52 protein-coding genes (2 of these 52 cut by a window edge) are annotated in these 57,671 nt (G+C 44.9%); 40 read left to right on the forward strand and 12 right to left on the reverse strand.

The window, feature by feature from the left end; translation table 11 throughout:
* The 6 genes from cytR to rraA form a co-directional block, all read left to right on the forward strand.
* Positions 1-408, forward strand: the final stretch of a protein-coding gene (gene cytR / locus L8S15_RS11095) for a DNA-binding transcriptional regulator CytR (protein ID WP_010435348.1). 597 nt of this gene lie to the left of the window's left edge; only the last 408 of its 1,005 coding nucleotides appear in the window; its start codon lies beyond the left edge, outside the window; it ends in the stop codon at positions 406-408.
* 122 nt (positions 409-530) lie between these two features.
* The gene (locus tag L8S15_RS11100; RefSeq protein ID WP_010435351.1) at positions 531-1,070 is read left to right on the forward strand and encodes an SPOR domain-containing protein; all 540 of its coding nucleotides are present in this window, start codon (positions 531-533) and stop codon (positions 1,068-1,070) included.
* A gap of 206 nt (positions 1,071-1,276) precedes the next feature.
* Positions 1,277-1,825, forward strand: coding sequence for an ATP-dependent protease subunit HslV (gene hslV, locus L8S15_RS11105; RefSeq protein ID WP_004729692.1), 549 nt, complete (start codon positions 1,277-1,279; stop codon positions 1,823-1,825).
* A 58-nt stretch (positions 1,826-1,883) separates the two neighbouring features.
* Positions 1,884-3,224 carry an HslU--HslV peptidase ATPase subunit gene (gene hslU / locus L8S15_RS11110; RefSeq protein WP_016767976.1) on the forward strand — a complete coding sequence of 447 codons (1,341 nt, stop codon included), beginning with the start codon at positions 1,884-1,886 and terminating at the stop codon, positions 3,222-3,224.
* A 155-nt stretch (positions 3,225-3,379) separates the two neighbouring features.
* Complete coding sequence (locus tag L8S15_RS11115) at positions 3,380-4,297, forward strand: 1,4-dihydroxy-2-naphthoate polyprenyltransferase (protein WP_102291990.1); 918 nt, start codon at positions 3,380-3,382, stop codon at positions 4,295-4,297.
* A 73-nt stretch (positions 4,298-4,370) separates the two neighbouring features.
* Positions 4,371-4,889: a ribonuclease E activity regulator RraA gene (gene rraA / locus L8S15_RS11120; RefSeq protein ID WP_010435359.1), complete on the forward strand. Its 519-nt coding sequence runs from the start codon at positions 4,371-4,373 to the stop codon at positions 4,887-4,889.
* A gap of 106 nt (positions 4,890-4,995) precedes the next feature.
* Here rraA and zapB read toward each other — a convergent pair whose 3' ends face one another.
* Positions 4,996-5,238, reverse strand: coding sequence for a cell division protein ZapB (gene zapB, locus L8S15_RS11125; RefSeq protein WP_010435362.1), 243 nt, complete (start codon positions 5,236-5,238; stop codon positions 4,996-4,998).
* A gap of 324 nt (positions 5,239-5,562) precedes the next feature.
* Here zapB and glpX point away from each other — a divergent pair, with 324 nt between their 5' ends.
* The 3 genes from glpX to L8S15_RS11140 all read left to right on the forward strand — a co-directional run bounded on the left by glpX (position 5,563) and on the right by L8S15_RS11140 (position 7,934).
* Positions 5,563-6,570: a class II fructose-bisphosphatase gene (gene glpX / locus L8S15_RS11130; protein WP_010435365.1), complete on the forward strand. Its 1,008-nt coding sequence runs from the start codon at positions 5,563-5,565 to the stop codon at positions 6,568-6,570.
* Positions 6,571-6,787: 217 nt separating this feature from the next.
* On the forward strand, positions 6,788-7,414 hold the full coding sequence (locus tag L8S15_RS11135) for a metalloregulator ArsR/SmtB family transcription factor (protein ID WP_010435367.1): 627 nt from the start codon (positions 6,788-6,790) through the stop codon (positions 7,412-7,414).
* Positions 7,415-7,586: 172 nt separating this feature from the next.
* Complete coding sequence (locus L8S15_RS11140) at positions 7,587-7,934, forward strand: DUF3135 domain-containing protein (protein WP_010435369.1); 348 nt, start codon at positions 7,587-7,589, stop codon at positions 7,932-7,934.
* 104 nt (positions 7,935-8,038) lie between these two features.
* On the opposite strand, the gene L8S15_RS11145 is transcribed toward L8S15_RS11140, so the two are convergent.
* The gene (locus tag L8S15_RS11145; protein WP_010435371.1) at positions 8,039-8,461 is read right to left on the reverse strand and encodes a DUF805 domain-containing protein; all 423 of its coding nucleotides are present in this window, start codon (positions 8,459-8,461) and stop codon (positions 8,039-8,041) included.
* An 85-nt stretch (positions 8,462-8,546) separates the two neighbouring features.
* The gene (locus tag L8S15_RS11150) at positions 8,547-8,894 is read right to left on the reverse strand and encodes a 5-carboxymethyl-2-hydroxymuconate Delta-isomerase (RefSeq protein WP_010435372.1); all 348 of its coding nucleotides are present in this window, start codon (positions 8,892-8,894) and stop codon (positions 8,547-8,549) included.
* A 250-nt stretch (positions 8,895-9,144) separates the two neighbouring features.
* On the opposite strand from L8S15_RS11150, the gene tpiA reads away from it, so the two are divergent.
* Positions 9,145-9,915 carry a triose-phosphate isomerase gene (gene tpiA, locus L8S15_RS11155; RefSeq protein WP_010435373.1) on the forward strand — a complete coding sequence of 257 codons (771 nt, stop codon included), beginning with the start codon at positions 9,145-9,147 and terminating at the stop codon, positions 9,913-9,915.
* A gap of 149 nt (positions 9,916-10,064) precedes the next feature.
* Here the strand turns inward: tpiA and pfkA are convergent, their stop codons facing one another.
* The 3 genes from pfkA to L8S15_RS11170 form a co-directional block, all read right to left on the reverse strand.
* The gene (gene pfkA, locus L8S15_RS11160) at positions 10,065-11,027 is read right to left on the reverse strand and encodes a 6-phosphofructokinase (RefSeq protein ID WP_004729705.1); all 963 of its coding nucleotides are present in this window, start codon (positions 11,025-11,027) and stop codon (positions 10,065-10,067) included.
* 315 nt (positions 11,028-11,342) lie between these two features.
* On the reverse strand, positions 11,343-12,251 hold the full coding sequence (gene fieF / locus L8S15_RS11165) for a CDF family cation-efflux transporter FieF (protein WP_016767974.1): 909 nt from the start codon (positions 12,249-12,251) through the stop codon (positions 11,343-11,345).
* A 163-nt stretch (positions 12,252-12,414) separates the two neighbouring features.
* Entirely contained in the window at positions 12,415-12,924 is a 510-nt protein-coding gene (locus L8S15_RS11170; RefSeq protein ID WP_016787687.1) for a CpxP family protein, read from the reverse strand.
* Between the two features lie 178 nt (positions 12,925-13,102).
* Here L8S15_RS11170 and L8S15_RS11175 point away from each other — a divergent pair, with 178 nt between their 5' ends.
* The 4 genes from L8S15_RS11175 to L8S15_RS11190 all read left to right on the forward strand — a co-directional run bounded on the left by L8S15_RS11175 (position 13,103) and on the right by L8S15_RS11190 (position 16,431).
* Positions 13,103-13,792, forward strand: a complete 690-nt coding sequence (locus L8S15_RS11175) for a response regulator (RefSeq protein WP_102364358.1) — start codon at positions 13,103-13,105, stop codon at positions 13,790-13,792.
* On the forward strand, positions 13,792-15,174 hold the full coding sequence (gene cpxA, locus L8S15_RS11180) for an envelope stress sensor histidine kinase CpxA (RefSeq protein WP_010435382.1): 1,383 nt from the start codon (positions 13,792-13,794) through the stop codon (positions 15,172-15,174). The genes L8S15_RS11175 and cpxA overlap by 1 nt, the downstream gene beginning before the upstream one ends.
* A gap of 76 nt (positions 15,175-15,250) precedes the next feature.
* Positions 15,251-15,868, forward strand: a complete 618-nt coding sequence (locus L8S15_RS11185) for a superoxide dismutase (RefSeq protein WP_016767973.1) — start codon at positions 15,251-15,253, stop codon at positions 15,866-15,868.
* A gap of 83 nt (positions 15,869-15,951) precedes the next feature.
* On the forward strand, positions 15,952-16,431 hold the full coding sequence (locus L8S15_RS11190; RefSeq protein ID WP_010435387.1) for a tRNA (cytidine(34)-2'-O)-methyltransferase: 480 nt from the start codon (positions 15,952-15,954) through the stop codon (positions 16,429-16,431).
* 198 nt (positions 16,432-16,629) lie between these two features.
* Here the strand turns inward: L8S15_RS11190 and L8S15_RS11195 are convergent, their stop codons facing one another.
* Positions 16,630-17,154 (reverse strand): FxsA family protein, encoded by a 525-nt coding sequence (locus L8S15_RS11195; protein WP_010435390.1) that lies wholly within the window; start codon positions 17,152-17,154, stop codon positions 16,630-16,632.
* A 284-nt stretch (positions 17,155-17,438) separates the two neighbouring features.
* Here L8S15_RS11195 and aspA point away from each other — a divergent pair, with 284 nt between their 5' ends.
* The 11 genes from aspA to L8S15_RS11250 all read left to right on the forward strand — a co-directional run bounded on the left by aspA (position 17,439) and on the right by L8S15_RS11250 (position 32,206).
* A complete protein-coding gene (gene aspA, locus L8S15_RS11200; protein WP_010435392.1) occupies positions 17,439-18,890 on the forward strand; it encodes an aspartate ammonia-lyase in 1,452 nt (483 codons plus the stop codon).
* A gap of 180 nt (positions 18,891-19,070) precedes the next feature.
* Entirely contained in the window at positions 19,071-20,378 is a 1,308-nt protein-coding gene (locus L8S15_RS11205) for an anaerobic C4-dicarboxylate transporter (protein ID WP_016767972.1), read from the forward strand.
* 544 nt (positions 20,379-20,922) lie between these two features.
* A complete protein-coding gene (locus tag L8S15_RS11210) occupies positions 20,923-22,371 on the forward strand; it encodes a YfcC family protein (protein WP_016767971.1) in 1,449 nt (482 codons plus the stop codon).
* An 807-nt stretch (positions 22,372-23,178) separates the two neighbouring features.
* Positions 23,179-24,402 carry an arginine deiminase gene (gene arcA / locus L8S15_RS11215; protein ID WP_010435401.1) on the forward strand — a complete coding sequence of 408 codons (1,224 nt, stop codon included), beginning with the start codon at positions 23,179-23,181 and terminating at the stop codon, positions 24,400-24,402.
* 73 nt (positions 24,403-24,475) lie between these two features.
* Entirely contained in the window at positions 24,476-25,387 is a 912-nt protein-coding gene (gene arcC, locus L8S15_RS11220; RefSeq protein WP_010435403.1) for a carbamate kinase, read from the forward strand.
* A 178-nt stretch (positions 25,388-25,565) separates the two neighbouring features.
* Positions 25,566-26,576, forward strand: a complete 1,011-nt coding sequence (locus tag L8S15_RS11225) for an ornithine carbamoyltransferase (protein ID WP_004729719.1) — start codon at positions 25,566-25,568, stop codon at positions 26,574-26,576.
* 497 nt (positions 26,577-27,073) lie between these two features.
* Positions 27,074-28,003 (forward strand): aspartate carbamoyltransferase, encoded by a 930-nt coding sequence (pyrB, locus tag L8S15_RS11230; RefSeq protein WP_010435407.1) that lies wholly within the window; start codon positions 27,074-27,076, stop codon positions 28,001-28,003.
* Positions 28,004-28,018: 15 nt separating this feature from the next.
* Positions 28,019-28,483 (forward strand): aspartate carbamoyltransferase regulatory subunit, encoded by a 465-nt coding sequence (gene pyrI, locus L8S15_RS11235; protein ID WP_004729721.1) that lies wholly within the window; start codon positions 28,019-28,021, stop codon positions 28,481-28,483.
* Between the two features lie 327 nt (positions 28,484-28,810).
* A complete protein-coding gene (locus tag L8S15_RS11240; protein WP_010435410.1) occupies positions 28,811-29,299 on the forward strand; it encodes an arginine repressor in 489 nt (162 codons plus the stop codon).
* A gap of 174 nt (positions 29,300-29,473) precedes the next feature.
* Positions 29,474-31,324, forward strand: a complete 1,851-nt coding sequence (locus tag L8S15_RS11245) for a protein-disulfide reductase DsbD (protein WP_280573075.1) — start codon at positions 29,474-29,476, stop codon at positions 31,322-31,324.
* Positions 31,325-31,576: 252 nt separating this feature from the next.
* A complete protein-coding gene (locus L8S15_RS11250) occupies positions 31,577-32,206 on the forward strand; it encodes a response regulator transcription factor (protein ID WP_016767965.1) in 630 nt (209 codons plus the stop codon).
* Here the strand turns inward: L8S15_RS11250 and L8S15_RS11255 are convergent.
* The gene (locus L8S15_RS11255) at positions 32,203-33,954 is read right to left on the reverse strand and encodes a potassium/proton antiporter (RefSeq protein WP_010435432.1); all 1,752 of its coding nucleotides are present in this window, start codon (positions 33,952-33,954) and stop codon (positions 32,203-32,205) included. The genes L8S15_RS11250 and L8S15_RS11255 overlap by 4 nt on opposite strands.
* A 413-nt stretch (positions 33,955-34,367) precedes the next feature.
* Between L8S15_RS11255 and L8S15_RS11260 the strand changes: the two genes are divergently transcribed.
* From L8S15_RS11260 to L8S15_RS11275, 4 genes are all read left to right on the forward strand, one after another.
* A complete protein-coding gene (locus tag L8S15_RS11260; protein ID WP_010435433.1) occupies positions 34,368-34,634 on the forward strand; it encodes a DUF4212 domain-containing protein in 267 nt (88 codons plus the stop codon).
* Positions 34,635-34,644: 10 nt separating this feature from the next.
* The gene (locus tag L8S15_RS11265; RefSeq protein WP_016783690.1) at positions 34,645-36,348 is read left to right on the forward strand and encodes a sodium:solute symporter family protein; all 1,704 of its coding nucleotides are present in this window, start codon (positions 34,645-34,647) and stop codon (positions 36,346-36,348) included.
* A 208-nt stretch (positions 36,349-36,556) separates the two neighbouring features.
* Positions 36,557-36,940: a hypothetical protein gene (locus tag L8S15_RS11270; protein WP_010435452.1), complete on the forward strand. Its 384-nt coding sequence runs from the start codon at positions 36,557-36,559 to the stop codon at positions 36,938-36,940.
* A 12-nt stretch (positions 36,941-36,952) separates the two neighbouring features.
* Positions 36,953-38,338, forward strand: a complete 1,386-nt coding sequence (locus L8S15_RS11275; protein ID WP_010435457.1) for a class II fumarate hydratase — start codon at positions 36,953-36,955, stop codon at positions 38,336-38,338.
* A 127-nt stretch (positions 38,339-38,465) separates the two neighbouring features.
* Here L8S15_RS11275 and L8S15_RS11280 read toward each other — a convergent pair whose 3' ends face one another.
* Both L8S15_RS11280 and L8S15_RS11285 read right to left on the reverse strand, forming a co-directional pair.
* Positions 38,466-41,897 carry a PAS domain-containing hybrid sensor histidine kinase/response regulator gene (locus L8S15_RS11280; protein WP_241786417.1) on the reverse strand — a complete coding sequence of 1,144 codons (3,432 nt, stop codon included), beginning with the start codon at positions 41,895-41,897 and terminating at the stop codon, positions 38,466-38,468.
* Positions 41,898-42,014: 117 nt separating this feature from the next.
* Complete coding sequence (locus L8S15_RS11285) at positions 42,015-43,211, reverse strand: 3-phenylpropionate MFS transporter (protein WP_010435462.1); 1,197 nt, start codon at positions 43,209-43,211, stop codon at positions 42,015-42,017.
* Between the two features lie 230 nt (positions 43,212-43,441).
* Between L8S15_RS11285 and L8S15_RS11290 the strand changes: the two genes are divergently transcribed.
* The 9 genes from L8S15_RS11290 (at position 43,442) to fis (ending at position 53,254) form a co-directional block, all read left to right on the forward strand.
* Positions 43,442-45,274 (forward strand): DUF294 nucleotidyltransferase-like domain-containing protein, encoded by a 1,833-nt coding sequence (locus L8S15_RS11290; protein WP_016787678.1) that lies wholly within the window; start codon positions 43,442-43,444, stop codon positions 45,272-45,274.
* A gap of 12 nt (positions 45,275-45,286) precedes the next feature.
* On the forward strand, positions 45,287-45,919 hold the full coding sequence (locus tag L8S15_RS11295; protein WP_280573088.1) for a 3'-5' exonuclease: 633 nt from the start codon (positions 45,287-45,289) through the stop codon (positions 45,917-45,919).
* A 218-nt stretch (positions 45,920-46,137) separates the two neighbouring features.
* Positions 46,138-48,087, forward strand: a complete 1,950-nt coding sequence (gene acs / locus L8S15_RS11300; RefSeq protein ID WP_016790186.1) for an acetate--CoA ligase — start codon at positions 46,138-46,140, stop codon at positions 48,085-48,087.
* Positions 48,088-48,410: 323 nt separating this feature from the next.
* Positions 48,411-48,860, forward strand: a complete 450-nt coding sequence (gene aroQ, locus L8S15_RS11305) for a type II 3-dehydroquinate dehydratase (protein WP_010435475.1) — start codon at positions 48,411-48,413, stop codon at positions 48,858-48,860.
* 74 nt (positions 48,861-48,934) lie between these two features.
* Entirely contained in the window at positions 48,935-49,390 is a 456-nt protein-coding gene (gene accB, locus L8S15_RS11310; protein WP_016769213.1) for an acetyl-CoA carboxylase biotin carboxyl carrier protein, read from the forward strand.
* Positions 49,391-49,405: 15 nt separating this feature from the next.
* On the forward strand, positions 49,406-50,749 hold the full coding sequence (gene accC, locus L8S15_RS11315) for an acetyl-CoA carboxylase biotin carboxylase subunit (RefSeq protein ID WP_010435495.1): 1,344 nt from the start codon (positions 49,406-49,408) through the stop codon (positions 50,747-50,749).
* A 188-nt stretch (positions 50,750-50,937) separates the two neighbouring features.
* Positions 50,938-51,825, forward strand: coding sequence for a 50S ribosomal protein L11 methyltransferase (gene prmA, locus L8S15_RS11320; RefSeq protein ID WP_010435498.1), 888 nt, complete (start codon positions 50,938-50,940; stop codon positions 51,823-51,825).
* A 140-nt stretch (positions 51,826-51,965) separates the two neighbouring features.
* Positions 51,966-52,934, forward strand: a complete 969-nt coding sequence (dusB, locus tag L8S15_RS11325; RefSeq protein ID WP_010435502.1) for a tRNA dihydrouridine synthase DusB — start codon at positions 51,966-51,968, stop codon at positions 52,932-52,934.
* A gap of 23 nt (positions 52,935-52,957) precedes the next feature.
* Positions 52,958-53,254, forward strand: a complete 297-nt coding sequence (gene fis / locus L8S15_RS11330) for a DNA-binding transcriptional regulator Fis (protein WP_004729744.1) — start codon at positions 52,958-52,960, stop codon at positions 53,252-53,254.
* Positions 53,255-53,343: 89 nt separating this feature from the next.
* On the opposite strand, the gene zntR is transcribed toward fis, so the two are convergent.
* Positions 53,344-53,784, reverse strand: coding sequence for a Zn(2+)-responsive transcriptional regulator (gene zntR, locus L8S15_RS11335; RefSeq protein WP_010435509.1), 441 nt, complete (start codon positions 53,782-53,784; stop codon positions 53,344-53,346).
* 324 nt (positions 53,785-54,108) lie between these two features.
* Here zntR and purH point away from each other — a divergent pair, with 324 nt between their 5' ends.
* Together purH and purD are read left to right on the forward strand one after the other, a co-directional pair.
* Positions 54,109-55,701, forward strand: a complete 1,593-nt coding sequence (gene purH, locus L8S15_RS11340) for a bifunctional phosphoribosylaminoimidazolecarboxamide formyltransferase/IMP cyclohydrolase (protein WP_010435512.1) — start codon at positions 54,109-54,111, stop codon at positions 55,699-55,701.
* A gap of 85 nt (positions 55,702-55,786) precedes the next feature.
* The gene (gene purD, locus L8S15_RS11345) at positions 55,787-57,076 is read left to right on the forward strand and encodes a phosphoribosylamine--glycine ligase (RefSeq protein ID WP_016769210.1); all 1,290 of its coding nucleotides are present in this window, start codon (positions 55,787-55,789) and stop codon (positions 57,074-57,076) included.
* A 170-nt stretch (positions 57,077-57,246) separates the two neighbouring features.
* On the opposite strand, the gene L8S15_RS11350 is transcribed toward purD, so the two are convergent.
* Positions 57,247-57,671, reverse strand: the 3' portion of a protein-coding gene (locus L8S15_RS11350) for a DUF1481 domain-containing protein (RefSeq protein ID WP_010435517.1). The gene runs 274 nt beyond the window's last position; the window shows 425 of its 699 coding nt (coding positions 275-699); its start codon lies beyond the right edge, outside the window; it ends in the stop codon at positions 57,247-57,249.

Raw genomic sequence — 57,671 nt, forward strand, 5'->3', positions numbered from 1 at the left:
CAAGCATTGCGCCGTGCGGGTGTATCAATGAACCCAGCTTATAGCACGGTCGGTGACTTTACCTTTGAAGCTGGTGCTCAAGCGGTTCGTCAACTTCTAGCTCTGCCCGAGCAACCTACTGCTATTTTCTGTCATAACGATGCAATGGCGATTGGTGCGATTCAAGAAGCGAAGAAGCTAGGTTTACGCGTCCCTCAAGATTTATCAATTGTTGGCTTTGATGACATCCAATTCGCTCAATACTGCGATCCACCACTGACAACAATTTCTCAGCCTCGTTACGAGATTGGACGTCAAGCCATGCTAATGATGCTTGATCTCCTTAAAGGTAACGATGTTCAAGCTGGTTCACGTCTGCTTGAAGCTAAACTCGTGGTTCGAGGCAGTACTGCACCACCGCGAATTTAATAGCACAAAATACCTATACAAAGTGGCGGTACATTTTGACGTGCCGCTTCCATTTCTGCACTATTATCCTCGCGCAATCTGGATTACCATGAGAGCAGAATCATCAACTATTGAATTGTCTTGTGGCTAATAGAGATTATGTAAAGCGCGGTCGTGGCACAAAAAAAACGACTAAAAAACAAGCCCCTCGCCGTAAGCCTTGGCGCAGTGGTCTTTTGGCGATCCTCCTTGCCGGTGGTTTTGGTTATGGACTTTACTTACTGAGTAATGATCCTGAGCCGCCAACTCCCGCTCCTGTGGTAACCAAACCAAAACCTAAGCCAAAACCTGCGAAAATGATTCCACCACCTCCTGAAGAGAAATGGGATTATGTCGAAACGCTGCCAAGCCGCGAAATTGAAGTCAAAGCAAAAGAGCAACAGATCTCAAAAATCCCTTACGTGATGCAGTGTGGTGCTTACAAAACCTCGTCACAAGCTGAAGCTCGTAAGTTAGATATTGCCTTCCAAGGTATCTCAAGCGAAATCCGCAAGAAAGATGGCAGCAGTTGGTATCGTGTGGTTCTTGGACCATACAAGTTGAAGCGCGACGCTGAGCGAGATCGCCATAAGCTGCAACGAGCGAAAATAGAACCTTGTGCTATTTGGAAAGATACCGAGTAGTTACAGATTTAGCAGAAGCAGAAAAAACCAAACACTGAAGGCCTCCCATTGTGGAGGTTTTCTTTTATTCGCTCCCTTTCTCCAACTTTCCTTACAACTTCCGTCGATAAGTTGCACGACATCACTCGTGGTTCCTTGAATTATCCGAGTGCCATCCTCATATACTTTTTATACCCAAAGATAAGAAATATTAAGAGGCCCTACTCGTGACTACCATTGTATCTGTACGTCGTAATAATAAAGTCGTCATCGCGGGTGATGGACAAGTATCTCTAGGCAATACTGTAATGAAGGGCAATGCCCGTAAAGTACGTCGCCTATACAACAACAAAGTACTGGCAGGTTTTGCTGGCGGTACCGCTGATGCTTTCACGCTATTCGAAAAATTTGAAAGCAAGCTACAAATGCACCAAGGCCACCTGACCAAAGCTGCCGTTGAGCTAGCGAAGGATTGGCGTAGCGACCGTGCTCTACGTAAGTTAGAAGCATTGCTTGCAGTAGCGGATGAGACCGCTTCACTGATCATCACTGGTAACGGTGACGTAGTTCAACCTGAGAATGATCTGATTGCGATCGGTTCGGGCGGTAACTTCGCTCAAGCAGCAGCTACTGCACTATTAGAAAATACTGATTTAGATGCGCGTGAAATCGCAGAAAAGTCGCTGAACATTGCCGGCGATATCTGTGTCTTCACCAACCATCACCACACTATTGAAGAACTAGAAAGCACCGTTGAGCTGCCAAAGCCAGAGTAACGACCGCTTCCATCAATAACGTTGTATTCAACAGTGATTAAAGAATTAAGGAAAAACCATGTCTGAGATGACTCCTCGCGAAATTGTTCACGAACTCAATCGCCACATTATCGGCCAAGACAACGCTAAGCGTTCAGTTGCTATTGCCCTGCGTAACCGCTGGCGTCGTATGCAGCTTGAAGAAAGCCTGCGTGTTGAAGTATCACCAAAGAACATCCTAATGATTGGCCCAACGGGTGTAGGTAAAACTGAAATCGCTCGCCGCCTAGCGAAATTAGCAAACGCGCCTTTCATCAAGGTAGAAGCGACTAAGTTCACCGAAGTGGGTTACGTTGGTAAAGAAGTTGAAACCATCATCCGTGATCTAACGGACGTTGCGATCAAGATGACGCACCAACAAGCGATGGAAAAAGTACAATACCGCGCTGAAGAACAAGCTGAAGAACGCATTCTTGATGCCCTTCTACCACCAGCTCGTGATGCTTGGGGTCAGAATGAGCAATCAACTGAAGACACAACCTCTTCAAACACTCGTCAGATTTTCCGTAAAAAACTGCGCGAAGGTAAGCTAGACGACAAAGAGATCGAAGTTGATGTAGCGGCACCGCAAATGGGTGTTGAAATCATGTCACCTCCAGGTATGGAAGAGATGACTAACCAGCTACAAGGCATGTTCCAAAATCTCGCTGGCGACACCAAGAAAAAGCGTAAGATGAAAATCAAAGACGCATTCAAAGCACTGACAGAAGAAGAAGCTGCGAAGCTTGTGAACCAGGAAGAGCTAAAAGAGAACGCGATCTTCAACGCTGAAAACAACGGTATCGTGTTCATCGATGAGATCGACAAAATCTGTAAACGTGGTGACAGCTCAGGCCCAGACGTATCTCGCGAAGGTGTTCAACGTGACCTACTGCCTCTTATCGAAGGCAGCACAGTATCAACGAAACACGGCATGGTTAAAACTGATCACATCTTGTTTATCACATCAGGCGCATTCCAAGTGGCTAAGCCATCTGATCTGATCCCTGAGCTGCAAGGTCGTCTACCAATCCGTGTAGAACTTGAAGCGCTTTCTGCACATGACTTCAAACGAATTCTTACTGAGCCAAAAGCATCTTTAACAGAGCAATACATTGCCCTGATGAAAACAGAAGATGTGAGCATTGAGTTCACTGAAGATGGCATTAATCAGATTGCTGACGCGGCATGGCGTGTTAACGAAACCACGGAGAATATCGGTGCGCGTCGCCTACATACTGTTATGGAACGCCTAATGGATGAGATTTCATTCGACGCAACAGAAAAAGCCGGCAGCAAACTCGTCATTGATGAAGCTTACGTAACGTCGAAGCTCGGTGAATTCGTTGAAGACGAAGACCTAAGCCGCTTCATCCTGTAGCACACGAAACTCCAACTTATTGCTCTATCTCAAAGAAATAGCAGCTAATAAGCGAATTCAAGGCCCACTTTCGAGTGGGCTTTTTATTACTTGAAGAATGGGCGTATACTCAAATCACAGTTTGAAACGAAGACTTACAAAGAAATAGACCTACGATGAAACAATCTCTACTGATTTGGCTTGATGCCGCACGACCGAAAACTCTGCCTCTCGCACTCGTCTCTATTCTTACAGGAAGTAGTTTAGCGTTCTCCAGCGATCACTTTTCTTTATCGATAGCACTACTGGCTTTTTTAACCGCCACACTCTTACAAATTTTATCGAACCTAGCGAATGACTATGGCGATGCGGCTAAAGGCACCGACAACGAAAATCGTCTAGGACCAACACGCGCAATGCAATCTGGCGCGGTGACGGCAACAACCATGAAGCAAGCGATCATCCTCAATATCGTGTTTACCGTTATCGCAGGGCTCATTCTGATTTTCCATGCGCTGACATCAATTGAAAGCATTCTGTCTTTCATCGCACTCGGCGTATTAGCGATTGTCGCGGCTATCGCATATACCGTAGGCAACAAACCCTATGGATATATTGGCCTAGGGGACTTATCTGTCTTTATCTTCTTTGGTTTGTTAGGTGTTTCTGGTACTTACTTCTTACACACTGGTCATGTTGAACCAAGTCTATTTCTTCCAGCGTTAGGCTGCGGACTGATGGCGGTTGCGGTACTCAATATCAATAACATGCGTGATATCGAAAACGACAGTGAATGCGGGAAACGCACCATGGCCGTTCGTCTAGGACAACGCAAAGCTAAGCAATACCACTTTGCACTTCTTGGATTGGCTCTCGCGTCTTTCGCTCTGTACCTACTCATTCAAGAAAAACTAGTCTGGATCAGTCTACCGTTTTTACTCAGCATTATTATTGTCTATAAGCATGGCAAGGCCGTGTGGGAAACAGAGAAGCCAGCACAAATAGCGCCGATGATGCCTGTCATTGTGAAATGCTCACTGGTCACTAACCTATTGTTTGCAGGGGTTGTCGTAGCTCAAACTCTACTGAGTTAATTGAGACTAATCATTGCAAAGGGATCAAGCACCGATATACTCAAACTAAGCTCATTGTTCAAAAGGTACGCAAATGGAATACAACACTTCAGCACTGTGCGACATATATCTGGATCAAGTGGATGTCGTGGAGCCAATGTTCAGCAACTTCGGTGGACGAGCATCCTTCGCCGGACAGATCACGACATTAAAGTGTTTTGAAGACAACGCTTTGATTCGCTCCGTATTAGAGCAAGATGGCTTGGGACGAGTGTTGTTAATCGATGGTGGCGGCTCACTACGTAAAGCGCTGATCGATGCGGAGATAGCCCTACTTGCCGAAGACAATGAGTGGGAAGGTATTGTGGTTTACGGCTGTGTGCGTGAAGTCGATGAGCTTGAAGATATGAACCTAGGTATTCAAGCCCTAGCCTCTATACCTGTCGGCGCAAGCCAAGGTGGAGTAGGTGAGATTGATGTACCGGTTAACTTTGGTAGCGTGACCTTCTTACCGGAAGATTACCTCTACGCAGACAACACCGGCATCATCCTTTCTGCAGAGCCTCTGGATGTAGAACTTGATCTGGATGTTGAAGAAGAAGAGGTCGAGTAACTCAGCTTTGAATAATAAAACAAAGCATAAGAGTACGAAGCATTAGAACACAAACAAAAACGCCCGCTAATCAGTAGCGGGCGTTTTTTTAAATCCGAAGAGTCAATTATTCTACGTCATCCATTTTACCAAGAAGGTTACGGATACGATCTTGCCATGCAGAATGCTCTTCCTGCATTTGCTGAGTTTTTTGCTCTAGCTCATGACGACTTGCTTTAAGCTCACTAGCTTCAGTTGCTAGTGCTTGTTTCTCTTCTTTAAGCTCTTCCACTTCCATTTGAAGAAGTGCAATTGTATCTACTGCTGTTTGAATTTTTGCTTCTAGCTGCTCTAGTACTTCAAAAGACATTCTGGCCTACCTTTAAGTTATTCGTTTGATGGTGAAGGTTCACTCCACTTATTTCCCCATTCTACTCAGCAGAGCAAGGATAAACACTCAATATATTCGATATTTTGCGCCATTCGATGAAAAAAACAGCGCTTTTTACCGAATATTGACGTGAACTATTACCAACGCAACAACAGACTGATTATTTTGATGAATATTACCGGTTTTCGACCGCAAATTGATCAAGAGCAATCCCCAAAAAACAAAAAGGCAAACGTTTCCTTTTGGATATGGTAAAATTCGCCGCGAAATTTCTATTCCCCCTTTGAAAATTTTGGAGTCCGCATGAAACGCGATTTAGCAATGTCATTCTCTCGTGTCACAGAAGGTGCAGCACTAGCTGGTTACAAGTGGCTTGGCCGTGGCGATAAAAACGCTGCAGATGGCGCTGCTGTAGAAGTAATGCGTAGCCTATTAAACAAAACCGAAATTAGCGGTGAGATTGTTATCGGCGAAGGTGAAATCGATGATGCACCCATGCTATACATCGGCGAAAACGTAGGTGTAGGCGGCGACGCTGTCGACATCGCAGTTGACCCAATTGAAGGGACACGCATGACAGCAATGGGTCAATCAAATGCATTGGCAGTACTTGCTGCAGGCGAAAAAGGCAGCTTCCTTAAAGCGCCTGATATGTACATGGAAAAATTGGTAGTAGGCCCTGGCGCTAAAGGCGTGATTGACCTAGAGCTTCCATTGACCGAGAACCTCGAAAACATCGCTAAAGCATTAGGTAAAACACTCGATACTCTAGTAGTAACCACGCTTGCTAAACCTCGTCACGATCAAATCATCGCTGACATGCAAGCAATGGGCGTCCGTGTATTTGCAGTGCCTGATGGTGATGTTGCTGCTTCAATCCTAACGTGTATGCCAGATAGCGAAGTAGACGTCATGTACTGCATCGGCGGTGCACCTGAAGGTGTGGTTTCTGCTGCGGTTATTCGCGCACTAGACGGCGACATGCACGGCCGTCTTCTCCCTCGTCATGAAGTCAAAGGCGACACAGAAGAAAACCGTAAACACGGCGAAATTGAACTAGAACGTTGTGCTGAAATGGGCGTAACAGCGGGCATCGTGTTAAAAATGGAAGACATGGCGCGCAGCGACAACGTTGTATTCTCAGCAACAGGTATCACTAAGGGTGACTTACTAGAAGGTATTTCTCGCAAAGGTAATATCGCAACCACAGAAACACTGCTTATCCGTGGTCGCTGCCGTACGATCCGTCGTATCAAGTCTATCCACTATCTAGAGCGTAAAGACCCAGAAGTAGTGGGTCATATCCTGTAAACCTAAGCTCGGTTAAACAAAACATTCGAAGGCTGATACCAAGTATCAGCCTTTTGTTTTATGTCCTACGAGAATGGCACCATTTACAATCAATATAGTAAATGGTTATCAATATAATAAATGGTTATCAATATAATAAATGGTTATCAATATAGTAAATGGTTTGCTTTATAAACACCTTGCCCCATAATAGTAAGGTTCATGAGGTAGGGATAGTATGAAAACGAGCGACAAAATCTTACAAACCATTAAGCGTCAAGGCGCGGTAACCGCGAAACAATTGTCAGAAGAATTTGGCATGACGACAATGGGTGCAAGACAGCACCTGCAAAGTTTGGAAGATGACGGTATTCTTGCGTTTCATGACGTAAAAGTAAAAGTGGGACGCCCTACCCGCCACTGGTCTCTGACTCAGCAAGGGCATAGTCAATTCTCAGACCGACACGGTGAACTCACCATTCAGGTGATTGACGCTGTCGAAAACCTATTTGGCAAAGAAGGCTTAGCTAAAGTTGCAGCTGAACGTGAACAGCACACTCTTAAGCAATATCAAGCCGCTCTATCCGACTGTAATAATCTGATCAGTAAACTTGAAAAACTCACCCAACTTCGCGAAGAAGAAGGCTACATGGCAGAACTTCAAGAACAAGGTGATAACTATATCTTGATCGAAAATCACTGTCCTATCTGTAAAGCAGCGACTCGCTGTCCAAGCCTCTGTCAATCTGAGCTCAATGTATTTACTGAGTTACTCAAAGGTGAGTGTCATGTAAGCCGCACTGAACACATTATCGCTGGTGAGCGACGCTGTACTTATACTTTAACACCAGCACTTTTAACGTAGCCTCTGTATCAATACCAAGTCCAAGTCTAAGTCTAAGTCTAAGTCCAGCAGGCTGACGCCAAGTCATTGATCTTGTCTCAAGATTGAGAAAATACAAATTGATTAAAATTTGTACTAATTTATTTCTTAAGCTTAAAGCATATGAAACATGCTTAACGCTAAGGAAAGAAATATGGCATATCCACAGTCGGATCAAAAACTGCCCCCCTTTGACGAACTCGTCCAACTAGCGAAAAGTGATCCTGAAGCATTTAATCAATTCAAACATGATATGTGTGAACAAATGATTTGTTCTGCCTCTGAGGTGATGCAAGATCGACTTCGAGCCCAACAAAGTCACCTCGACTTAGTGGTCAGCCGTTGCAAGAATCCACACCATGCTAATGTTGTACTGATGCAAGAGCTACGCTGTCAGGTCTGTAAATTTCAAGATGCGCTTCAAGGCCGCTGTAGTTTTGAAGAGCCTGAATCTGAAAATGTGGTTCCTTTTAGGCCGAACACAGAACCGAAAATGTATTAAAAAATCGTTACTCAAACGCCCAAGCATCAGTAGCAAGATATTAGAGACCAAAAACAAAAAAAGGGAGCACAATGCTCCCTTCTTATTTCTCAATCATTCAATCTTTACACTGGGTCGTCACCGTAATCATTACGGCCTTCAGTTCCCTTGAGCAATCCACATTCAATCAAAATCCATAAACCACATACTAATGCTGCAACCGTTGCTGCCATGTGAACTGGCGATACCGACTCTGTTGTCGTTGCGACCATTGGCGAAGCCAAACGCCCAAGCACCAGTGGCACGTTCAACAGCAACCAGTAGTTCGACTTATTGCGGTCGTGCCAGCGTTTAGCGGTAATTGCAAGATCTGGGATAACCAGCAACAGTAGGAAGATTGGTAGCAGGATATAGGAATATGCAGGGAACAGAACAGAAATACCGGAAGCAAAACCAGTAATCGCTACATAGTAGAAAACATTCCAAATCCAGTAAGTCTTACGACCAATTCTCCCTTTGAAAGAGAGCAGTAAATCTTTCATCGACATCTTAAAATACTCAAAAATTAATACGCTACCAAAAGTTAGCAGCAAATAGTTGGTTAATCACTTTTAGATCGTTGATTATTTTTAGCTAATTAATCACTTTCTGAAAGCAACTTTTATCCATATCTCGTATGTTGACCGTTAGGCTTCGGATATGGCTTGCCTGTTTTTGTAAGGTTTGCATTAACAGACGGGACAATTCTCTTTTTTGCTCTTCGGTACGCCCTGAAAGTAACTCAAAGCTAATATGAACAAAGTCCACATTATCTTCTTCATCACCGACTAGCCAGTTATGACAGCGCAGTGAACGAGACTTCACAGAAGGAACATCAAACAAACCACAGTTTAATGTAACTTGATGAAGATCTTCTAGTAAACCTTGGATATTCACACGCTCATCCACTGAATTTGAGTACTCTAGAACTAGGTTCGGCATTGTTACTTCCTTATTGTTAACGCAATCGTTTGTCCCTTAATAGCAACTAACGATGAAAAATCCGAGAAGTTAGCTATTATTCTGTCTGCCGGATCACTGATATTTGCTCAGAATCTACTCTGACCATTGAGTAAGATCCAAGAAAGTCATGACCACAGTCATGATCTGTTGATATTAATCTGTTATATTATTTCGTAATAAAGTTTACTTTTTTACATTCGATTTATTTAAATACTTTGGAGATATTCCTATGCGTCATCCTGTAGTTATGGGTAACTGGAAACTAAACGGCAGCAAAGAAATGGTTGTTGATCTACTAAACGGTCTTAACGCTGAACTTGAAGGCGTAACAGGCGTAGACGTAGCAGTTGCTCCACCAGCACTTTTCGTTGATCTTGCAGAACGTACGCTTACTGAAGCGGGCAGCGCAATCATCCTAGGTGCTCAAAACTCTGACCTAAACAACAGCGGTGCATTCACTGGCGACATGTCTCCAGCAATGCTTAAAGAGTTCGGCGCATCTCACATCATCATCGGTCACTCTGAGCGTCGTGAATACCACAACGAATCAGATGAATTCGTTGCTAAGAAATTCGCATTCCTAAAAGAGAACGGCCTAACTCCAGTTCTTTGTATCGGTGAATCTGAAGCACAAAACGAAGCAGGCGAAACTGTTGCAGTATGTGCTCGTCAACTTGACGCTGTTATCAACACTCAAGGTGTTGAAGCTCTTGAAGGCGCTATCATCGCTTACGAACCAATCTGGGCTATCGGTACTGGTAAAGCAGCGACAGCTGAAGATGCACAACGCATCCACGCTCAAATCCGTGCACACATCGCAGAGAAATCTGAAGACGTTGCTAAGAAAGTTGTTATCCAATACGGCGGTTCTGTTAAACCAGAAAACGCAGCAGCTTACTTCGCACAACCAGACATCGACGGTGCTCTAGTTGGCGGCGCAGCGCTAGACGCGAAAAGCTTCGCAGCTATCGCTAAAGCAGCAGCTGAAGCAAAAGCTTAATTTAAACGTCACCGTTTAGATTGAATGAAAGGTCAACTTAGGTTGGCCTTTTTTATTACCTGTCAGTTCTAAAGCCTCAAACAACAGGCACAAAAAAACCGCTGATAAATCAGCGGTTGTTAATATTTTAAGCGAACGCTAAGCGTTGCTTAGAACAACTCTTCTGCAACGCGGAATAGCTCAGAACGGTCTGGGTTCTGCATGTTCTCGATACAGTCGATGATGTCGTGGTGAACAAGCGCTTCTTTCTCAATACCAACACAACGACCACCGTGGCCTTCTTGAAGAAGGTGAACTGCGTAGTTACCCATGCGAGAAGCCAGTACACGGTCAAATGCAGTCGGGCGACCACCACGTTGGATGTGACCAAGAACCGTTGCACGAGTTTCACGACCTGTTGAAGCTTCGATCTCTTTCGCAAGTTCGTTCGCGTCCATCATAAGCTCTGTTAGAGCGATGATTGCGTGCTTCTTACCTTTCGCAATACCATCTTGGATATTGCTGATCAGCTGATCTTTATCTAAGCCAGTCTCAGGAGTGATGATGTATTCACAACCACCTGCAATTGCTGACATAAGCGTAAGGTCACCACAGTGACGGCCCATGATTTCAACAATAGAAATACGTTGGTGAGAAGAAGACGTGTCACGTAGACGGTCAATTGAGTCGATAACAGTGTTAAGCGCTGTTAGGTAACCGATTGTGTAATCAGTACCTGCGATATCGTTGTCGATAGTACCTGGAAGACCGATACATGGGTAACCCATCTCAGTCAGTTTCTTAGCGCCCATGTAAGAGCCGTCACCACCGATAACAACAAGTGCTTCGATACCGTGCTTTTTAAGGTTCTCAATGCCTTTCTCACGAACAGCAACATCTTTAAACTCAGGGAAACGTGCAGAACCTAAGAACGTACCACCACGGTTGATCACGTCAGATACGCTTGAACGGTCAAGCTTTTCGATACGGTCTTCAACAAGGCCTTGGTAGCCATCGTAAATACCGTAAACTTCAATGCCAACTGATAGCGCTGTACGAACTACACCGCGAACTGCTGCGTTCATGCCTGGAGCGTCACCACCACTGGTCAAAACACCGATCTTCTTAATCATGCTCACCCTCGATTTTTGGGAATCTATTATTCAATTCTTATTCTTGCTGATTGTATATCAACAAGATTTTAAATCTATATTTGTGCGTTATGTTACATTTCCTCAACAGGAATAGCACTCAAATCGCGTAAAATTATGTAACATTTCTACTTCTGTAAGAGTATTACAGTTTTACTCAGTAACTTTGTTGATTCACATCAGAATCAACATTAATTGTTACTAAGGTGATTTTTGAATCACCTTTGAGTTAGTAATTTTTACTCACTCTAGTTCAAAAGCCGGCCACTTACCATTTGCTCTCAGCTTTATCACTCATTACCAAGAATGAAACTTCTGCTGTTTCTCTGGGCCAAATACCACCGAATACGGATCTTGATGAATTAATACATCAGCATCAGGAAAAACAGAGATAAGCTTGTCTTCTACTTCGTCAGAAATGCGATGCGCTTCAATAAGTGGGATATTATCTTCAAGCTCCAAATGCAATTGAATAAAGCGAATTGGGCCCGAACGACGCGTTCGTAATTGATGCACACCCAATACACCTTCGATACTCAACGACGTCTCTTTAATCTGTTTAAGCTCTTCATCCGGTAGCTTTCTATCAAGCAATGACTGAATCGCTTCATTTGCCATTTGATAAGCGCTGTAAAGAATGTAGATACCGATACCAATCGCGAATACCGAGTCCGCTTGCCCAATACCAAACCAGCTCAACGCCAATGCCAGCATAATGGCCGCATTCATATAGAGATCCGATTGATAATGCAGTGAGTCCGCCGCAATAGCCTGGCTACCGGTTTTTTTCACGACATGTTTTTGGAATCGAACCAAACCAAAAGTCATCACCATCGCGAATAAGCTGACGTAGATACCAATTTCAGGAGAGTTCAGTTCGTGAGGCCTAAAGAAGCGTTCAATACCATTAAGTATAAGGAAACAAGCGGAGCCGGAAATAAACATCGCTTGTGCTAGTGCTGCAAGAGATTCAGCTTTGCCATGACCAAAAGTATGTTCTTTATCGGCAGGCTGGAGAGAGTATCGAACGACGATTAGGTTCACGACTGACGCCGCAATATCTAACAAGGAATCAACCACGGAAGCCAACAGACTCACAGAGCCGGTCACCCACCATGCTGCGACCTTCACGATCAATAAAATTGTGGCGATGGTAGTGGCTGCCCAAGCGGCGAGCGTAACTAAACGTGCGTATTCTTGTTTCATAATTTGGCTATAAAATGACTGATAGCACAAAGTATAACCTGCAAACAATCAATTGAATATGACAGACATGATGTAAGAGATTCATTTTAAGGGATCAAAAAAAGCGGCACACGGCCGCTTTTTCACATTATTCTGGGGATTAAACACCAGATTAGATGAAAGACTATTTGTCTTTGTTCATGCGTTTTTCCATTTTGTCAGCGCACTTACTCATACGCTCTTGTTGGATCTCTTTCAATTGAGTTTTTTGCTCTGCTGTCAGAACGCTCATCATGTCGTGTTGTTTCTTCAGCATTGCGACACGACGTTCAGTTTGCTTAGCAACCATTTGGCTTGCTAGATCGTTTGCAGCGGCTTCATCGAAGTTGTCGGCCAATACTAGAGCTTGAACCTTTTCGTGATGCGCTTTCATTTGCGCCATTTTTGCCGTTTTGTTTGCACCGCGCTTTGCTTTCATCTCAGCACGGTCTGCTTCACGCATCTCTTTTAACTGTTCTTTTTGAGCGTCGGTTAGGTCTAGTTGGCGCATTACTTTTTTATCGAAACCGCCACACTTGTCGTGCATACCTTTGTGGTCACTTTTATCACCACCACCGTAAGCATACGCGCTTGCTGTACCAAAAATAAGTGGAAGTGCCGCAGCTGCTAGTACAAGTTTCTTAGTCATTTTCATAATTGTTGCCTCAATTCGGTATAATAAGTCATGTGTTGCGTCTGTTTCTCAGCGCTTGAATATAGATTAGTCTTTCCCTCGTAAAGTGACGTTTAGAAAGCGTAAAGAATCGTAAAGAGTGAAAGTTGACGAATAATTAGCAGTATTATTAACCTAACTAAATGATTAAGGCTTCCCAATGGCGAACATTCTTCTTATTGATGACGACACAGAGTTAACCAGCTTACTTAAAGACATTTTGAGCTTTGAGGGCTTCACTGTCTCCGAAGCCAATGATGGCTATGCCGGGCTTGAAGCGATCAATGATGAGATTGATCTGGTCCTTTTGGATGTGATGATGCCGCGCCTTAATGGCATGGAAACGCTAAAAAAGCTGAGAGAAAATTGGGAAACGCCGGTACTAATGCTGACAGCGAAAGGCGAAGAAATAGATCGTGTTATTGGCCTTGAACTTGGTGCGGATGATTACTTGCCAAAGCCCTTCAGTGATCGAGAGCTGCTCGCTCGTATTCGTGCCATCTTGCGTCGTACGCAAACCAACACAGTGCCTAAAGCGGCCGGTGATAGGGTTCAATACCAAGACATTGAAGTATTCCCTGGCAAACAAGAAGCTTATTGCAATGGTCAGATTATCGATCTCACCACTACCGAGTTCGCTCTCTTGAGTCACCTAATCCAGAACCCTGGACAAGTGATCACCAAAGAAGCATTGAGTTTAGACGTGTTAGGTAAAAGGCTAGCGGCGTTTGACCGTGCGATTGATATGCACATATCTAACCTGCGCAAGAAGATCCCAGAACGCAGCGACGGGAAATCTCGCATTAAAACCTTACGAGGTCGTGGCTACTTGTTAGTAGAGGAGGATTAATGCGTATACCTAAAATCACCAGCTTATATGGACGTATCTTTGCTATCTTTTGGTTCACCATGTTACTGGTGCTTTTGTCGGTGCTATCACTGCCACACTTAGATCCTCGAGTTGCTCGCGATGTACCAGTCGAGCACCTCAAGAAATTAGAACGCATTGCGAAAAGTACAGAGAAGCGATTCGCCAAAGAAGACAACTTAGGCAAGATTGTCTTCCAACTGGAAGGCCCAACCCGCAGCAGAAAAGACACACGCCCTCGGATGTATTTGACTGACCTTGAAGGCTCAGTACTAACGACTAAAAAGCATTCAGATTACAAAGTGAAAGCAATTCGCAATTTCGTGACTACGATTGATAACCCTGAAGTGCCAAAACAAAAGCTGTATGGGCATTACATGGTGGCAGGCCCAATCCCAGTTTCACTCGCCGGTGAAGACCTGATGATGTACATCGGAGTTAAATGGGATCAGCCACCACCATTTTTACTGCGACTGTTTGATAAACCATTACAGTTATTACTTGCCGTGATGCTGGCGAGTACCCCGCTGCTGCTTTGGTTAGCTTGGGCGCTAAGTCAACCAGCACGAAGGCTAGAACTTGCTGCACAACGCGTTGCTAAAGGTCAATTTGAGGTTGACCCTCAACTGGAAAAAGGCACATCAGAATTCAGACAAGCCGGTGAGAGCTTTAACCAGATGGTCGAAGCAGTAAACCAGATGATTTCAGGGCAGCAACGTTTATTGTCTGATATATCTCATGAATTACGTTCTCCACTCACTCGATTACGCATGGCGAATGCACTCGCCATTCGTAAGCAAGGCGACAGCCAAGAGCTAGAGCGTATCGATACTGAAGCGCAGCGTTTAGAACAGATGATCAGTGAACTTTTAACTTTGTCTCGTATGCAGGTCGATAGTCACATCACACGTGAAGTGCAACCCTTATCGAGCCTGTGGGAAGAGATCCTAAAAGACGCAGAGTTTGAAGCAGAGCAAATGGGCAAGCAGATGAGGTTTTCAAAAATTCCTAATCGTTCTATCTCGGGTAATCCGAAGTTATTGATGAGCGCGCTCGACAATATTACTCGCAATGCCATTTACTATGGTAGAGACCAAGTTGATGTTCAATTTAGTGTTCAACAAGACCAACTGACGATTTGCGTGAATGACAACGGTGAAGGCGTTCCTGATGACGAATTAGATTCAATTTTCCGACCTTTCTATCGTGTTTCAACGGCAAGAGATCGAAACTCAGGCGGAACAGGATTGGGGTTAACCATTACAGAAAGTGCGATTCGTCAACACAGTGGTTCGATCACAGCAAGCCGCAGTAAACTAGGTGGATTACAACTAGAGATCACTCTGCCAATCCTACCAGCGTAATACCCCTACAAAGATCGCAGTTGATAATGATAGTTATTATCATTATGGTAAATCCTCTAATTAAGGAGGATTTACCATGTCACACTCTTTCCCAGATCTACCCTACGCTTACGATGCCCTAGAACCTTACATTGATGCAAAAACAATGGAAGTGCATTACAGCAAACACCATCGAACCTATTACGATAAGTTTATTACTGCGGTTTCTGGTAGCGAGCTTGAGCACCAGTCTCTCACCGAGATTTTCGCTAACATCTCTCAGCACAGTCCAGCCGTTCGTAACAATGGTGGCGGTTACTACAATCACATCTTGTATTGGAACTGCATGTCGCAAGACGGTGGGGGTGAACCTACGGGCGAACTAGGTGAAGCGATCAAAAGTACATTCGGAGATTTCAAAACCTTCCAAGACCAGTTTGCTCAAGCGGCAATCAATACCTTTGGTTCAGGCTTTGCTTGGTTGGTGGTGGAAAAAGGACAGCTGAACATCGTCTCGACCTCGAATCAAGACAACCCATGGATGGATACCATTGCCAGTAACGGAGAACCGGTTCTTGCGCTCGACGTTTGGGAGCACGCCTACTACATCAGCTACCAAAACCGTCGCCCTGATTACATCAATGCATGGTGGAACGTGGTGAATTGGAATGCGGTATCTGAAAACTACGCACAAGCACTAGCGAACCAAGCTTAAGCAAATGGTGACGGTGGCGAACTGTACTCACTCTGCTTGCCACCGTATACTCTGGCTATCTTTGATTATTCTTGTGAACCAACATGTTTGATATCGCTCTATACGAACCAGAAATTGCACCCAATACGGGTAACATCATCCGCCTATCTGCTAACTGTGGCGCGAACCTACACCTAATTGAACCGCTTGGTTTTGACTTTGAAGAGAAGAAAGTACGCCGTGCCGGTTTGGACTACCACGACCTAGCGCGAGTAAAACGCCACAAGAATCTAGAAGCCTTTCTTGAGTACTTAGAGAATGAACGTGAAGGTGACTTCCGTATCTTCGCATGTACCACAAAAACCACAGGCCACCACGTTGATGCTAAATTCCAACAAGGTGATGTATTGATGTTTGGCCCTGAGACACGCGGCCTACCTGCTGAGCTCATCGAAAGCATGCCAATGGAACAACGCATTCGTATTCCAATGATGCCAGATGCGCGCAGCCTAAACCTATCTAATGCTGTGGCAATCATTGCTTTTGAAGCATGGCGTCAAATGGGTTTCGAAGGCGCGGTATAACTGAGCGCTCAAACTTATTTGTTATCTGTTATCTGTTATCTGTTATCTGTTATCTGTTATCTGTTATCAATAATAAACAGTAAGTAACAACAAGCGACACGCAATAAAAAAGGCTCTTACCATTATCGCTTTCATGTGAAAGATAAAGGTAAGAGCCTTTTCTGTTTTTCCCTCTATATAAAGAAGAGAGAAAACGGATTAGTTTAGTCGGTTACGATCGTTGTCGTCGTCTTTCTTTTCAAACTCACCCTCAAAGGTGTTGCCGTCTTTTGATTGATCAGATGGATCTCGATTGAATGGGTCTTGTCCAAATGGGCTCTGCCCAAAACCACCTTGTCCACCTGCTTGGAAACCACCAGACATATTGGTAACCACCATTTTTTCCATCATTTTCTTAGCAATCATCGCTCTTGGTGCAGGCAGCAATACCAACATACCAAGTGCATCCGTCATAAAGCCCGGAGTCAGCAGCAATACGCCTGCAACCGCAAGCATCACGCCTTCAAGAATCTGTTGAGCTGGCATTTCGCCTTGTTGTAATCGGCCTTGAACAGACATTAATGTTTGAATGCCTTGGCTACGAACAAGTGATGCACCGACAAATGCAGTGATCAGAACCAACGCAATCGTTGGCCACAACCCTAAGAAGCCACCAACTTGAATAAATAGTCCAATCTCAATGATCGGTACGAAGATAAATAGTAATAATAAGATAGGAAACACACGCACTCCTTTGTTACATCCAGTTTACGCTGAAAGCCCTACCAATCTCAAATTTATCCTGTAAATAAGCGTGTTTATTGACCCGGAATAAGTTTGCTAAATATTGACGAAACAAAAACGAAAAAGGTGATCAACTTACTATTTTTATGCGCTAAGTACAGTATCATGTGCCACATAAGTCAGGACGGATTTATCAGCCCAATATTCTAGCGAACGGAGTATTTGCACACAGAATAGGCTAATAACTAACTATATAATCAGAATAATTCTCTAAGGATCCTGTTATGGCTACTCTATCAGAAGCTCAAGTTGATGCTCCTCAAGCTACTCGTCTCGAAGAAGATCTTTTAGGTCAACGTCATGTTCCAGCTGATGCTTACTACGGCATCCACACCCTACGCGCAGTTGAAAACTTCAACATCTCAAATGTAACGATCTCAGATGTACCTGAATTCGTTCGCGGTATGGTGATGACTAAAAAAGCTGCGGCTTTAGCAAACAAAGAGTTAGGTGTAATTCCAAGCGAAGTGGCTAAATACATCATTCAAGCTTGTGACCTAATTCTAGATACTGGCAAGTGTATGGATCAATTCCCATCGGATGTATTCCAAGGTGGTGCAGGTACTTCTGTAAACATGAACGCAAACGAAGTGGTTGCGAACGTGGCACTTGAACTTATGGGCAAAGAAAAAGGTCAATACGAGTTCATCAACCCAAATGACCATGTAAACCGCAGCCAATCGACAAACTGCGCCTACCCAACGGGCTTCCGTATCTCTGTTTACAACAGCGTACTGAAACTGATCGATGCGATTGAATACCTAAAAGGTGCATTCGAACTTAAGAGCCAAGAATTCAACACCATCCTGAAAATGGGTCGTACTCAACTTCAGGATGCAGTTCCAATGACGGTTGGCCAAGAGTTCCACGCTTGGGCGGTAACCATCAATGAAGAAATCAAAAACCTAGAATATACTTCAAAACTACTGCTTGAAGTTAACCTAGGCGCAACAGCTATCGGTACTGGTCTGAACGCAGCACCGGGTTACCAAGGTCTAGCAGTTAAACACCTAGCTGAAGTAACTGGCCTAGAATGTGTTCCTGCGGAAGACCTAATCGAAGCAACATCTGACTGTGGTGCCTACGTAATGACGCACGGCGCACTTAAACGCTTAGCGGTTAAGCTGTCTAAAATTTGTAACGATTTGCGTCTGCTTTCTTCAGGTCCACGCACTGGTTTCAACGAGCTAAACCTACCGGAACTGCAAGCGGGTTCTTCAATCATGCCTGCTAAAGTAAACCCAGTTGTACCTGAAGTAGTGAACCAAGTTTGCTTTAAAGTTCTAGGTAACGACAACACGGTTTCTTTCGCTGCAGAAGGCGGTCAACTTCAACTGAACGTAATGGAACCCGTTATTGCACAAAGCATGTTTGAGTCTCTAGACATTCTAACTAATGCATGTGTGAACCTACGCGACAAGTGTGTAGACGGCATTACGGTCAACAAAGAAGTGTGTGAATCTCACGTATTTAACTCTATCGGTATCGTGACTTACCTAAACCCATACATTGGCCACCACGAAGGTGACATCGTTGGTAAGATCTGTGCTGAGACAGGTAAGAGCGTTCGTGACGTGGTTCTAGAGCGTGGTTTATTAACCGAAGAAGAACTTGATGACATTTTCTCTGTTGAAAATTTGATGCATCCTCAGTATAAAGCAAAACGCTACGAGTAAATCTAGCAAATAGGGCTCCAAACGGAGCCCTTTTTTAGGCTCCAATACGGTTAACCACGTTTATTTTGTGGGCTTATGTTGGTTGCACTTTTGCTCAATAGAATCTAAACAATAGAACTATTATGTGAACATTCCATCGGTGAATGTTCACATAATAAAATCTAAAATGAGGTGTTACTTATGATTGCAGTAGAACTATTTGTCGTCCTACTCTTTATCTTTTTGGGGGCTAGAATTGGCGGTATCGGTATCGGTTTTGCCGGTGGTGCTGGTGTTATTGCCCTTTCACTTATTCTTGGTGTTCCAACAAGCCAATCTTTCATTCCGATCGATGTCATCTTGATCATCATGTCGGTAATCACTGCAATTGCTGCGATGCAAGTTGCCGGTGGTATGGATTGGTTAGTACAAATTGCAGAAAACTTTTTACGTAAACATCCTGAACGCATTACCTTCTATGCGCCTATCGTTACTTTTGTAATGACATTAATGGCAGGTACAGGTCACACAGCATTCTCTACACTGCCTGTTATCGCTGAAGTAGCGAAGGGCCAAGGTGTTCGTCCTTCTCGTCCTCTTTCTATTGCAGTTGTGGCATCTCAAATTGCTATCACAGCTTCGCCAATTTCGGCAGCAGTTGTGGCTTTCGCTGCGATGCTTGCACCATTTGGTGTTGATTACCTAACGCTACTCATGGTTTGTATCCCAACAACCTTCATCGCTTGTATGGTTGGTGCGGTTGTTGCTAACTACATGGGTAGCGAACTGAAAGACGATCCAGTTTACCAAGAGCGTCTTGAGAAAGGTCTAATCAAGCTAGCAACTGAAGAGAAACGCGAAATTCTACCAACGGCAAAGAGAGCGACTTACATCTTTCTAGCAGCGATTGGTTTTGTGGTTTGCTACGCAGCGGCTATCTCTAGCTCTGTCGGCCTAATTGAAAACCCAGCTCTAGGCCGTAACGAAGCGATCATGTCTGTGATGCTGGCAGCAGCAGCGGCAATTGTTATGTTCACTAAAATTGATGCTGCGAAGATTTCTTCTGCACCAACATTCCGCTCAGGTATGACAGCATGTGTATGTGTACTGGGTGTGGCCTGGTTAGGTTCAACGTTTGTAAACGCACACGTTGCTGAGATCAAAGACGTAGCAGGCGCTCTATTGGCTGACTACCCGTGGATGCTAGCGCTTGTTCTGTTCTTCGCTTCTATGCTGCTTTATTCTCAAGGTGCAACAACGGTTGCACTGATGCCTGCCGCTCTGGCGATTGGCGTGGCACCATTAACAGCTGTCGCTTCTTTTGCTGCAGTAAGTGCGTTGTTCGTACTTCCAACTTACCCAACGCTACTGGCAGCAGTTGAGATGGATGACACAGGTTCAACGCGTATTGGTAAGTATGTATTTAACCACCCATTCTTCATTCCTGGTGTGGCAACAATCAGTACTGCGGTAGCACTCGGCTTCGCATTCGGCGGTCTGTTTATCTAACATTCGCTGATGATTAAAACTTTAAAAGGAAGCTTCGGCTTCCTTTTTTGTTTTCTACTCAATGTGTTATTTGATACACATCAAATAACTATTATAAACTTTAAAATCCGCCCAAAAATAAAATTTGAATAAAATTCCAAGATTATTCAACCCAACTAATAACAACACTTACCAAATCAATCCCCCCTCGCTTCCACCTAATCCACATCGAATATTAATCCAAGCTAACTAACCAAAAAACCTTGCTGTTTTTATGCCATTTTCAAGCCATCTTATTGGCCACTATTTTTGTGAACAGCACCAAACTTAAATGCTTACTTAAGGCATAAAATAACCGTAGTTAAATTGAATCTATATTCATTCGGACATGTAAATATATAAACATTTTTAGTTTAAATTCGAAAGTTTTATATAGTTAACTGCTTAATAATGGCAATAATTTTATATCTTTGAATACTTTATAAATGTCACTGTGTTTACAATCTATAAATCATTATTCGCTAATTCACATCAATTCTATTTAAGATGGTGTAAGGAGATAGCTATGACGACTCAGACGATACCAAGCGAAACAAAAAAGGGTGGCTTCTTTGCCAACTTTAAATTCCCTTCTGCCTACACCATTCTATTTATTCTAATTGCATTCGTAGCCTTGCTTACCTGGGTTGTTCCAGCAGGCCAATACGACCGAGCAATGAATGAAGAGTTAGGTCGAGAAGTACCGGTAACCGGCACCTATCAAGCAGTAGAAGGTAATCCTCAAGGTGTGATTGACGTACTACTCGCGCCTATTGACGGTTTCTACGACCACAATAGCTATGAAGCTGCAGCAATCGACGTTTCACTGTTCATCTTAATCATTGGTGGCTTCTTAGGGCTAGTAACCAAAACTGGCGCCATTGATGCCGGTATCGAACGCGTCACCGCCCGCCTAGAAGGGCGAGAAGAGTTGATGATACCGATACTGATGGCATTGTTTGCTGCTGGCGGTACCGTTTACGGCATGGCGGAAGAATCACTGCCATTCTATACATTGCTAGTGCCTGTAATGATGGCGGCGCGTTTTGACCCGCTTGTCGCCGCTGCGACCGTACTGCTTGGCGCAGGGATTGGGGTGCTAGGTTCCACCATTAACCCATTCGCAACCGTGATCGCTGCCAACGCCTCTGGTATCCCATTTACTGACGGTATCGTGCTGCGTATTGCCATGTTGATTATTGGTTGGGTTATTTGTGTCGCTTACGTCATGCGCTACGCCAGAATGGTTCAAGCAGATCCTTCGAAATCCATTGTGTTCGACAAATACGAAGAGAACAAAGCGCACTTCTTAGGTAATGCGAGCGGCGAAAAACTTGAATTCACCATGACTCGTAAACTGATTCTGACTATTTTTGGTGGCTCGTTCGCTGTGATGATTTACGGCGTATCCGTTGCTGGATGGTGGATGGCTGAAATCTCAGCGATGTTCCTAGCTGCAACTATTATCGTTGGTATTGTGGCTCGCATGAGCGAAGAAGAGTTTACCACGAGCTTCATTGACGGTGCCCGTGATCTACTGGGTGTTGCGCTTATCATAGGTATTGCACGTGGTATCGTGGTCGTAATGGACCGCGGTATGATCACCGATACAATTCTATTCTCTGCAGAACAAATGGTTACCGGGCTTTCTTCAGTTATCTTTATTAACGTGATGTTCTTCTTAGAAATTCTATTGTCATTCTTAGTGCCATCGACCTCTGGCTTAGCGGTACTCACCATGCCAATCATGGCACCACTGGCTGACTTTGCAGGTGTAGGTCGAGACCTAGTGATTACCGCTTACCAATCCGCATCAGGCTTGGTAAACCTAATCACCCCAACCTCTGCGGTTGTGATGGGTGGCTTAGCGATTGCTCGCGTTCCATATGTACGCTGGGTTAAATGGGTGATGCCATTAGTCGGCATCTTAATGGTATTTTGTATTGTGGTACTGAGTATTGGTGCTCTGATCTAACTCAAAACGCTTCACTCTGTTCTCATCCAAAGCCGCTTCCCATAGCGGCTTTTTTATTAATCCCTCTCCCAATGTGACCCTCTGCTGCTAAAATAGGTCCTCAAAGCCATACACGCGACATTCAAGACACCTCCTGCTCCTACTAAGGCTCAGCGTAACCAAAAGTACTCATCACTAAAGAAACACCCTACTTATAGACATCAAATTAGCTTGATGAAATAACACTCAATTAGCAGCCATGATATTTATCCAGATAGTTAGTCACTTATTAGAGCTAATTATATTTAAAGTAATTTACAGTCTAATAAACAGACGAGGATTAACGCTCTTTTTTATCAAAAAACACACTTAAACAGACGATTTTAAAATGTGACCACAACAGCTTTATTCTAATTTATTTTGTTAAAATTTAATTAATTTCACATCCAAAATTAAATATATAAATAGAAACACTGCATACTTCCAATCTAAGTACATTCTTATCAATAAAACTATTCTGCATATAATCCCTCATAAATTAGATTCTAGTAAGTTGAGTTAAAAAAGCATGCATAATATTCCCAAGGAGTTAACTATTTAGAAAAGGTTGGCAATAGTTGAAAGTGCATAAAGTTTGTTAAAACCCTTGATTTTAAAGGGCTGCGGGATAAAAAACGATTTGTGATAGATCTCTAAGAATACCTGACTAGCAGGCGTAATATTAATTCCAGACAAGAGACATGAATAAATAATTCATTCTTCTCAACTGAAAATAAATAATTACTCTTAGCGATAAAAGTAATTCAAATATATAAGAGAGAGACGATCATGAGTAAGTTCTATGTAGGTTCTGAAATAGGTCAATTACGCCGCGTTCTAGTTCACCGCCCAAGACGCGCACTGACTCACCTAACACCCTCTAACTGTCACGATTTGCTGTTTGATGACGTATTGGCTGTTGAGCGTGCGGGTAAAGAGCATGACGCATTTACTCAAACGCTACGTGATCAAGGTGTAGAGGTTCTTCTTCTTACAGACCTGCTAGCAGACACGCTAGCCGTGCCAGAAGCGAAAGATTGGCTACTAAACTGCCAAGTATCTGATTACCGTTTGGGTAAAACATTCGCCAATGATGTGCGCTGCTACTTGGGCGATTTACCAACCCTAGAGTTAGCAAAAATCTTAACGGGCGGTTTGTCTTACGCTGAGATGCCAATGAAATCATCTTCAATGATGCAAGGCATGCACGCACCAACCGACTTCATAATCGAGCCTTTACCAAACCACCTATTTACTCGCGACACATCTTGCTGGGTATACGGTGGCGTATCTATCAACCCAATGGCGAAACCCGCTCGTCAACGTGAAACCAACCACGTTCGTGCTATTTATCGCTGGCATCCAACATTCGCAGGTCAAGACTTCATTAAATACTTTGGCGATGAAGAAAACATCAACTACGACAACTCAACAATTGAAGGTGGTGACGTTCTTGTTATCGGTCGTGGCACGGTGCTTATCGGTATGTCTGAGCGTACAACAGCACAAGGTGTTGAGCACTTAGCATCGAACCTATTCAAACACGGTCAAGCGAAACAAGTTATCGCAATGCAGCTACCAAAACACCGCTCTTGCATGCACTTAGACACCGTTATGACGCACATGAACGAAGATACGTTCTCTGTTTACCCTGAAGTGGTGAGTAAGGATGTGCAGTGCTGGAACCTAACTGGTGATGAGTCAGGCGCTGTGAAAGTGAAAGAAGAAGGCTACTTCGTAACGGCTATCGAAAAAGCACTTGGCGTAGACAAGCTAAACCTAATCACAACGGGTGGCGACAACTTCCATGCAGAACGTGAACAGTGGAACGATGCAAACAACGTTCTAACGGTTAAACCTGGCGTCGTTATTGGCTACGAAGGCAACACATACACCAACGAAAAATACGACAAAGCAGGCATCACGGTTCTTCCGATTCCAGGAGACGAACTTGGTCGCGGTCGCGGTGGCGCACGCTGCATGAGCTGCCCAATTGAGCGTGATGGTATTTAATCACTAAGACGAAACGGCCAGGTTGAATGAATCTTAAATCACCTCAGCTTGGCCAAAATGAGAGAACACAATTATGACTAAGCAAACTGTTGTTGTTGCACTCGGCGGTAATGCCCTACTTCGTCGCGGTGAGCCGTTAGAAGCCGATGTTCAACGCCGTAATATTGAAACCGCGGTTAAAACCATCTCTGAAATCGCAAAAGTGTACAACGTGGTGTTAGTGCACGGTAATGGCCCACAAGTTGGTTTACTTGCTCTGCAAGGCTTGGAGTACAAGAAAGTAAATCCGTACCCGCTGGATGTATTGGGCAGTGAGACTCAAGGCATGATCGGCTACATGCTGATGCAAGAGTTCAAGAACTATCTTCCCAACCGCAACATCTCATGCATGTTGACGCAAATGACAGTCGATCCAAACGATCCTGCATTTGCGGATCCAACCAAACCGATTGGCCCGATCTACAAAGAAGCAGAAGCGCGTGAATTGGCAGAGAAATTCCACTGGATCGTAAAACCCGACGGCCAACATTTCCGTCGCGTAGTACCAAGCCCACGCCCTACCGGGATTGTTGAACACGACGCGATCACCCAACTTATCGATGCAGGTCATCTCGTGATTTGTACTGGCGGTGGTGGCATCCCAGTGAAAAAAGAAAATGGCAAATTAGTGGGTGTTGAAGCGGTTATCGACAAAGACATGTCAGCGGCTTTCTTAGCAAAACAATTGGATGCAGATGCACTGCTTATTCTGACTGATGCTGACGCTGTATACCTTGACTGGGGCAAACCAACTCAACACGCACTGCGCAGCACCACACCAAGCGAATTGGCGAAATTCACATTTGACGCAGGCTCTATGGGGCCAAAAATTGAAGCATCGTGCGAATTCATTCAGCAAGGCGGCAAAGTTGTAGGTATCGGTGCACTCGAAGATGGCTTGCAAATTCTGCAAGGCCAAGCGGGCACCAATATCACCAAAGGTTAACGTACTAGCGAGCTTTATCATCTTGAGAACCTTAAACCTTGAGAGCTTTTAAAGCTTGCGAAAACAGATTAAACGAAACAAACCGAACCGAACAAATTTAACTAAAAATTGAATCGCGCTTTCTTGAATTTTCTTTCCCTGTAACAGGAAAGCGCCTAAATCTAAGAAGGAATACATCATGGCTTTTAACCTACGCAATCGTAACTTCCTAAAACTACTAGATTTCACTCCACGCGAAATTCAACACTTGTTAGATCTTTCTATGGAGCTAAAAAAAGCGAAGTACAACGGTTACGAACAGCCAACACTGACTGGCAAAAACATTGCGCTTATCTTTGAGAAAACCTCAACTCGTACTCGCTGTGCATTTGAAGTTGCTGCATTCGACCAAGGTGCTCGAGTTTCTTACTTAGGCCCATCTGGCTCTCAAATTGGCCACAAAGAATCAATGAAAGACACCGCTCGCGTTCTAGGTCGTATGTACGATGGCATCGAATACCGCGGCTTCGGTCAAGAAATCGTTGAAGAACTAGGCGCTTACGCTGGCGTTCCTGTATGGAATGGTCTGACTGACGAATTCCACCCAACACAAATCCTGGCTGACTTCCTAACCATGACGGAATACGGCCGTGGTAAACAACTGCATGAAATCAGCTTTGCTTACCTAGGTGATGCTCGCAACAACATGGGCAACTCTCTGATGGTTGGCGCGGCGAAAATGGGCATGGACATTCGCCTTGTTGCTCCAAAACAATTCTGGCCACAAGAAGAGCTATTGGCTCAATGTCGTGAAATTGCAGAGCACACTGGCGGCAAAATCACACTGACTGAAGATGTTCAAGAAGGCGTGCAAGGTTGTGACTTCCTATACACCGACGTTTGGGTATCCATGGGTGAAGCAAAAGAAGCATGGGCTGAGCGTATTAACCTAATGATGCCTTACCAAGTCAACATGGACATGATCAAAGCGACCGGCAACCCACATGTAAAATTCATGCACTGCCTACCCGCTTTCCACGGCGAAGACACAACAGTAGGCAAACAGCTTGCTGCTGAATACCCACAACTAAAAGACGGCGTTGAAGTAACAGATGAAGTGGTTGAGTCTGAATACTCTATCGTGTTCGATGAAGCTGAAAACCGCATGCACACCATCAAAGCAGTAATGGTTGCGACATTAGGTAGTTAATAAGCTGAACAACTAAGAATCTAGATAACTAATAATCTAAATAGTTAAGCACTCACTTGTTCGCAAGACATTAACAAGTTAAGTGTAATAGCAGGGAAATGCGGGTGGCATACTTGGGATTTAACCCTTGGATAAAGCCCGCATTTTTTTTCATTCGACTGAAGAAGTTATCACCCCAAAAAACACAAGTTTTTCTGTTTCAACAAAGGCTTAAATAGAAGTTAAAAACGGACATCATTTCGCATAAAAATCCATTAAATGAATACTTTACAGAAAGTATTGCATGGCGTTTTTATCTGAGTATAATCCTCCGCAATTTGTCTTAAGAGAGCAAAAAATGAACCGAAATTCTGTCGCACATTATTGTCAAACTACACGCCAAAGAGTGGCGGTGGTGTCATTTTTATTTTGCTCTATTGATCGTTTCGAAGCCTCCTATTTTTAGGGGGCTTTTTTTTGTCCGCAATTTGACTGTATGCATAGAAGGAAGACCCGTTATGGCGCATTCGTTATTTAACAAGCACATCATCTCCATACCTGAGCTCACTCGTAATGAACTGGAGCTTATCGTCGACACCGCAGCAAGGCTCAAGGCAGAGCCAAACCCTGAGTTGCTGAAAAATAAAGTCGTTGCGAGCTGCTTCTTTGAGCCTTCAACTCGAACTCGCCTCTCATTCGAAACCGCGGTTCAGCGCCTTGGCGGCACCGTCATCGGTTTTGATAATGGCGGCAACACCTCACTAGCGAAGAAAGGTGAAACGCTTGCCGATTCGGTGCAGGTTATTTCATCTTATGTCGATGCCTTTGTGATGCGTCACCCACAAGAAGGCGCAGCACGTTTGGCCTCAGAATTTTCAAACGGTGTTCCGGTGGTGAATGGCGGCGACGGTGCCAACCAGCACCCAACTCAAACCTTGTTGGATCTGTTCTCGATTTACGAAACACAAGGTACGCTTGATAACCTCAATGTGGCGTTCGTCGGCGACCTAAAATATGGCCGAACTGTGCACTCATTGACGCAAGCACTATCAAAATTCAATAACGTGCGTTTCTTCTTTATCGCGCCAGAAGTGTTAGCGATGCCAGATTATATCTGTGAAGAATTAGAAGAGATGGGTATCCAATACAGCACCCACAGCAGCATTGAAGAGGTGGTGCCTGAACTGGATGTCCTGTACATGACTCGCGTACAGAAAGAGCGCTTTGATGCATCGGAATACGCACACATGAAGTCAGCTTACATCCTAACCGCCGATACATTGAAAGACGCTCGTCAAAACATGAAGGTACTTCACCCACTGCCACGCGTCGACGAAATCACCACTGACGTTGATAAAACGCCACACGCTTACTACTTCGAACAAGCTGAAAACGGTGTGTATGCACGTGAAGCTTTATTAGCCCTAGTTCTAAACGACACTTTATAAGCAGGAGATACAGTCATGGTTAAACAAACTCAGCTACAAGTAGAAGCGATCCGTAACGGCAGCGTGATTGACCACATCCCTGCTCATCTTGGGATTAAAATTCTCAAACTGTTCAAGCTGCATAAAACAGAGCAACGCATCACCATGGGGTTAAACCTGCCATCATCAGCGCTCGGCAACAAAGACCTAATCAAGATTGAGAACATCTTTCTGACCAAGGAACAAGCCAATCAATTGGCTCTGTACGCTCCACAAGCGACTGTGAATCAGATTGAAGAGTACAAAGTGGTCAACAAGCTCACACTTGTTCTGCCAGAACAAATCAACAGTGTGTTCGCCTGCCCAAATAGCAACTGTATTTCACACGGTGAACCTGTCGAAAGTAGCTTTAAAGTGCAGCTAAAACACGAAAACGTACAGCTAAAATGTCACTATTGTGAAAAAGTATTCTCTCGCGAGATCATGAGTGAAATTCGCTAACCCTTAGCGCTACTACCTCCGCAACAAAAACCATTTAAAGTTTATGGATATTTATTCCCAACACGGAATAAATATCCATTTAGTCAAAGAATAAAACCCCACAAAAAAAGCAATTAACCAGAATTTTGTTTGGTGATCACCTTCAAAAAGATAACTATTCTTTAGTGGTAGACTCAATGTATAGATGATCATACATCTCGCATACCCTTCCTTCTCTACTTCGGGATTCATCGGTAAGCCTAATTAATCATCGTACTCTACGGCTTTGGGAGTGCGCTCAGCGCTATGGACAAGCGATATCCACAGTTTGACCTTAAGGAGTTGTTCATGAACGAAATCACTGAGCACGGTTGCTTGTATTCAGCTGAAGATAAAACACTGACTGCCGCGTGCAAACGCTTACTACAACAACAAAGCTTCTCGACCCAGAACCAACTGCGCGAGAAACTGGTCGACATTGGCTATACAGGTATCAGCCAATCGACCGTCTCTCGCATTTTGTCACAGCTTGGCGTTGTCAAAATTCAGAATGCCTGTGGTAAAAAGGTTTACTGCATCACGGTTGAAAGCGCGCCTGTGCGTGTCGATGCCTCAATCTCATCACAAATCGAATTAATTACTCACAACCAAGCGATGGTGATCGTAAAAACAAACCCTGGCTGCGCACAGTTGGTCGCAAGATTAGTCGATATCGACCCACATACCGAGATTATCGGTACGGTTGGCGGCAATGACACCGTGCTAATTATCCCGAAAGACACGATGAACATTGATGCTTGTGAACAAGTAGTAAGAGCACGCTTAGGTGTTGCCTAAATGTCTTATTGGCAAGGGCTGTTACTGCAGTTGCGCAGCTAACCCTCTCTCGACAGCCTAAAAAAGTGGCTCACCCGCCCTAGCGGATATTTGCTGGTCGATGAAACTAATCACAAACTATTACGGTCTGATTGAGTTAAGATACCTTCAACTCCATTTTGATGACTAAATAGTATGCGACGACTTGCCACATTACTTTTTGTTTGTGTTTCCCTGTACACCCAGCCTGCGTGGGCGCTTTTTGGAAACAACAACGCCGAGCCAAGCTTCGGAGGCAATAACAACGGTTTTGTCCCTGTAGACCAGGCTTTCCCTTTCAATTACTACCAGCAAGACGGTAAGGTCCTTCTAGACTGGCAAGTAAAAGAGGGCTACTACCTCTATCAACACAGCCTATCGTTCACTGGCCAGAATCTCGCTATCGGCAATGTTGAAATGGAAGATGGCCAACCACACCAAGATGAATTCTTCGGTGAGGTGAGCATTTATACTCAGCCGTTATTCGTGCAAGTTCCTCTACAGAGTTACCAAGATGGCTCAAAGCTGGTCGTTAAGTATCAAGGCTGTGCGGATGCGGGTTTCTGCTATCCACCCGAAACTCGAATCATCGACATTGAGCCATTTACGGCTTCAGGTTCAAGCGACTCTCAAGCCAATGCCGTGTCGCAAGAGTCATCGGCTGTTAACAATGAGGCCGATGCTTCAATGCAACAGGCTTCTCCAAAAGCAGACGTTGCCAATAACACCACTCCACAATCAAGCGCACCCGTTTCAAAAGAAGCGAGCCTAGCCGATAAGCTCGGTGACAGTTGGTGGACGCCATTATTATTCTTAGCACTTGGTGTTGGCTTAGCCTTTACACCGTGTGTTCTGCCGATGTACCCAATTCTAACGGGTATCGTATTAGGTGGTGGCAAGCTCAGCCAAGGCCGTGCGCTGATGCTGTCCTTCATCTATGTGCAAGGTATGGCGTTAACCTACACCTTATTAGGTCTAGTGGTTGCCTCTGCGGGTATGCAGTTCCAAGCTGCCATGCAACACCCCTATGTGCTAATCGCGCTAAGCGTTCTGTTCGTGGCTTTAGCGATGTCGATGTTTGGCGTTTATAACCTGCAACTGCCAAGCAGCATCCAAACCTGGCTCAACAACCAAAGTAACAAGCAACAAGGTGGTAATACCTTGGGCGTGTTCGCGATGGGTGCTATCTCTGGCTTGGTGTGTTCACCTTGTACCACGGCTCCATTGTCAGGTGCGCTGCTGTATGTCGCCCAAAGTGGTGACCTATTAACGGGTGCGATTGCTCTGTATGCCTTAGCGATGGGTATGGGTATCCCACTGATCTTGGTTGCGGTGTTTGGTAATAAGCTGCTGCCGAAAGCGGGTAGCTGGATGGACAAGGTGAAGGTAGTATTTGGCTTTATCTTGCTGGCTGCACCTATCTTCCTACTAGAGCGTATTATCCCTGAGTTGTGGGCAACCGTGCTTTGGTCTGGCCTTGGCTTCATCGCCTTTGGTTGGCTTTACCACAGCAAGAATGCACTGCCATTCGGCGACTGGAAACAGAGCGCAGTGGGCATCATCGCGATGCTCGGCCTGTTCGCTTCAGCGCAACCAGCATTGAATTACTGGTTCGCAGAAAAGAGCGTTGTGGTTGAACAACAAATCCAATTTGCACGCGTCAACACGGTTGAAGAGTTAGAAATCCAGCTCATCGAAGCCAAGAAACTCGGAAAGCCAGTGATGCTCGATTTCTACGCCGATTGGTGTGTGGCATGTAAAGAGTTTGAGAAGCACACCTTCCACCAAGCTGATGTTGAAAACAAGCTTTCTGATTTCGTCCTGCTTCAGGCTGACGTGACGAGAAACATGCCTCAAGACATTGAACTGCTTAAACAATTACAAGTGCTCGGTTTGCCAACTATAGAGTTCTGGGATGGCGAGGGTAACCATGTTCCAAATGCTCGTGTCACTGGCTTTATGCCTGCAGATGTATTCTTAAAACACATGCAAGACCACCAGCTATAACCTTGCTAAAGCAGTAACGAAAGCAATAACTGACCACTTCTAAGCTATTCAGTTATATAAAGTAAACCTGAAAGCCGAGTAAACTTATCCCTAAGTGGGATGGTTGCTCGGCTTTTTTGTTAATGAAAGCAACGGATTCCTGTTCTGGCAATAAAAGTCGATATGGTTCAGACTTTTAATGCATAAATATTGTCCACATACTCAATCAGGATGATAATAAATATTAACTAAATTGTTAAAAGTATGAACGTCATGGACTCGACCTATACCATCATCATTGCTGATGACCACCCTCTTTTTCGCAACGCCCTATTTCAGTCAGTTCATATGGCGATCAGTGGTGCGAACCTGCTTGAGGCTGATTCTCTCGATGCCTTACTGACTCTACTAAAAAAAGAAGATGAACCCGATCTGTTGCTTCTCGACCTTAAAATGCCCGGTGCGAATGGGATGTCAGGCTTGATTCAACTGCGCGCAGAATACCCCGACTTACCTATAGTCGTGATTTCAGCCAGTGAAGAAGCGAGCGTCGTCAGCCAAGTGAAGAGTCATGGTGCTTTTGGCTTTATTCCAAAATCGAGTGATATGCGCGAATTAGTGAGTGCACTCAATCAAGTGCTCAATGGCGACCCGTTCTTCCCTGAAGGACTGATCACCAATAATGCTGCCTGCACCGACCTTGCAGAAAAGATTTCCACACTGACACCTCAGCAATACAAAGTATTGGGGATGCTTTCTGACGGCTTACTTAACAAGCAAATCGCGTATGAACTAAATGTTTCGGAAGCGACCATCAAAGCACATATGACAGCCATCTTCCGTAAATTGGATGTGAAAAACCGAACTCAAGCAGTTATCTTGCTACAAGAAGTCCACAATTAAACTTCGTCAATATCCTTTCCTAAAGTCGTCTTGGGCAAACATAAACCCAACTTGACGACTTTATAATCATTTATCTCTGCCACCACCCAATTAATGCCATTCCACTTGAAGTTATCGCCCAATACAGGGTGTGCACCAAGCTCTTGAACAACCAATTGTTTTAGCGTCATTTCTCGCTCCTGCTCGGAACCCAACTCTATACCATAACAATCACTGACGGCAGCGACCGATAGCCCAACATCTAAGAAGAAGTCGCCAAAGAATCGAGCGGTATCTTCAGCCAAAGGAGCCTCACTGAACAGTTCGCTTAAGCTATCTAGGTCTTTATCTTGCCCAAGTACACATAAGATATCATTCGCCTCTAACACGGTACTGCCCGATGGGTGGAGCAAAGCATCTTTTCTAAATAACGCGGTAATTCGCGTCCCTTCAGGCATAGACAAGCGTTTAAGCGGTTCGCCAATACACCACTTGTCCTCTTTCAACTTATAGACAAACATCTCCCACTCACTGGTAGGGTAGATCTCAATGCCGGTACGAGAAATCGGTGTCGGCGTTGGCGGTAAGGTCACTTTCGCGAGTCTAGCGACTTTCATTAAGCTGCCGCCCTGAACAATCAGCGAAACCATAACCACGAAGAAGGCAATATTGAAATACAACTGAGCATTTTGCAGGCCTGCCATCATCGGGAAAACCGCCAAGATGATCGGCACTGCACCGCGTAAACCCACCCAAGAAACAAACCAGCGCTCTTTGGTGGTAAAACGTCGAAACGGCAATAAACCGAGCCAAACAGAGATTGGACGAGCAAACAAAATCATACCGAAAGCAAGCGCAAGCGCCGGTATAGCAATGTCCATTAGTGTCGATGGTGTCACCAACAAACCTAACACTAAGAACATCACGATTTGGCTAAGCCACGTCATGCCATCAAGAACATTGAGAATAGAGTGTCGAGAGCGAGTCGGACGATTTCCGATGAACAAGCCCACTAAGTAAATAGATAAAATACCGCTGCCGCCAAGCATGTTGGAGAACGCAAACAGCGCTACGCCACCACTCAGCACCAAAATAGAGTAGAGACCATCAGCCAACTTAACTCGATTGATTAGGCTCCATAAAACCCAGCCGCCACCGATACCTACAAGGGTGCCGATACCAAACTGCATTGCGAAACTTTTCAGTAGGAAATTCATTCCCATTTCAGCTTCGGGGTTACCTAACAGCGCGATTAGGGTTACCGTAAGGAAGACGGCCATTGGATCGTTGGTACCCGATTCAATCTCTAGGGTTGAGCCTACACGCTCATTGAGACTTTGCCCTTTAAGTAAAGAGAATACCGCCGCAGCATCGGTTGAGCCTACAATGGCCCCAACCAAAATCCCCTGCATCAGTGACAGCTCAAACAGCCATGCGGCCATTAAGCCCGTTAAGGTTGCAGTACATGCCACGCCTATCGTTGCTAGGGAGAGCGATGGCCAAAAAGCAACCTTGAAACTCGCCACCTTAGTTCGCATACCGCCATCTAGCAAGATCACGGCAAGAGCCAAGTTACTCACTAAGTATGTCAGAGAGTAATCATCAAAATTGATGCCACCGGGACCATCTTCACCGGCTAACATGCCAACGAAAAGGAAGATCAAAAGAATAGGTACGCCCAATCGAGAGGACACTTGCGAGAAGAGTACACTGATGGCGATGAGTACAGCACCAGTTAAGAATAAGTGGTTGATAGTTATTGCGTCCAATTCGTTCCCCCAAATAATAAACCCGAGCTTTAAGCCTGTTGATCTTCTGCCGTTTAGCAGAGCACGGTCGGTGAAAGTGCCTTAGATACTATAACAAACTTATGTTTCGCTTCGTGTCATATGCAGGACTAAATACCATTTATCGGTGATTTAGTTGTTAAATTTTATGACTCGCACTCTAATTCGCTCTATTTTGTTAGACCTTTGGCTAATTTAACAACATTGCAACATCACACTTTTCTATGGTTATGCCTTCTAGCCCCCATATTTCAGCACTTTAGTCTCAATACCGTCCAGACTAAAGTTGCACAGATCCCTTGACTTATCCTTGCTACATTCTAAATCGTAACATTACGTTAACACGGCTATTTTACAAAAACGGTTTCTACGAAAACGGAATAAAGGAGAAGGCAATGGCGTTCGAATCTACGGAACATGCTCAAGCCTACTGGAAGGAAAACTTGGGAATTATGGGAACACTGCTCGCGGTTTGGTTTGCAGTGTCTTACGGCGCTGGCATCTTATTTGTGGATGCCCTCAATACCGTTCAGTTTGGCGGGTTCAAGCTAGGCTTTTGGTTCGCTCAGCAAGGTTCGATATACACCTTCGTGGCGCTGATATTTATTTACGTTGTTCGCATGAATGCGCTCGACAAAAAATACAACGTACAGGAAGACTAGAGGCTAGAACATGGATATTCAAACTTGGACGTTTATTCTCGTCGGTATTACTTTTGCAGTATATATCGGCATCGCAATCTGGGCTCGTGCAGGGTCAACCAGTGAGTTCTACGTAGCCGGCGGCGGTGTACACCCAGTAGCCAATGGTATGGCGACAGCGGCTGACTGGATGTCGGCAGCATCATTCATCTCAATGGCAGGTATCATCTCATTTGTTGGTTACGACGGTGCAGTTTACCTAATGGGTTGGACAGGTGGTTACGTACTGCTTGCACTATGTTTAGCACCTTATCTACGTAAATTCGGTCAGTTTACGGTTCCTGATTTCATCGGCGAACGTTACTACTCGAAAACGGCACGTATGGTAGCGGTATTCTGTGCAATCTTCGTATCATTCACATACGTTGCTGGTCAAATGCGTGGGGTTGGTGTTGTATTCTCACGTTTCCTAGAAGTCGACATTAACCTCGGCATCATCATCGGTATGGGTATTGTGTTCTTCTACGCAGTACTTGGTGGCATGAAAGGCATCACTTATACGCAGGTAGCTCAATTCTGTGTCCTCATTTTCGCCTTCCTTGTTCCAGCTATTTTTACTTCGATCATGATGACAGGTAACCCGCTTCCACAGGTTGGTATGGGTTCAACTCTCTCTGGCACCGACGTTTACCTACTTGATAAACTGGATGGTCTAACCGAAGAGCTCGGGTTTACCGCCTATACCGAAGGTAACAAGAGCATGGTAGATGTATTCTTCATCTGTGCGGCTCTAATGGTAGGTACAGCAGGTCTTCCACACGTAATCATTCGTTTCTTCACTGTGCCAAGAGTACGTGATGCTCGTATTTCAGCGGGTTGGGCACTACTGTTCATCTCATTGCTATACACAACAGCACCTGGCGTTGCAGCATTCGCTCGTGTAAACATGATCGAAACCATTAACGGCCCAGACATGCAAGGTGTCGCAGCAGCAGACGCACCAAGCTGGTACAAAAACTGGGAAAGCACTGGCCTTGTAGGTTGGGAAGATAAGAACGGCGATGGCAAAATGTTCTACTCGGGCGATGAACGTAACGAGATGAAGATTAACCGTGACATCATCGTACTGGCTTCTCCAGAGCTAGCAAAACTACCAAACTGGGTTGTCGCACTACTTGCAGCTGGTGGCCTAGCAGCCGCACTATCAACAGCCGCGGGTCTACTATTGGTCATCTCAACGTCGATTTCACATGACTTATTGAAGAAAGGCTTCAGACCAAACATGACCGACAAGCAGGAGCTATTAGCCGCTCGTTTAGCCGCTATGGTCGCCATTGTCGGCGCGGGTTACTTAGGTATTAATCCACCAGGCTTCGTAGCACAGGTAGTCGCGTTTGCCTTCGGCCTAGCCGCAGCATCCTTCTTCCCTGCCATCATCCTAGGTATCTTCTACAAGAAGATGAACAAGGAAGGCGCTATTGCAGGTATGTTGTCAGGTATTGCCTTCACAGCAAGCTACATCATCTACTTCAAGTTCATTAACCCAGCAGCAAGCACACCGGAAAACTGGTGGTTTGGTATCAGCCCAGAAGGCATCGGTACGCTAGGTATGTGTCTAAACTTTGTAGTATCAATTGCAGTGAACAAAGTGACCGCTGAAGTTCCTGAAGATGTACAAGAGATGGTTGAGTCTATCCGTTATCCTAAAGGTGCTGGTGAAGCTCACGACCACTAAGAAGCTCGCGACTTAGTGACTAGGATAAGAAGTACTTAGAAAATGAATCAGTGCTTACATTGTAGGGATTAGGTACTGACTCCAAGAAAGCCGATGCATTCATGTATCGGCTTTTTCTTTTCATTTTATAGAAAGATAAACAAAGGGTTGTTTTTAAAATCTCATTTGATAATAATTATCATTAACATCCAATAAAGAGATGCAGATTATGATGAAAGAACAGCAAAGTCTCTATTCGAGATTTTACAAAGCACAGGATCGCTTTGCTTCATTAGAACAAGTACAAGGCCATGAGCCTTTTGTGATTAGAGAGTATATAGAGTGTGCACTCACGCTTTCTGCTTACTATGAAAAACACGCCGCCCAAGAAAACATCTTGTTGTGCGAGCTTTACCTGCGCCAAGTTTTCTTCCATTTAATTGAAGCGATTGAGTCTCCTGAGCGCAGTTTCGCCTTTCGTCATATCTGCCTAGACTCTATTCACTCACCGCTATTTTATCTGAAACGCCACTACTGCCAGCTACCTCAAGGCCAAGCGCGTTTTTTGAATCTCAGCCAAACACTACAACAAGTCCAAGCCCCACTTGGCTAACAAGGATAGAAGATGACCCTACAATATCGAATTGAGAAAGACAGCATGGGAGAAGTGAAAGTCCCTGCCGATGCGCTATACCAAGCACAAACTCAGCGTGCAGCAGATAACTTTGCTTTTAGTTCACACAAAATGCCAACTAGCTTCATTCAAGCACTAGCATTCATTAAGCAGGCCGCCGCTGACACCAACGCTCAGTTAGGTTTATTGGAAGGTGATATTGCCAACGCGATTTCCGAAGCAAGCCAAGAGATCATTGATGGTAAATACCTCGATCAATTCCCAATCGATGTCTACCAAACCGGCTCTGGCACTAGCTCCAATATGAATGCCAATGAAGTGATTGCAACGCTCGCTTCAAGAAGTTTACAAGGTGACGTGAACCCGAATGACCACGTCAACATGGGCCAAAGCAGCAACGATGTGGTACCAACCGCCATTCAAGTGAGCGTTGCTTTGATGGCAGAAAACAAGTTGTTGCCAGCACTAACTCACCTTGCTGAAGCTCTCACTATCAAGCAACAGGAGCTTGCTGAGGTAGTGAAGACAGGCCGCACTCACCTAATGGATGCGATGCCAATTACCTTTGCTCAAGAGCTAGGTGGTTGGAAGTTTCAGATTGAGCATGCCAAGCAAGCCATTGAAAGCAGTTTGCCAGCAACCAAGGCACTTGCTCAAGGTGGCACAGCGGTAGGAACAGGGATCAATGCTGACCCGCGCTTTGCCGATAAATTTGCGAGTAACCTTTCTCAATCGACAAAGATCAGTTTTACCTCGAGTGAAAACTTCTTTTTTAACCTCAGCAGCCAAGATGCGATCGTCGCATTGTCTGGCCAGCTTAAAACTGCAGCAGTTGCGATCATGAAGATCTCAAACGATCTTCGCTGGATGAACTCCGGGCCGTTGGCGGGCTTAGGTGAGATTGAATTACAGGCGCTACAGCCAGGGTCGTCTATCATGCCTGGAAAAGTAAACCCAGTGATTCCAGAAGCCGCAGCAATGGCTGCAGCGCAAGTGATAGGAAATGACACCACCATTACGCTGGCTGGGCAATCTGGTAACTTCCAACTGAATGTGATGTTGCCGGTGATTGCTCATAACGTGTTAGAAAGTATTGAATTGTTAGCAAATAGTTCTGTCGCCTTGGCAGACAAAGCCATCGTTTCCTTCGCTGTACGCCAAGACAATCTCGATTTGGCACTGTCAAAGAATCCGATTTTAGTCACAGCGCTAAACCCTGTGATTGGTTACCTAAAAGCGGCAGATATTGCCAAGAAGGCCTATAAAGAAGGTTTACCGATCCTCGATGTTGCAGAGCGAGAAACAGACCTAAGCCGAGAAGAACTCAGCAAGCTGCTTGATCCAAGCACACTGACGCAGGGCGGCATTGCGGGCTAGCTCGTTAGCAAATTATTAAATTAGCAAATAAATAGGTATTAACGAGCCTTACTGAAACAAAAAAGGCCTCATCCGAGGCCTTTTTACATCCGTTCATTAATTAGGAATTAGAGCTTATTATTCCTAATTAACTCACCCGATTTAAGACTGCTCTGAGTTTTAGCGGTTTCACTGGCTTAGCAATAAAGCTGAAGCTGTTAGCCTTTATCGCAGCCAACATGTCATCGGTTCTATCAGCACTGATGATGACACCTTCAAAAGAGTCGCCAAGACGTAAACGACACTGTTGCAAAACTTCCAGCCCCGTTCGGCCATTATCGAGGCGATAATCAGAGAAAATTACATCCGGATGCCAATCATCATCGAGACACTTCAAGCTTTCGACTAAGTCGACGGCCGTCTTAACCTCACAGCCCCAGCGACCAATCAAGTTCTCCATCCCGACCAAAATCTCGCGCTCATTATCGACACACAATATTTTCAGGTGTTCGATGTCGCTGGTCGCCATTGGCGCTGAAACTTGTACAATTGGAGCAACCTGTTCGGCTCTAGCCAAGGTGATAGAAAAAACACTGCCTTGCCCTGGCCATGATCGCATTGATATTTGGTGACCTAAAACATGAGCGATGCCTTTAGAAATCGCGAGCCCTAACCCCAAGCCTTGATCGGCACGAACTTGGCTACCACGAGTAAACTCTTCAAAGATCTCTTGCTGCTTATCTTCGTCGATACCCGTTCCGTTATCCCACACATCAATTCGCACCTGGCCGTTAACTCGTCTCGCACCCAGTACTACTTTCCCTTCCGGGTTGTAACGAAAAGCATTGGTCAAAAAGTTCTGAATAACACGCCTTAACAATTTGGGGTCAGAATGAATAAACAGAGATGAAGGGATCATCTTGAACTGGATTTTTTGTTGTGTCGCCAAAGCACTAAATTCAGCATTCAAATGGATAAGAACATCATGCACGGCAATCGCATGAACATTGGTTTCTAACTTTCCCGACTCCAATCGAGAGATATCTAATAAATCACCAATCAAGTCCTCAGCAGCACCAAGTGCACTTTCGATATGGGATGAAAGCTGCTTCACCTCTTGTTCCTTTGCCACTTCAGAGAGTGAAGAAGCAAACAAACGAGCAGCATTCAGTGGTTGCATTAAATCATGGCTAACCGCTGCTAAAAAACGACTCTTAGATTGTGATTCTTGATCAGATATTTGCGTTGCTTTTACTAAGCGATGGTTAAGTTTTTCGAGCTCTTGGGTTCGTTCATGGACTCTTGATTCTAAACTTTCATTGGCATCTTTCAGCGCTTGCTCGGCTTGTCTAAATACCGTGATGTCAGTAAAACTCATGACGAAGCCACCACTTGGCATCGGGTTACCTTGAACTTCAATGACTCGACCATCAGGACGAATACGAGAAGATGTATGTCGAGTGCCTTGCTCAAGGTGATAAACACGACGTCGAACGTGATCTTCTGGGTCACCCGGACCACACAAACCTTGTTCAGCATTATGACGAATGACATCAGCGATTGGTCGACCGACTTGAATCAACCCCGCAGGAAATTCAAACAATTCTAAATAGCGCTGATTCCATGCCACCAGCCTCATCTGTTTATCTACCACCGCAATACCTTGGCCAATATGCTCGATTGCACCTTGCAGTAAGCCACGACTAAAATCATATAGCTCAGAGGCTTCATCAACGATGGTAGCCACTTCTTCAAGCTGCATATTTCTGCCTTGTAAAGCAGAAGTAAGTACTAACTTAGCTGAAGAGGCACCAAACACACCCGCAAGCACGCGTTCTGCATGTCGAATCAAACTTGCAGGCGCTTGTTGATTCGGAAGTAGCGGTTGACCATGTTGTTGCCAGTAACTGTGTAAGGCACTTTTTGCCCGTTTACGACCGACAAAACGAGACGCCAACATCTCCAATTCAGCTACCGTGACACGGCTCTGATAGAGGCTTATATTTTCATTTTCAGGCAGCGGAGTGCCAACAAATGCCGCTGATTGTAAGCGCTCACTTAGGCTTGGTCTGGTCGTCATTGACACCACGGTATAACACAAAGTATTGAGCGTAATACTCAATACAATACCCCAGTTTGAGCTACTGATATCCCAGCTACTGAGCAATTCGGGTGGCGTGATTATCCATAACAATAGGTTGCTTTCGCTATCACCTGCCAACATGCTGGTTTGGCTCATCAAGGTAATAAGCCAAACGACTGACCCGACTAACAAACCGACATAGACACCTTTGCGATTACCTGGACGCCAATACAAACCACCTAATAATGCCGGTGCAAATTGCGCGATAGCAGCAAAGGAGAGAAAACCGATCGCCGACAAAGAATGGATCGTATCTAGCGCCTGATAGAACACCCAAGCGCCAAGTAAAAGCAGTAGAATTAACCCACGACGAATCACCAATAACAGGCCAGAAAAATGCTTATGGGTTCTTTGAGTCAAACGCATCCGGCGCAGCAGCAATGGCATCACTAAGTCGTTCGACACCATAATCGCTAGTGCAATAGTCGAAACAATCACCATACCACTGGCCGCTGAAGTACCGCCAAGAAAGGCTAACAAGGCAATGTGATTCGCTCCTTCAGCCATTGGTACACTGATGACATAAGTATCGGCAGGCATGTTGGTGAGTAACCCCTGACCCGCCCAAGCAATGGGCAGAACAAACAGCCCCATCAAGATTAGGTAAACCGGGAATAACCAACGAGCGGTATGTAAATCCTGTGGGCGCTCGTTCTCAACAACCATGGTATGGAACTGACGAGGTAAGCAAACAATCGCCAGCATGGTTAAAACGGTATGAATGATTAAGGTCGGAATGTTAGGTGATTTATAGGTGGAGGCTGCAACATCAAGTAGGTCGATTTTATCGCTACTCATCGCCAGATAAATAATAAACAGACCGACAATTAAAAAAGCCGCGAGCTTAACAATGGATTCAAATGCCACCGCCATCATCATGCCACGGTGATGCTCTGTGTTATCGATGTGCCGAGTACCAAACAGCATCGTAAAAATAGCCAAAGCACCAACCACAAACCAAGACACGTGATAATCTTGATAGCCGAAATCAGCCGCCAGATTTGGGGCAACAATATCTAACCCCATGGTAATACCGCGAAGTTGTAATGCGATATAAGGAAGAATACCGACCACAGCAATGATGGTCACGGCAACCGCTAGCCCTTGAGATTTGCCATAACGAGCCGCAATAAAGTCAGCAATTGAGGTGATATGTTCACGTTTCGCAATGAGTATCAGCCGCGCTAAGATCCGCCACCCAAGTGTAAATACCAAAATAGGCGCGAGATAAATGGGTAAAAAGGACCAAGGGTTATTGCTGGCCTGCCCGACCGTTCCATAGAATGTCCACGAAGTACAATACACCGCAATTGAGAGGCTATAGATCCACGGGCGCCAACGCGATAGCCAACGAACCTGCCTGTCTCCATACCAAGCGATCAGAAATAACACACCCAAGTAGGCTAAAGAGACTGGAATTACTATCCATCCTTGCATTAAAAACCCTTTTTCATCCATAAAAAAACCTCTCCATAAGGGAGAGGTTTTATTTAACTAAGGATGGGTCATTAACTCAATCGCATCGCTTAAATTCTGTGCTTCAGACTCTAATTATCAGCATTTGCTTTGAGATTCTGACTGTTCCGAATCTAATTGATTAATCTCAACCACTGAACTTCTCTCATCCAACTTAATGAATAGAGCAAGTGCACCCATAGCAGCCATACCCCAGAAAATATTGGCGCCCCAAAGCTCGTAGCCCCAACCACTAAAGGTGGTCATTAGTGCGATAAAAGCACCTAATGGAATCGCGTTATACAGAGCCTGTAGTGCGACCATCTTATTCGGTTCTTCAGACTGGATGTATTGAATCGCTGCGATGTGTGCCATCGCAAACGTCACACCGTGCAGCAGTTGCACCATAACCAGTGCAAAAATCGCTGTCGTTGATGCTGTAATACCCCAACGAGCCATCACACCGAATGCAGCAATCACAAACAGAGTGCGAAGAGTAAGACCAGAGAAAAGTCGCTTACTTAAAGCAAACACCGCAACTTCTGCGACAACACCTAAACTCCACAAATAACCAATAACCGCTTCCGAATGCCCTGCTTCTTTCCAATAAATAGCACTAAAGCTGTAATAAGCGGCGTGGCTACCTTGTAGCAGTGCCATCAAAGCCAAAAACTTAACCACAGATGATTCACGCAACAGTTCAGCTAATTTAGGTCGTTCCGCTTGTTGTTCCGATAACGTCACTGGCATCACGTTAGGATTTCTCATCGCTAAAACTAATGACAGCAGCACACCCGCAAGAGCCGTATACAGAATCATATCAGTGCCAAATTTGGCCACTAGGAAACCAACCACGGTTGAACCTGCAATAAAAGCAATCGACCCCCACAAACGAGTACGGCCGTAGTCGAGCATTTTCAAGCGGCTGTAATGGTTCGCCATCGCATCAGAAAGAGGAATGATCGGCCCACAACATAGATTGAACAATACTGTGGCTAGCAACATCAATAAGAAGCTACCACCAGTAAAGAAATGGAAACCGACAAACAATAAGGCTGCAAAGCTCAAACAACGCAGAGCTGGCATTAGATGTTCCACTTTATGGATTCGTGGAGTAATCACTAGGTTGGCAACACAACGCGTCGCAAAACCGATACCAATTAATACGCCAATATCACCAGCAGACACGCCCTGGTCTTCAAACCACAATGCCCAAAATGGCAAGTACACGCCATACGCAAAAAAGAAACCAAGAAAATACTGAGAGATCCAGCCATAAGGGGAAGGGCTAAACATAAATAACCTATAAAAATGTGCGGAAAAAGGCAGCACTAATTATGCCTATCTCGCATACGATGAAAAAGGGAATTATTACTGGGATAGTATTCCCATATTCAATTAGTTTGAATATCGCATTTCAATGAAATATCTCACTCTCATCGATACCCATTCTCGCATTTAGACTAAAGTCGTCTGGAGCTTCGCTGGTAATTTGCCAGACTAAGTAAAGACTCCCAATTGTTTCGATGCTTATGCCTGATAAATTTAATATGCAGCACCCACCTTTCGATAGCCTGTCCGATACGGAGCAGTTAACACTGCGTTCGTCATTGGATGTGGTTTACTACCGAGCGCACGAGGTGATTTTGGAAGCTGACCAACCAAGTCGTCACCTGCATATTCTGATTAAAGGCGCAGTCGAAGAGCGGGCAAGCAGTGATGGTGAGATCTATGCTCACTATGCCAATGACGATATTTTTGATGTCCGCAGCCAATTCGACGCGCATACCAAACACCAATATATCGCGCTAGAAGATACTTTAAGCTACCTACTACCAACCGATGTCTTTCTCGAGCTGTACCACGCCAATGGCCAGTTTGCCGCATACTTTGATAACAACCTTTCGACAAGAAAAGCGCTAATTGAAGCCGCTCAACAGCAACAGAATCTTGCCGAGTTCATACTGACCAAAGTAGACGAGTCGATCTATCACCCTCCACTGATACTTGAACCAAACCAACCTATCAACCAAGTCACTCAAACCCTTAAAGAACAAGGGCTGGACTCGGCCTTGGTTCATTTAGAACATTATGATCAAAAAGCTTTTAGATCATCATGTACCTTACCGTATGGAATTGTCACAAGAACCAATTTATTACATGCTGTAATGTTAGATAACCGCCCTCTGGATACGCCTGTTGGTGACATAGCGACCTTTCCAGTGATGAATGTCAATCAAGGTGACTTCCTGTTTAATGCCATGATTACCATGACCAGAAATCGCGTAAAAAGGTTGATGGTTTGTGATGGTTTAAATGCAGTTGGTATGGTGGACATGACTCAGATTCTTAGTGCGTTTTCCACTCATTCACACGTTCTCACTTTACGTATTGCGCGAGCTACCAGCGTTGAAGAATTGGCAATGGCCTCCAACAAACAACGTCAATTGGTCGAAAGCCTGCTCGGTAATGGCATTCGCACGCGCTTTATCATGGAGCTCATTTCAGCGGTCAACGAGCAGATAATTGAGAAAGCCTTTGAACTCACGATTCCACCCGCGCTGCATAATCACTGCTGTCTAATTGTTCTGGGGTCAGAAGGCCGTGGAGAGCAGATTCTCAAAACCGATCAAGATAATGCGCTCATCATTCAAGATGGCTTGGAGTGGCATCAATGCCAAAGTGCCATGAACGAGCTCACCCACACTCTGCAACAATTAGGTTACCCACTGTGCCCAGGCAACGTAATGGTCAACAACCCTAAATGGGTGCACTCTCAGCAAGAATGGAAACAAACCCTCACGAGTTGGGTAAGAAAAGCCACGCCAGAAACCGTCATGGATATTGCTATCATGGCGGATGCACACGCCGTTGCGGGTAACAGAGAACTTTTAAAACCGGTCAAGCAGCACCTGAGTAATTTGATGTTGGGACAGGAGTTAATCCTCACTGAGTTTTGTCGCCCTGCCCTTAGCTTTTCGGTTCCCCTCACTTTGTTTGGCAATGTTAAACAGTCCAAGTCAGGGCTCGATATCAAACGAGGCGGTATTTTTCCTCTAGTCCATGGTATTCGGGCACTCAGCCTTGAGCATGGAGTCACCGTAAACAACACCTTTGAGCGTATTGAACAGCTCGTCAATAAAAATGTATTAGAACAAAGCACCGCTGACAACCTTAACGAGGCACTCAAGCAGTTCTTTAAGTGGCGGTTATCTCAGCGACTATCCCAACAGCACAGCAGCAATAAAATTAACGTTAAATTGATGGAGCGAGCAGATAGAGATCTGCTTCGCCATAGCCTGCATGTGGTCAAAAAGTTCAAGCAATGGCTCGGCTATCATTATCAGATAAGAGATTGAGGCAATTGAGCGATGAATAGATTGGTTCGTTATTTCTGGCACCACAAACTCAAAGGGTCCCCTTATCAGCCTCTGTTTGTTGCGCCTACCCATAATGAATACGTATCTTTAGATTGTGAAACCACCAGCCTCGACCCCAATCAGGCCGAATTAGTCACCATTGCCGCCACAAAAATCATTGGCAATCGAATTATTACCAGTGAGCCTTTTGAAGTTAGGCTTCGAGCGCCACAATCGCTCGATTGCAATTCCATCAAGATTCACCGTATTCGTCACCAAGATTTAAAGCACGGTCTAGAAGAAAAACAAGCCCTGATTGAGCTACTAAACTTCATCGGAAATCGTCCTTTAGTCGGCTATCACATTCGTTATGATAAGAAAATCCTCGATCGTGCCTGTTTAAAACAGCTTGGATTTCCACTGCCTAACCGATTAGTCGAAGTGAGCCAACTCTATCAAGACAAACTCGAAAGACAGCTACCCAACGCTTATTTCGACCTCAGCATGGATGCGATTTGTCGCCAGCTCGATTTACCTATCCCGGTCAATAAACATGATGCATTACAAGACGCTATCTCCGCAGCACTGATCTTTGTCCGCCTTAAGCACGGCGACTTGCCCCGCTTCAACTCTTCTTATTCGTAATTCAACTGCAAGCTTTCCACATAGAGAGCAACATCTCAAAAATGAACTTAACTTGCTATTTTGTAAGTGAAAAGCGGCGTCTCATCCTAAAGTCTAATTGTGGAAATCGTCGTCCTAGCCGAGAGTGATAACACAACGACAGTCCTGTAATAGACTTAAAAACTGAACACAAAGGAAGTTGCCAGTTCATTTAGAATGTAGGCACAAGGAGAGATGCAATGAGTGAAGCCCACGTTTATCCGGTAAAAGAAAATATTAAATCAACCACACACGCGGATAATGACACTTACCTAGCCATGTACCAGCAATCTGTTTCTGACCCTGAAGGCTTTTGGGGTGAACACGGAAAAATCGTTGATTGGATCAAGCCTTTCACACAGGTAAAAAATACTTCTTTCGACCCTGGCCACATTGATATTCGATGGTTTGAAGATGGCACGCTTAACGTTTCGGCTAACTGTATCGACCGTCACCTTGCTGAACGAGGTGATGAGGTTGCTATCATCTGGGAAGGCGATGACCCTACTGATGATAAAACCCTAACCTTCAACGAACTGCACAAAGAAGTGTGCCTGTTTTCTAATGCTTTAAAAGAGCAAGGCGTACGCAAAGGGGATGTGGTTTGTTTATACATGCCAATGGTTCCAGAAGCTGCAGTTGCCATGCTGGCATGTACCCGTATCGGTGCGGTTCACACAGTGGTATTTGGCGGTTTCTCACCAGAAGCACTGTCCGGTCGTATTATCGATTCCAACTCTAAAGTCGTTATCACTGCCGATGAAGGCGTGCGTGGCGGCCGTGCGGTTCCACTGAAGAAGAATGTCGACGAAGCACTGACTAACCCTGAAGTGAAAAACATCGAGAAGGTTGTTGTATTCAAACGCACTGGCGGTGATGTTGCATGGCACGAACACCGCGATGTGTGGTGGCACGATGCTATTGCTAATGTATCTACAAATTGCCCACCAGAAGAGATGAACGCAGAAGATCCACTATTCATTCTTTATACGTCAGGCTCAACAGGTAAACCTAAAGGCGTTATGCACACTACAGGTGGCTACCTTGTTTATGCAGCAATGACCTTCAAATACGTATTCGACTATCAAGAAGGCGAGACTTTCTGGTGTACTGCCGATGTGGGTTGGATTACCGGTCACACATACCTTGTTTACGGACCACTAGCCAATGGTGCAAAAACAATCCTATTCGAAGGTGTGCCTAATTACCCTAATACCAGTCGTATGAGCGAAGTGGTTGATAAGCACCAAGTCAATATTCTTTATACTGCGCCAACCGCGATTCGTGCATTAATGGCGAAAGGTAATGAAGCCGTTGAAGGCACCTCTCGTGACAGTTTACGAATCATGGGGTCAGTGGGTGAACCTATTAACCCTGAAGCGTGGGAGTGGTACTACAAAACAATCGGTAATGAGCAATCGCCAATTGTTGATACATGGTGGCAAACAGAAACGGGCGGTATCTTGATTGCACCACTGCCGGGCGCAACAGACTTAAAACCAGGCTCTGCAACTCGTCCATTCTTCGGTGTGCAACCGGCGTTGGTTGACAACATGGGTAATATCATTGAGGGTGCAACCGACGGCAACCTAGTTATTCTGGACTCTTGGCCAGGTCAAATGCGTACCGTTCATGGCGATCATGACCGTTTTGAACAGACTTACTTCTCTACTTTTAAAGGGATGTACTTCACCAGTGACGGTGCTCGTCGTGATGAAGACGGCTACTACTGGATTACTGGTCGTGTCGATGATGTACTTAACGTATCAGGTCACCGTATGGGTACCGCTGAGATTGAATCGGCTCTAGTGGCGTTCGATAAGATCGCTGAGGCTGCGATTGTGGGTATCCCTCATGATATTAAAGGCCAAGCAATTTATGCTTACATCACACTGAATGATGGCGAGTTCCCAACCGCAGAGCTTCATAAAGAAGTGAAAGACTGGGTACGAAAAGAAATTGGCCCAATCGCAACACCCGATGTCCTGCACTGGACCGACTCGTTACCGAAAACGCGTTCAGGCAAAATTATGCGCCGTATCTTGCGTAAGATTGCCACTGGCGACACGGGGAACTTAGGTGATACTTCGACACTAGCAGATCCAAGTGTGGTCGATAAGCTCATCGCAGAGAAAGCCGAACTGGCATAATCAACCAGCAACACGAGCTAATTACCGTTTAAAACAGGCTCATCCTAAACCGTCACCTATGTGGCGGTTTTTTTATGGCTGATCTTGATCTCAAATATCTCCCACAAAATTAAGGATACAACGGTTTTTTGTTAAGTTGGTAACAATTCCATGTTGTATCAATAGGAGATTAGACCAGTAAATTGCTGCGATTTGCGCTGAATTAGCTATAATCTGGTTCTAATTTTTAATTTTGGGTTTTTCTCACTGGAAATTAACCCCAAATTTTCAATAAAATGGCAACATTCACGTTCGTAAACACGATAAAGGAAGATAGCCCCACGATGTCTACAAAGTTTCGCATTCTAGTTTTAAATGGCCCAAACCTTAACCTGTTAGGCCTTAGAGAGCCTGCACACTACGGTTCTCAAACACTTGACCAGATTATTAGCTCATTGACAGAGCAAGCGAAAGCACACGATGTTGAGCTATCTCACTTACAGTCAAATCGTGAGTATGAGCTGATTGAGGCTATCCATAGTGCTTATCAAAATGTTGATTTCATTATTATCAACCCAGCAGCCTTTACACATACCAGTGTGGCACTGCGTGATGCACTACTTGGTGTAGCTATCCCATTTATTGAGGTTCATCTATCGAATGTTCACGCACGTGAACCATTCCGTCACCACTCATACCTATCTGATAAAGCAGAAGGTGTGATTTGTGGCTTAGGTGCTCAAGGTTATCAATTTGCTTTGACCGCTGCGCTCAGCAAGCTCAACTCAAAGTAAACATAAACAACGAACTATTACTAACCTACTCAGTCATAGAGTAAGTTCAATTAACAGATAAAGAGAAAGAAACAATGGATATTCGCAAAATCAAAAAGCTAATCGAATTGGTTGAAGAGTCTGGTATTTCTGAGCTAGAAATCTCTGAAGGTGAAGAGTCAGTACGAATCAGTCGTAACAGTACTGCACCTGTTGCACCGATTCAATATGCAGCAGCTCCAGCTCCTGTAGCAGCGGCAGCAGCTCCTGCGGCGGCACCTGTAGCAGCAGAAGCAGCGGCTCCTGCAGTTCCAACTGGTCACCAAGTTCTTTCTCCAATGGTTGGTACTTTCTACGGCGCTCCAAGCCCAGATGCAAAACCATTCGTTAAGGTTGGTCAATCTGTAACTGCTGGCGAAACGCTATGTATCGTTGAAGCAATGAAAATGATGAACCAAATCGAAGCTGATAAATCTGGTGTGGTAACCGCAATCCTTGTTGAAGACGGTCAGCCAGTAGAATTCGACCAAGCTCTAGTAATTATCGAATAATAGAGAGCACTCATTATGTTAGATAAATTAGTAATCGCGAACCGTGGTGAAATTGCACTACGTATTCTGCGTGCATGTAAAGAACTTGGTATTAAAACGGTAGCGGTTCACTCAACTGCTGACCGTGATCTTAAGCATGTACTACTTGCAGACGAAACCATTTGTATCGGTCCAGCTCGTGGTATCGATAGCTACCTGAACATTCCTCGTATCATCAGCGCAGCTGAAGTAACGGGTGCAGTCGCTGTCCACCCAGGCTACGGCTTCCTATCTGAAAATGCAGACTTTGCAGAACAGGTAGAACGCAGTGGTTTTATCTTCGTTGGCCCTAAAGCTGAAACCATTCGCATGATGGGTGACAAAGTGTCAGCTATCACGTCAATGAAGAAAGCTGGCGTACCTTGTGTACCCGGTTCTGATGGCCCTCTTGATGATGACGATGCAAAAAACAAAGCGCACGCTAAGCGCATTGGTTTCCCAGTTATCATCAAAGCATCTGGCGGTGGCGGCGGTCGTGGTATGCGTGTTGTTCGTTCTGAAGCAGAACTAACAGAAGCTATCGCAATGACTCGTGCAGAAGCAAAAGCTTGTTTCAACAACGATATGGTTTACATGGAGAAATTCCTAGAAAACCCACGTCACATTGAAGTACAAGTACTTGCAGATGGCCAAGGCAATGCTATCCACCTAGGTGAACGTGACTGTTCTATGCAGCGTCGTCACCAGAAAGTTGTGGAAGAAGCACCAGCCCCAGGTATCACTGAAGAGATGCGTAAATACATCGGCGAACGCTGTACTCGTGCATGTCTTGAGATTGGTTACCGCGGCGCAGGTACATTTGAATTCCTATACGAGAACGGTGAGTTCTACTTCATCGAAATGAACACTCGTATCCAGGTTGAGCACACGATTACTGAAATGGTAACAGGTATAGACCTAGTGAAAGAGCAACTGCGTATTGCTGCAGGTCAGCCTCTATCATTTACACAGGATGATATTAAGCTGCGTGGTCACTCAATCGAATGTCGCATCAACGCGGAAGATCCTGTTCGTTTCCTACCTTCACCAGGTAAGATTCAACGCTTCCACGCTCCAGGCGGCATGGGTGTACGTTGGGAATCTCATATCTATACGGGTTACACAGTACCACCACACTACGATTCAATGATTGGTAAGCTGATCACTTACGGTGAGAACCGTGATGTTGCTATCGCTCGTATGAAGAACGCATTGGGTGAGATGATTATTGAAGGCATTAACGTTAATACTGAGCTTCAATTGGCTATTATGAACGACGAAAACTTCCAACACGGTGGTGCAAATATCCACTACCTTGAGAAGAAGCTTGGTCTCCAATAGAAGCTAGCCTCTATCATTCGTTCTTTTAAGAACAGGTAAAATGCTCACTTCGGTGGGCATTTTTTGTTTTTAGAGCACTCGAAAAAATCAATCGATAATCCCTTTTATATTCCATGGGGTTTTGGTGAATTTGCTCATATTTTCTGCTAGACTCGCCATCCAATTTTTCTCATATAGAAGATGCAGCCATGCCTTGGATTCAAATCAAGCTTAATGCTACCAATGAAAATGCCGAACAGATCGGCGACATGTTAATGGAAGAGACTGGTGCTCTTTCCGTAACTTTCCTTGATGCACAAGATACCCCTGTATTTGAGCCTCTGCCGGGTGAAACTCGCCTTTGGGGTGATACTGACATTCTCGCGCTTTATGACGCTGAGACTGATACAGGTGTCGTCCTAGCACAGATTAAAGCTAGCAACATGTTCCCTACTGACTTTGCTCATAAAGTAGAGCAAATCGAAGACAAAGACTGGGAACGTGAATGGATGGATAACTTCCACCCAATGAAGTTTGGTGAGCGTCTTTGGATTTGCCCTAGCTGGCGTGATATCCCAGAACCAGACGCAGTAAACGTCATGCTGGACCCTGGTCTAGCGTTTGGTACGGGTACTCACCCAACCACCGCATTGTGTCTTGAGTGGCTTGAAGGCCTAGATCTAACGGGAAAAACCGTAATCGACTTCGGTTGTGGCTCTGGCATCCTTGCGATCGCTGCAATCAAACTTGGCGCAGCAAGAGTTATCGGGATCGACATTGATCCTCAAGCTCTGCTGGCTTCAAAAGACAACGCACAGCGCAACGGCGTGGCAGACCAATTAGACGTATTCTTACCACAAGATCAACCTGAAGGTTTGCTAGCTGACGTTGTGGTTGCCAACATTCTTGCAGGTCCATTACGTGACCTTTCAAGCATCATCAAAGGCCTAGTTAAGCCAAATGGTGTACTAGCGATGTCGGGTGTTTTAGATACACAAGCGGAAGATGTAGCGACTTATTATCGTGATGAACTTCACATTGATCCGATCATTGAACAACAAGAATGGTGTCGCATCTCAGGTCGCAAGCAAGGCTAGACAAGACTTTGGGTGCTAATTGACTGAAATTTAAGCGAATTACAAAAACAAATTGTAAATGCTCAAATATTAGTCTTTTCACGCAGCGAAAAAATGCGTAAAATGCGCGCCCTTGCTGGTACAGAACTGTGATGACATTTTTGAAAATCGGAAATTATCAACTTAAGAACAATCTAATCGTCGCTCCTATGGCTGGCGTAACGGATAGACCATTCCGTGAGTTGTGTCTTCGCTACGGTGCGGGGATGGCAGTCAGTGAAATGATGTCCTCCAATCCGAAAGTTTGGAAAACGTCAAAGTCTCAGCAGCGTATGGTACATGAAGGCGAATCGGGCATTCGTTCAGTACAAATCGCTGGTGCAGATCCACAGCTTATGGCCGAGGCTGCTCAATTTAATGTGGATAACGGTGCGCAAATCATCGATATCAACATGGGATGTCCAGCCAAAAAAGTGAATAAGAAGCTTGCGGGCTCAGCCCTACTTCAGCATCCAGAACTCATTGAAGAAATTCTGAAAGCTGTGGTAAATGCTGTCGACGTTCCAGTAACGTTGAAAACGCGAACAGGCTGGGATACAGACAATAGAAACTGTGTCCAAATTGCTAAAATAGCCGAAGACTGCGGCATACAAGCTCTTGCCCTCCATGGAAGAACACGCGCTTGTATGTACAAAGGTGAGGCAGAATACAAACACATTAAAGCAGCGAAACAAGCAGTATCTATTCCGGTCATCGCTAACGGTGATATCGATAGTCCGGAAAAAGCGAAGTTTGTGCTGGAGTACACTGGCGCTGATGCTTTAATGATAGGTCGACCTGCCCAAGGACGTCCTTGGATTTTTAACGAAATCCTACACTATTTGGAAAACGGTACCACGATGGACCCACTCCCGATTTCGGAAGTGAAAGACATCATGCTTGGTCATGTGCATGCTCTACATGAATTTTATGGAGAGTTTTTAGGCCCTCGCATCGCTCGTAAGCATGTGGGTTGGTACCTAAAAGAACATGAACAAGCGAGTGAGTTTCGCCGTACCTTCAACGCATTCGAAGCAGGTGATCTGCAGCTTGAGGCGCTAGAAGGTTTTTTTGATAACGTTGCACCATAATTACGAGAAGAGCTAGACCGAATATGTTCGAACAAAATCTGACTTCAGAAGCATTGACAGTAACTACAGTTACATCACAAGACCAAATCACGCAGAAGCCACTACGTGACTCAGTTAAAGCATCATTGAAAAATTACCTTGCTCAATTAAACGGTCAAGAAGTCAGCGAGTTATACGAATTAGTATTAGCTGAAGTTGAACAGCCACTACTAGACACTATCATGCAATACACTCGCGGTAATCAAACTCGCGCAGCAACCATGATGGGTATTAACCGCGGTACTCTTCGCAAGAAACTTAAAAAATACGGCATGAACTAATCGTTCTTTCGTAATTTTTTGAATGAAAGCCAAGCTCATTTTTTGAGTTTGGCTTTTTTTTTGCTTATGGTTCTTCAATTAGCCGCAGGTTAGTCTCCAGAGCGACAACAGCGTCCTTTATCAATGTTTGCAGAGTCCAAGGCGGCTAAAATAGAACAATGGCTTGCGTTGTCGTCTATGTGGCCACAGCACGCATCGTTAATCTTCCTCAGAGCAGTGCGAATCTTAGTGAGCTCTGTAATTTTCTCATCAATCATCTCCAACTTGGCTGTTGTAATCGATTTAACTTCGGCACAACTGTGCTGCGTCGCTTCCAAGCGAATCTCGAGTAATTCTTTGATCTCATCCAAACTCAACCCTAACTCTTTAGATTTTAGAATAAAGGTCACCTGTTTCTGATTATTTTCATCATATAGTCGATAACCTGATTCACTGCGACTGGCAGGTGCGATCAGGTTATTTTTTTCATAAAACCGTAAGGTATCGGCTGTCACACCGCATCGTTTCGCTAATTCACCGATCTGAAACATGTTTTTCCTATTCCTTCGTCCATTCCATAATTAACCTTATCGTTACTTTTCAGGTTGAAATGACACTTTTCATAATTAATTTCGAGATGCCAAACGATTGCGCGAGCTTTTTTGTAATAAATTAGTTAGAATCTGCGCCATCAAATTTGGAGTTGGTTATCTTATAGCTTAATCATAAGACGACCCCAAAAGGTCTTTACCAAAACTGGCCAATATTTTATCTCTTACCGGTATCTAAGATAACCCATGTTAAGAAGGTAGAAACAAGTTCTTTTTTGGCAAATATCTTTATTTTAACCCCATGAATTTGAGGAAGATGGAAGCATGAATAACGCTCGTCCAATTCGCCGCGCTCTAATCAGCGTATCAGACAAAACTGGTATCGTTGAATTTGCACAAGCTCTTGCTAACCGTGGTGTAGATATCCTATCTACCGGTGGCACTGCTCGCCTGCTTGCTGAAAAAGGCATCTCTGTTACAGAAGTATCTGACTACACTGGTTTCCCAGAAATGATGGATGGCCGTGTTAAGACTCTGCACCCAAAAGTTCATGGTGGTGTTCTAGGCCGTCGTGGCCAAGATGATGACGTGATGGAAACTCACGGTATCAACCCTATCGATATGGTTGTTGTAAACCTATACCCATTCGCAGAAACCGTTGCTAAAGAAGGTTGTACCCTTGCTGATGCAGTTGAGAACATCGACATCGGTGGTCCAACAATGGTTCGCTCCGCAGCGAAAAACCACAAAGACGTGACTATCGTTGTAAACGCACACGACTACGAGCGCGTTGTCGCTGAAATGGACGCGAACGAGAAATCTCTAACGCTAGAGACTCGCTTCGACCTCGCTATCGCAGCATTCGAACACACGGCTTCTTACGACGGTATGATCGCAAACTACTTCGGCACTATGGTTCCTAGCTACGGCGAGAACAAAGAAGGCGACGAAGAGTCTAAATTCCCTCGCACGTTCAACCAACAGTTCGAGAAAAAACAAGACATGCGCTACGGTGAGAACAGCCACCAAGCAGCCGCATTCTACGTTGAAGCAAACCCTGAAGAAGCGTCAGTGTCTACTGCTCGCCAAATTCAAGGCAAAGCCCTTTCTTACAACAACATCGCTGATACTGACGCAGCACTTGAGTGTGTGAAAGAGTTCGACCAGCCAGCATGTGTGATTGTTAAGCACGCTAACCCATGTGGTGTAGCACTAGGTGAAGACATCCTAGAAGCTTACGACCGTGCATTCAAAACAGACCCAACGTCTGCATTTGGCGGCATCATCGCTTTCAACCGTGAACTAGATGCTGCAACAGCAACGGCTATCACAGAGCGTCAATTCGTTGAAGTTATCATTGCACCATCAGTTTCTGCTGAAGCAGTAGAAATCGTAGCGGCTAAGAAAAACCTTCGCCTACTTGAGTGTGGTGAGTGGACAACGAAGACAACCGGCTTTGATGTTAAACGCGTTAACGGTGGTTTGCTAGTTCAAGACCGCGACCAAGGCATGGTGTCTGAAGATGACCTTAAAGTGGTTTCTAAGCGCCAACCTACAGCTGAAGAGCTAAAAGATGCCCTATTCTGCTGGAAAGTAGCGAAATACGTTAAATCTAACGCTATCGTTTACTCGAAAGGCGACATGACAATTGGTGTCGGCGCTGGCCAAATGAGCCGCGTTTACTCTGCGAAAATCGCAGGCATCAAAGCGGCAGACGAAGGTCTACAGGTTGAAGGTTGTGTAATGGCATCGGACGCGTTCTTCCCATTCCGTGACGGTATCGACGCGGCAGCAGAAGCTGGCATCAAGTGTGTTATCCAACCAGGCGGCTCTATGCGTGATGACGAAGTTATCGCAGCAGCAGACGAACACGGCATGGCGATGATCTTTACGGGCATGCGTCACTTCCGCCACTAATATTTAGTTTATCTAAACGATTAGTAGCTATCGAGCCTCTCAATTTTGAGGGGCTTTTAAGAATTAAAGACTTAAGGATTGAAACATGAACGTATTAATCATCGGTGCTGGCGGTAGAGAACATGCTTTGGGTTGGAAAGCGGCACAAAACCCAAATGTCGAAACGGTATTCATCGCTCCAGGCAACGCAGGTACTGCACTTGAGCCGAAACTTGAGAACGTAAACATCGGCGTTGAAGACATCGCTGGTTTAGTCTCGTTTGCTCAAGAGAAAAAAATCGAACTGACCATCGTTGGCCCTGAAGCGCCATTAGTTATTGGGGTCGTTGACGCATTCCGCGAAGTAGGTCTTCCTATCTTTGGTCCAACTCAAGCGGCAGCACAGCTTGAAGGATCTAAAGCATTCACTAAAGATTTCCTAGCTCGTCATGACATCCCAACAGGTTACTACGCAAACTTCACTGAGATTGAGCCAGCTCTCGCTTACGTACGTGAGCAAGGCGCTCCAATCGTAGTAAAAGCGGACGGCCTTGCAGCAGGTAAAGGCGTTATCGTTGCGATGACCCTTGAAGAAGCAGAAGACGCAATCAAAGACATGCTAGCAGGCAACGCATTTGGCGAAGCGGGCAGCCGCGTGGTTATCGAAGAGTTTCTTGAAGGCGAAGAAGCAAGCTTCATCGTAATGGTTGACGGTTCTAGCGTCCTTCCTATGGCCACCAGCCAAGATCACAAACGTGTTGGCGACAAAGACACAGGCCCTAACACAGGTGGCATGGGTGCTTACTCTCCAGCCCCAGTGGTAACGCCTGAAATCCACAACCGTATCCTTGAGGAAGTTATCTACCCTACGGTACGTGGTATGGACGCAGAAGGTGCACCTTACACTGGTTTCCTTTACGCTGGACTAATGATCGATGCTGACGGCACACCTAAGGTTATCGAATACAACTGCCGCTTCGGCGACCCAGAGACGCAACCTATCATGATGCGTATGGAATCGGATCTTGTTGAGCTTTGCCTAATGGCTATCGACGAGAAACTCGACGAAGCAGAGTCTAAGTGGGATCCACGCGCGTCTATTGGTGTCGTTCTTGCAGCTGGCGGTTACCCTGCTGACTACGCAAAAGGTGACGTTATTTCACTACCAACAAGCGAAGTTGAAGGCCAAAAGGTTTTCCATGCAGGTACGACAAATAACGAAGCTGGCGATGTGGTGACAAACGGTGGTCGTGTACTTTGTGCGACTGCACTCGGTAACACGGTTTCTGAGGCTCAGGAGCGCGCTTACGCGTTGACTAAGCAAGTTAGCTGGAATGGTATGTTTCACCGCAATGACATCGGTTATCGTGCGATTGCGCGCGAACAAGAGCAGTAATCAACATCATCATTCGGCTAAATTCGAATATCAGCAAATGAATAACTGCAATTGAATAAAAGAAAAGGCGCCTCAACAGGCGCCTTTTTTACCGATTAGTGGTACTTGTACTGACTAATCAGCACTTGGCCTATAGTAGGCCAAATACTCTTATATCTTTTCAATATTCTTTACTCTTTCAGCAAAGATGGTCTTGCGATGCACTGATGGTTATCATCTGCCAACATCAAGAATTCAGCGACTGATAATTTTCTAAGAGATCCCTTGCCGACAAAAGCACCATAGCTTTCTACAGACGACAAACGGTTAATCACAAAATTAGGCAATGTTTGGTTGAACTCAATGTCAGTAAATTGCTGACCAGAACAAGTCTGAAACACTTTACCATTCCAGTAACCCTGTAAAAGCTCTAACCCTGCATCATTTTGCTTCTCAGTAACGTCGAGAGCAGATGTCGCTTCCTGTTTAAATCTGTCCAGTTGAACCGACTGTAGCGGTAGGACTTTTCCATCAAGGCGATATTGCTGGTATACCGCTTCACCAGATTGATTGAAACGCACATGCACACGATACGGAACTAATGAGAGTGAGTCAT

It is taken from the genome of Vibrio sp. S/42/10 (assembly GCF_029890535.1).
Taxonomy (GTDB): domain Bacteria; phylum Pseudomonadota; class Gammaproteobacteria; order Enterobacterales; family Vibrionaceae; genus Vibrio; species Vibrio cyclitrophicus.

Excerpts from the sequence above, each read along its gene's own strand:
- L8S15_RS11190 (WP_010435387.1), top strand. The coding sequence starts at position 15,952 with ATGTTTGATATCGCTCTATACGAACCAGAAATTGCACCCAATACGGGT.
- cpxA (WP_010435382.1), top strand. The coding sequence starts at position 13,792 with ATGCGTATACCTAAAATCACCAGCTTATATGGACGTATCTTTGCTATC.
- L8S15_RS11265 (WP_016783690.1), top strand. The coding sequence starts at position 34,645 with ATGGATATTCAAACTTGGACGTTTATTCTCGTCGGTATTACTTTTGCA.
- fieF (WP_016767974.1), bottom strand. The coding sequence starts at position 12,251 with ATGAAACAAGAATACGCACGTTTAGTTACGCTCGCCGCTTGGGCAGCC.
- tpiA (WP_010435373.1), top strand. The coding sequence starts at position 9,145 with ATGCGTCATCCTGTAGTTATGGGTAACTGGAAACTAAACGGCAGCAAA.
- purH (WP_010435512.1), top strand. The coding sequence starts at position 54,109 with ATGAATAACGCTCGTCCAATTCGCCGCGCTCTAATCAGCGTATCAGAC.
- acs (WP_016790186.1), top strand. The coding sequence starts at position 46,138 with ATGAGTGAAGCCCACGTTTATCCGGTAAAAGAAAATATTAAATCAACC.
- accC (WP_010435495.1), top strand. The coding sequence starts at position 49,406 with ATGTTAGATAAATTAGTAATCGCGAACCGTGGTGAAATTGCACTACGT.
- L8S15_RS11150 (WP_010435372.1), bottom strand. The coding sequence starts at position 8,894 with ATGCCGAACCTAGTTCTAGAGTACTCAAATTCAGTGGATGAGCGTGTG.
- L8S15_RS11185 (WP_016767973.1), top strand. The coding sequence starts at position 15,251 with ATGTCACACTCTTTCCCAGATCTACCCTACGCTTACGATGCCCTAGAA.
- L8S15_RS11135 (WP_010435367.1), top strand. The coding sequence starts at position 6,788 with ATGAAAACGAGCGACAAAATCTTACAAACCATTAAGCGTCAAGGCGCG.
- L8S15_RS11240 (WP_010435410.1), top strand. The coding sequence starts at position 28,811 with ATGAACGAAATCACTGAGCACGGTTGCTTGTATTCAGCTGAAGATAAA.
- pyrI (WP_004729721.1), top strand. The coding sequence starts at position 28,019 with ATGGTTAAACAAACTCAGCTACAAGTAGAAGCGATCCGTAACGGCAGC.
- hslU (WP_016767976.1), top strand. The coding sequence starts at position 1,884 with ATGTCTGAGATGACTCCTCGCGAAATTGTTCACGAACTCAATCGCCAC.
- L8S15_RS11275 (WP_010435457.1), top strand. The coding sequence starts at position 36,953 with ATGACCCTACAATATCGAATTGAGAAAGACAGCATGGGAGAAGTGAAA.
- aspA (WP_010435392.1), top strand. The coding sequence starts at position 17,439 with ATGGCTACTCTATCAGAAGCTCAAGTTGATGCTCCTCAAGCTACTCGT.
- aroQ (WP_010435475.1), top strand. The coding sequence starts at position 48,411 with ATGTCTACAAAGTTTCGCATTCTAGTTTTAAATGGCCCAAACCTTAAC.
- fis (WP_004729744.1), top strand. The coding sequence starts at position 52,958 with ATGTTCGAACAAAATCTGACTTCAGAAGCATTGACAGTAACTACAGTT.
- L8S15_RS11210 (WP_016767971.1), top strand. The coding sequence starts at position 20,923 with ATGACGACTCAGACGATACCAAGCGAAACAAAAAAGGGTGGCTTCTTT.
- L8S15_RS11175 (WP_102364358.1), top strand. The coding sequence starts at position 13,103 with ATGGCGAACATTCTTCTTATTGATGACGACACAGAGTTAACCAGCTTA.
- L8S15_RS11170 (WP_016787687.1), bottom strand. The coding sequence starts at position 12,924 with ATGAAAATGACTAAGAAACTTGTACTAGCAGCTGCGGCACTTCCACTT.
- L8S15_RS11225 (WP_004729719.1), top strand. The coding sequence starts at position 25,566 with ATGGCTTTTAACCTACGCAATCGTAACTTCCTAAAACTACTAGATTTC.
- pfkA (WP_004729705.1), bottom strand. The coding sequence starts at position 11,027 with ATGATTAAGAAGATCGGTGTTTTGACCAGTGGTGGTGACGCTCCAGGC.
- L8S15_RS11145 (WP_010435371.1), bottom strand. The coding sequence starts at position 8,461 with ATGTCGATGAAAGATTTACTGCTCTCTTTCAAAGGGAGAATTGGTCGT.
- L8S15_RS11205 (WP_016767972.1), top strand. The coding sequence starts at position 19,071 with ATGATTGCAGTAGAACTATTTGTCGTCCTACTCTTTATCTTTTTGGGG.
- purD (WP_016769210.1), top strand. The coding sequence starts at position 55,787 with ATGAACGTATTAATCATCGGTGCTGGCGGTAGAGAACATGCTTTGGGT.
- pyrB (WP_010435407.1), top strand. The coding sequence starts at position 27,074 with ATGGCGCATTCGTTATTTAACAAGCACATCATCTCCATACCTGAGCTC.
- prmA (WP_010435498.1), top strand. The coding sequence starts at position 50,938 with ATGCCTTGGATTCAAATCAAGCTTAATGCTACCAATGAAAATGCCGAA.
- L8S15_RS11260 (WP_010435433.1), top strand. The coding sequence starts at position 34,368 with ATGGCGTTCGAATCTACGGAACATGCTCAAGCCTACTGGAAGGAAAAC.
- zntR (WP_010435509.1), bottom strand. The coding sequence starts at position 53,784 with ATGTTTCAGATCGGTGAATTAGCGAAACGATGCGGTGTGACAGCCGAT.
- L8S15_RS11295 (WP_280573088.1), top strand. The coding sequence starts at position 45,287 with ATGAATAGATTGGTTCGTTATTTCTGGCACCACAAACTCAAAGGGTCC.
- L8S15_RS11115 (WP_102291990.1), top strand. The coding sequence starts at position 3,380 with ATGAAACAATCTCTACTGATTTGGCTTGATGCCGCACGACCGAAAACT.
- arcA (WP_010435401.1), top strand. The coding sequence starts at position 23,179 with ATGAGTAAGTTCTATGTAGGTTCTGAAATAGGTCAATTACGCCGCGTT.
- zapB (WP_010435362.1), bottom strand. The coding sequence starts at position 5,238 with ATGTCTTTTGAAGTACTAGAGCAGCTAGAAGCAAAAATTCAAACAGCA.
- L8S15_RS11245 (WP_280573075.1), top strand. The coding sequence starts at position 29,474 with ATGCGACGACTTGCCACATTACTTTTTGTTTGTGTTTCCCTGTACACC.
- L8S15_RS11285 (WP_010435462.1), bottom strand. The coding sequence starts at position 43,211 with ATGTTTAGCCCTTCCCCTTATGGCTGGATCTCTCAGTATTTTCTTGGT.
- L8S15_RS11250 (WP_016767965.1), top strand. The coding sequence starts at position 31,577 with ATGGACTCGACCTATACCATCATCATTGCTGATGACCACCCTCTTTTT.
- L8S15_RS11280 (WP_241786417.1), bottom strand. The coding sequence starts at position 41,897 with ATGCAAGGATGGATAGTAATTCCAGTCTCTTTAGCCTACTTGGGTGTG.
- L8S15_RS11270 (WP_010435452.1), top strand. The coding sequence starts at position 36,557 with ATGATGAAAGAACAGCAAAGTCTCTATTCGAGATTTTACAAAGCACAG.
- glpX (WP_010435365.1), top strand. The coding sequence starts at position 5,563 with ATGAAACGCGATTTAGCAATGTCATTCTCTCGTGTCACAGAAGGTGCA.
- accB (WP_016769213.1), top strand. The coding sequence starts at position 48,935 with ATGGATATTCGCAAAATCAAAAAGCTAATCGAATTGGTTGAAGAGTCT.
- arcC (WP_010435403.1), top strand. The coding sequence starts at position 24,476 with ATGACTAAGCAAACTGTTGTTGTTGCACTCGGCGGTAATGCCCTACTT.
- L8S15_RS11290 (WP_016787678.1), top strand. The coding sequence starts at position 43,442 with ATGCTTATGCCTGATAAATTTAATATGCAGCACCCACCTTTCGATAGC.
- rraA (WP_010435359.1), top strand. The coding sequence starts at position 4,371 with ATGGAATACAACACTTCAGCACTGTGCGACATATATCTGGATCAAGTG.
- L8S15_RS11140 (WP_010435369.1), top strand. The coding sequence starts at position 7,587 with ATGGCATATCCACAGTCGGATCAAAAACTGCCCCCCTTTGACGAACTC.